Source organism: Pseudomonas sp. Pseusp88 (assembly GCF_047303955.1).
Lineage (GTDB): Bacteria > Pseudomonadota > Gammaproteobacteria > Pseudomonadales > Pseudomonadaceae > Aquipseudomonas.
The window spans coordinates 1-52,881 of sequence record NZ_JBGLYM010000034.1; the positions used below are offsets into that span (position 1 = coordinate 1).

52 protein-coding genes, 1 tRNA gene and 1 riboswitch are annotated in these 52,881 nt (G+C 60.1%); of the genes, 21 read left to right on the forward strand and 32 right to left on the reverse strand.

All coding sequences use genetic code 11. The features are described from left to right. Positions 1–464: 464 nt before the first annotated feature. The 3 genes from ACCD02_RS27465 to ACCD02_RS27475 all read left to right on the forward strand — a co-directional run bounded on the left by ACCD02_RS27465 (position 465) and on the right by ACCD02_RS27475 (position 3,566). Positions 465–677 carry a DUF3077 domain-containing protein gene (locus tag ACCD02_RS27465; protein WP_413308973.1) on the forward strand — a complete coding sequence of 71 codons (213 nt, stop codon included), beginning with the start codon at positions 465–467 and terminating at the stop codon, positions 675–677. A gap of 177 nt (positions 678–854) precedes the next feature. Then, positions 855–1,769: a DMT family transporter gene (locus ACCD02_RS27470; RefSeq protein ID WP_413308975.1), complete on the forward strand. Its 915-nt coding sequence runs from the start codon at positions 855–857 to the stop codon at positions 1,767–1,769. 363 nt (positions 1,770–2,132) lie between these two features. Continuing rightward, positions 2,133–3,566 (forward strand): catalase, encoded by a 1,434-nt coding sequence (locus ACCD02_RS27475; RefSeq protein ID WP_413308977.1) that lies wholly within the window; start codon positions 2,133–2,135, stop codon positions 3,564–3,566. 157 nt (positions 3,567–3,723) lie between these two features. Here ACCD02_RS27475 and ACCD02_RS27480 read toward each other — a convergent pair whose 3' ends face one another. The 5 genes from ACCD02_RS27480 to cysK form a co-directional block, all read right to left on the reverse strand. Then, positions 3,724–4,578 (reverse strand): DMT family transporter, encoded by an 855-nt coding sequence (locus ACCD02_RS27480; protein WP_413308979.1) that lies wholly within the window; start codon positions 4,576–4,578, stop codon positions 3,724–3,726. Positions 4,579–5,082: 504 nt separating this feature from the next. Continuing rightward, positions 5,083–6,486, reverse strand: a complete 1,404-nt coding sequence (locus tag ACCD02_RS27485) for an alginate export family protein (protein ID WP_413308981.1) — start codon at positions 6,484–6,486, stop codon at positions 5,083–5,085. 106 nt (positions 6,487–6,592) lie between these two features. Next, complete coding sequence (locus ACCD02_RS27490) at positions 6,593–7,513, reverse strand: glyoxalase (RefSeq protein WP_413308982.1); 921 nt, start codon at positions 7,511–7,513, stop codon at positions 6,593–6,595. Between the two features lie 140 nt (positions 7,514–7,653). Next, positions 7,654–8,592 (reverse strand): aspartyl/asparaginyl beta-hydroxylase domain-containing protein, encoded by a 939-nt coding sequence (locus tag ACCD02_RS27495; protein ID WP_413308984.1) that lies wholly within the window; start codon positions 8,590–8,592, stop codon positions 7,654–7,656. 174 nt (positions 8,593–8,766) lie between these two features. Beyond that, on the reverse strand, positions 8,767–9,741 hold the full coding sequence (gene cysK / locus ACCD02_RS27500; protein ID WP_259102624.1) for a cysteine synthase A: 975 nt from the start codon (positions 9,739–9,741) through the stop codon (positions 8,767–8,769). Between the two features lie 280 nt (positions 9,742–10,021). Here cysK and ACCD02_RS27505 point away from each other — a divergent pair, with 280 nt between their 5' ends. After that, entirely contained in the window at positions 10,022–10,867 is an 846-nt protein-coding gene (locus ACCD02_RS27505) for an AAA family ATPase (protein ID WP_413308986.1), read from the forward strand. Positions 10,868–10,888: 21 nt separating this feature from the next. Then, positions 10,889–12,067: a vWA domain-containing protein gene (locus ACCD02_RS27510; RefSeq protein ID WP_413308988.1), complete on the forward strand. Its 1,179-nt coding sequence runs from the start codon at positions 10,889–10,891 to the stop codon at positions 12,065–12,067. 163 nt (positions 12,068–12,230) lie between these two features. Here the strand turns inward: ACCD02_RS27510 and ACCD02_RS27515 are convergent, their stop codons facing one another. From ACCD02_RS27515 to ACCD02_RS27540, 6 genes are all read right to left on the reverse strand, one after another. Further along, a complete protein-coding gene (locus ACCD02_RS27515) occupies positions 12,231–13,157 on the reverse strand; it encodes a biotin-dependent carboxyltransferase family protein (RefSeq protein ID WP_413308990.1) in 927 nt (308 codons plus the stop codon). After that, entirely contained in the window at positions 13,154–13,858 is a 705-nt protein-coding gene (pxpB, locus tag ACCD02_RS27520; protein WP_413308992.1) for a 5-oxoprolinase subunit PxpB, read from the reverse strand. The genes ACCD02_RS27515 and pxpB overlap by 4 nt, the downstream gene beginning before the upstream one ends. After that, positions 13,855–14,607, reverse strand: a complete 753-nt coding sequence (locus tag ACCD02_RS27525; RefSeq protein WP_413308994.1) for a 5-oxoprolinase subunit PxpA — start codon at positions 14,605–14,607, stop codon at positions 13,855–13,857. Before ACCD02_RS27525 ends, pxpB begins: the two co-directional genes overlap by 4 nt. A gap of 255 nt (positions 14,608–14,862) precedes the next feature. Then, positions 14,863–15,390, reverse strand: a complete 528-nt coding sequence (locus tag ACCD02_RS27530) for a DUF2937 family protein (protein ID WP_413308996.1) — start codon at positions 15,388–15,390, stop codon at positions 14,863–14,865. Between the two features lie 33 nt (positions 15,391–15,423). Continuing rightward, positions 15,424–16,197 carry a class II glutamine amidotransferase gene (locus ACCD02_RS27535; protein WP_413308998.1) on the reverse strand — a complete coding sequence of 258 codons (774 nt, stop codon included), beginning with the start codon at positions 16,195–16,197 and terminating at the stop codon, positions 15,424–15,426. Positions 16,198–16,256: 59 nt separating this feature from the next. Next, positions 16,257–16,742, reverse strand: coding sequence for an MFS transporter (locus tag ACCD02_RS27540; RefSeq protein ID WP_413309000.1), 486 nt, complete (start codon positions 16,740–16,742; stop codon positions 16,257–16,259). Between the two features lie 152 nt (positions 16,743–16,894). Here ACCD02_RS27540 and ACCD02_RS27545 point away from each other — a divergent pair, with 152 nt between their 5' ends. Together ACCD02_RS27545 and ACCD02_RS27550 are read left to right on the forward strand one after the other, a co-directional pair. Then, positions 16,895–18,952, forward strand: a complete 2,058-nt coding sequence (locus ACCD02_RS27545) for a S9 family peptidase (RefSeq protein ID WP_413309002.1) — start codon at positions 16,895–16,897, stop codon at positions 18,950–18,952. A gap of 104 nt (positions 18,953–19,056) precedes the next feature. After that, a complete protein-coding gene (locus tag ACCD02_RS27550; RefSeq protein ID WP_413309004.1) occupies positions 19,057–19,533 on the forward strand; it encodes a cyclic nucleotide-binding domain-containing protein in 477 nt (158 codons plus the stop codon). Between the two features lie 116 nt (positions 19,534–19,649). Here ACCD02_RS27550 and ACCD02_RS27555 read toward each other — a convergent pair whose 3' ends face one another. Further along, positions 19,650–19,946, reverse strand: coding sequence for a hypothetical protein (locus tag ACCD02_RS27555; protein WP_413309006.1), 297 nt, complete (start codon positions 19,944–19,946; stop codon positions 19,650–19,652). Positions 19,947–20,115: 169 nt separating this feature from the next. On the opposite strand from ACCD02_RS27555, the gene ACCD02_RS27560 reads away from it, so the two are divergent. From ACCD02_RS27560 to ACCD02_RS27570, 3 genes are all read left to right on the forward strand, one after another. Further along, positions 20,116–20,490: a YajD family HNH nuclease gene (locus ACCD02_RS27560; protein ID WP_259102637.1), complete on the forward strand. Its 375-nt coding sequence runs from the start codon at positions 20,116–20,118 to the stop codon at positions 20,488–20,490. Positions 20,491–20,561: 71 nt separating this feature from the next. Further along, positions 20,562–21,062 (forward strand): RNA methyltransferase, encoded by a 501-nt coding sequence (locus tag ACCD02_RS27565; protein ID WP_259102638.1) that lies wholly within the window; start codon positions 20,562–20,564, stop codon positions 21,060–21,062. Positions 21,063–21,133: 71 nt separating this feature from the next. After that, a complete protein-coding gene (locus ACCD02_RS27570; protein ID WP_413309008.1) occupies positions 21,134–21,505 on the forward strand; it encodes a DUF2892 domain-containing protein in 372 nt (123 codons plus the stop codon). A gap of 140 nt (positions 21,506–21,645) precedes the next feature. Here ACCD02_RS27570 and ACCD02_RS27575 read toward each other — a convergent pair whose 3' ends face one another. After that, a complete protein-coding gene (locus ACCD02_RS27575) occupies positions 21,646–22,095 on the reverse strand; it encodes a YcgN family cysteine cluster protein (RefSeq protein WP_413309010.1) in 450 nt (149 codons plus the stop codon). Positions 22,096–22,301: 206 nt separating this feature from the next. Between ACCD02_RS27575 and ACCD02_RS27580 the strand changes: the two genes are divergently transcribed. Then, entirely contained in the window at positions 22,302–22,895 is a 594-nt protein-coding gene (locus ACCD02_RS27580; RefSeq protein WP_413309012.1) for a nitroreductase family protein, read from the forward strand. 137 nt (positions 22,896–23,032) lie between these two features. Here the strand turns inward: ACCD02_RS27580 and ACCD02_RS27585 are convergent, their stop codons facing one another. The 6 genes from ACCD02_RS27585 to ACCD02_RS27610 all read right to left on the reverse strand — a co-directional run bounded on the left by ACCD02_RS27585 (position 23,033) and on the right by ACCD02_RS27610 (position 28,386). Next, positions 23,033–23,965 carry a D-2-hydroxyacid dehydrogenase gene (locus ACCD02_RS27585; RefSeq protein WP_413309014.1) on the reverse strand — a complete coding sequence of 311 codons (933 nt, stop codon included), beginning with the start codon at positions 23,963–23,965 and terminating at the stop codon, positions 23,033–23,035. A gap of 94 nt (positions 23,966–24,059) precedes the next feature. Then, positions 24,060–24,353, reverse strand: coding sequence for a YcgL domain-containing protein (locus tag ACCD02_RS27590; protein WP_413309016.1), 294 nt, complete (start codon positions 24,351–24,353; stop codon positions 24,060–24,062). Continuing rightward, on the reverse strand, positions 24,350–25,483 hold the full coding sequence (gene rnd, locus ACCD02_RS27595; RefSeq protein WP_413309018.1) for a ribonuclease D: 1,134 nt from the start codon (positions 25,481–25,483) through the stop codon (positions 24,350–24,352). The genes ACCD02_RS27590 and rnd overlap by 4 nt, the downstream gene beginning before the upstream one ends. Positions 25,484–25,621: 138 nt before the next feature. Continuing rightward, a complete protein-coding gene (locus ACCD02_RS27600; protein ID WP_413309020.1) occupies positions 25,622–26,254 on the reverse strand; it encodes a class I SAM-dependent methyltransferase in 633 nt (210 codons plus the stop codon). After that, a complete protein-coding gene (locus tag ACCD02_RS27605; RefSeq protein ID WP_413309022.1) occupies positions 26,247–27,878 on the reverse strand; it encodes a phosphoethanolamine transferase in 1,632 nt (543 codons plus the stop codon). Before ACCD02_RS27605 ends, ACCD02_RS27600 begins: the two co-directional genes overlap by 8 nt. A gap of 142 nt (positions 27,879–28,020) precedes the next feature. Then, positions 28,021–28,386: a 5-carboxymethyl-2-hydroxymuconate Delta-isomerase gene (locus ACCD02_RS27610; RefSeq protein ID WP_413309023.1), complete on the reverse strand. Its 366-nt coding sequence runs from the start codon at positions 28,384–28,386 to the stop codon at positions 28,021–28,023. Positions 28,387–28,567: 181 nt separating this feature from the next. On the opposite strand from ACCD02_RS27610, the gene ACCD02_RS27615 reads away from it, so the two are divergent. Beyond that, positions 28,568–30,079 carry a hypothetical protein gene (locus ACCD02_RS27615; protein ID WP_413309025.1) on the forward strand — a complete coding sequence of 504 codons (1,512 nt, stop codon included), beginning with the start codon at positions 28,568–28,570 and terminating at the stop codon, positions 30,077–30,079. A 78-nt stretch (positions 30,080–30,157) separates the two neighbouring features. Here the strand turns inward: ACCD02_RS27615 and ACCD02_RS27620 are convergent, their stop codons facing one another. Together ACCD02_RS27620 and cobF are read right to left on the reverse strand one after the other, a co-directional pair. Continuing rightward, positions 30,158–31,846, reverse strand: coding sequence for an NAD-dependent malic enzyme (locus ACCD02_RS27620; protein WP_413309027.1), 1,689 nt, complete (start codon positions 31,844–31,846; stop codon positions 30,158–30,160). Between the two features lie 461 nt (positions 31,847–32,307). Beyond that, positions 32,308–33,066: a precorrin-6A synthase (deacetylating) gene (cobF, locus tag ACCD02_RS27625; protein WP_413309029.1), complete on the reverse strand. Its 759-nt coding sequence runs from the start codon at positions 33,064–33,066 to the stop codon at positions 32,308–32,310. Positions 33,067–33,189: 123 nt separating this feature from the next. Here cobF and metE point away from each other — a divergent pair, with 123 nt between their 5' ends. After that, positions 33,190–35,499 carry a 5-methyltetrahydropteroyltriglutamate--homocysteine S-methyltransferase gene (metE, locus tag ACCD02_RS27630; protein ID WP_413309030.1) on the forward strand — a complete coding sequence of 770 codons (2,310 nt, stop codon included), beginning with the start codon at positions 33,190–33,192 and terminating at the stop codon, positions 35,497–35,499. A 137-nt stretch (positions 35,500–35,636) separates the two neighbouring features. Here the strand turns inward: metE and ACCD02_RS27635 are convergent, their stop codons facing one another. After that, positions 35,637–36,182: a histidine phosphatase family protein gene (locus tag ACCD02_RS27635; protein ID WP_413309032.1), complete on the reverse strand. Its 546-nt coding sequence runs from the start codon at positions 36,180–36,182 to the stop codon at positions 35,637–35,639. A 24-nt stretch (positions 36,183–36,206) separates the two neighbouring features. Continuing rightward, positions 36,207–36,340, forward strand: a riboswitch (cobalamin riboswitch). A gap of 29 nt (positions 36,341–36,369) precedes the next feature. On the opposite strand from ACCD02_RS27635, the gene ACCD02_RS27640 reads away from it, so the two are divergent. Both ACCD02_RS27640 and ACCD02_RS27645 read left to right on the forward strand, forming a co-directional pair. Further along, positions 36,370–36,582 (forward strand): CbtB domain-containing protein, encoded by a 213-nt coding sequence (locus ACCD02_RS27640; RefSeq protein ID WP_413309034.1) that lies wholly within the window; start codon positions 36,370–36,372, stop codon positions 36,580–36,582. Between the two features lie 15 nt (positions 36,583–36,597). After that, positions 36,598–37,344: a CbtA family protein gene (locus ACCD02_RS27645; RefSeq protein WP_413309035.1), complete on the forward strand. Its 747-nt coding sequence runs from the start codon at positions 36,598–36,600 to the stop codon at positions 37,342–37,344. Between the two features lie 77 nt (positions 37,345–37,421). Here ACCD02_RS27645 and yfcF read toward each other — a convergent pair whose 3' ends face one another. From yfcF to dapA, 6 genes are all read right to left on the reverse strand, one after another. Continuing rightward, complete coding sequence (gene yfcF, locus ACCD02_RS27650; RefSeq protein ID WP_413309037.1) at positions 37,422–38,057, reverse strand: glutathione transferase; 636 nt, start codon at positions 38,055–38,057, stop codon at positions 37,422–37,424. A 168-nt stretch (positions 38,058–38,225) separates the two neighbouring features. Beyond that, positions 38,226–38,315, reverse strand: a tRNA-Ser gene (locus tag ACCD02_RS27655). Between the two features lie 91 nt (positions 38,316–38,406). Beyond that, positions 38,407–39,120, reverse strand: a complete 714-nt coding sequence (purC, locus tag ACCD02_RS27660; protein ID WP_413309039.1) for a phosphoribosylaminoimidazolesuccinocarboxamide synthase — start codon at positions 39,118–39,120, stop codon at positions 38,407–38,409. Positions 39,121–39,148: 28 nt separating this feature from the next. Continuing rightward, positions 39,149–39,907 carry an MBL fold metallo-hydrolase gene (locus ACCD02_RS27665; RefSeq protein WP_413309041.1) on the reverse strand — a complete coding sequence of 253 codons (759 nt, stop codon included), beginning with the start codon at positions 39,905–39,907 and terminating at the stop codon, positions 39,149–39,151. Further along, a complete protein-coding gene (gene bamC / locus ACCD02_RS27670; RefSeq protein ID WP_413309043.1) occupies positions 39,907–41,022 on the reverse strand; it encodes an outer membrane protein assembly factor BamC in 1,116 nt (371 codons plus the stop codon). The genes ACCD02_RS27665 and bamC overlap by 1 nt, the downstream gene beginning before the upstream one ends. Positions 41,023–41,040: 18 nt before the next feature. Further along, the gene (dapA, locus tag ACCD02_RS27675) at positions 41,041–41,919 is read right to left on the reverse strand and encodes a 4-hydroxy-tetrahydrodipicolinate synthase (RefSeq protein ID WP_259102682.1); all 879 of its coding nucleotides are present in this window, start codon (positions 41,917–41,919) and stop codon (positions 41,041–41,043) included. 316 nt (positions 41,920–42,235) lie between these two features. Between dapA and ACCD02_RS27680 the strand changes: the two genes are divergently transcribed. Both ACCD02_RS27680 and ACCD02_RS27685 read left to right on the forward strand, forming a co-directional pair. Continuing rightward, the gene (locus tag ACCD02_RS27680) at positions 42,236–42,799 is read left to right on the forward strand and encodes a glycine cleavage system protein R (RefSeq protein WP_259102683.1); all 564 of its coding nucleotides are present in this window, start codon (positions 42,236–42,238) and stop codon (positions 42,797–42,799) included. Between the two features lie 9 nt (positions 42,800–42,808). Further along, on the forward strand, positions 42,809–43,282 hold the full coding sequence (locus ACCD02_RS27685; RefSeq protein ID WP_413309045.1) for a peroxiredoxin: 474 nt from the start codon (positions 42,809–42,811) through the stop codon (positions 43,280–43,282). Between the two features lie 188 nt (positions 43,283–43,470). On the opposite strand, the gene ACCD02_RS27690 is transcribed toward ACCD02_RS27685, so the two are convergent. Together ACCD02_RS27690 and ACCD02_RS27695 are read right to left on the reverse strand one after the other, a co-directional pair. Continuing rightward, positions 43,471–44,541 carry an AI-2E family transporter gene (locus ACCD02_RS27690; protein ID WP_413309047.1) on the reverse strand — a complete coding sequence of 357 codons (1,071 nt, stop codon included), beginning with the start codon at positions 44,539–44,541 and terminating at the stop codon, positions 43,471–43,473. A 27-nt stretch (positions 44,542–44,568) separates the two neighbouring features. Then, on the reverse strand, positions 44,569–44,820 hold the full coding sequence (locus ACCD02_RS27695) for a sulfurtransferase TusA family protein (RefSeq protein WP_413309049.1): 252 nt from the start codon (positions 44,818–44,820) through the stop codon (positions 44,569–44,571). Positions 44,821–44,955: 135 nt separating this feature from the next. Here ACCD02_RS27695 and ACCD02_RS27700 point away from each other — a divergent pair, with 135 nt between their 5' ends. The 3 genes from ACCD02_RS27700 to ACCD02_RS27710 all read left to right on the forward strand — a co-directional run bounded on the left by ACCD02_RS27700 (position 44,956) and on the right by ACCD02_RS27710 (position 47,958). Further along, a complete protein-coding gene (locus ACCD02_RS27700) occupies positions 44,956–46,389 on the forward strand; it encodes a M48 family metalloprotease (RefSeq protein WP_413309051.1) in 1,434 nt (477 codons plus the stop codon). 269 nt (positions 46,390–46,658) lie between these two features. After that, on the forward strand, positions 46,659–47,099 hold the full coding sequence (gene aroQ / locus ACCD02_RS27705) for a type II 3-dehydroquinate dehydratase (protein WP_413309053.1): 441 nt from the start codon (positions 46,659–46,661) through the stop codon (positions 47,097–47,099). Between the two features lie 4 nt (positions 47,100–47,103). Next, on the forward strand, positions 47,104–47,958 hold the full coding sequence (locus tag ACCD02_RS27710; protein ID WP_413309055.1) for a shikimate dehydrogenase: 855 nt from the start codon (positions 47,104–47,106) through the stop codon (positions 47,956–47,958). 316 nt (positions 47,959–48,274) lie between these two features. Here ACCD02_RS27710 and ACCD02_RS27715 read toward each other — a convergent pair whose 3' ends face one another. Together ACCD02_RS27715 and quiC are read right to left on the reverse strand one after the other, a co-directional pair. Then, complete coding sequence (locus ACCD02_RS27715; RefSeq protein ID WP_413309057.1) at positions 48,275–48,943, reverse strand: TetR/AcrR family transcriptional regulator; 669 nt, start codon at positions 48,941–48,943, stop codon at positions 48,275–48,277. A 104-nt stretch (positions 48,944–49,047) separates the two neighbouring features. Beyond that, a complete protein-coding gene (gene quiC, locus ACCD02_RS27720) occupies positions 49,048–50,970 on the reverse strand; it encodes a 3-dehydroshikimate dehydratase QuiC (RefSeq protein ID WP_413309059.1) in 1,923 nt (640 codons plus the stop codon). 307 nt (positions 50,971–51,277) lie between these two features. Between quiC and ACCD02_RS27725 the strand changes: the two genes are divergently transcribed. Beyond that, entirely contained in the window at positions 51,278–52,612 is a 1,335-nt protein-coding gene (locus ACCD02_RS27725; RefSeq protein ID WP_413309061.1) for an MFS transporter, read from the forward strand. Positions 52,613–52,881 lie beyond the last annotated feature (269 nt).

Below are 52,881 nucleotides of genomic sequence, written 5' to 3' on the forward strand. Positions count from 1 at the left end.
GGGGGGGTTTTTTTGGGCCCCTTTTTTGGGGTTGGGGGCCCTCGGCTGCCTTGCCCCGGGGGCCCGGTTTTCGGGGGGCGGGCCCCCCCCCGGAAAACCCCCGGTCCCACATTAGCCTTCTACTGCCCCTCAACCACCGGGTGTCAGGGCTAACGCCGAAAGATGCCGTAACCCTTCTAGGCCGGGCCTTTCCTTTTCTTCTGTATGAAGTTTCCGAGACAATCCCCGCCCACTTGTGCGGGTCGTTTTCGCTCTCTAGTCTGCGCCGGTCGTTGAATATCAGCGACCGGGTTTAGCAGCCTGCCAGCGTTAGATAGTGCAAGTTTCACCGTCATGGTGGCTTTGCGTGGGGCGTCTTCGGGCGCGCCGGGTTCTATCGCTCTCCGGTCTGCTAACCCGCGTCAAAGCCGCCACCTTTTATCGTTTAGCAGCGGGGATCAGGTGGCCTAACCAGAGCAAACAATATGAGCGATTTACCTAGAGATCCATCCCTTGCTGCACTCGAAAAATCCCTGCTCCACGCCTCAGCCGTAGTGCGCTGCCTCGCCGCAGTTATCTACGAAACCGGCGACAGCCTCAGCGGCCCCAAGCGTGACCTGGCCTTCTCGGCATTGCACCTGACCGAAGTGATCCAGAGTGATCTGGATAGCTCACTGGAGTATTTCGAACCGCGTTGAACGGACCAATAGCAACGAAATCTGTTCGCGGGGCGCGCCGGTGAAGCCGGTCGCGGTTTTGCCGTGAGGCGCTGACGCACCTGGCGATTGGCTTGAATGGGTTGGTGTCGCGGTTTGTGTTGTAACCATTGCAATCTCCGGTAAAACTCTGCTCCTCGCCATGGAAGGAGTTTTACCGTGAAGCCTGTCGATATCGTCCGTTTGTTGGTGCTGGCCGCCATCTGGGGCGCCAGTTTTCTCTTTATGCGCATCGTCGCACCGGTACTTGGGACAATGCCTACGGCATTCTTCCGGGTATCCATCGCTGCGGTAGGCCTGCTGCTGATCCTCTGGGTGATGCGGGTCAACTGGGACTTTCGCGGCAAATTCAAGATCTGCCTGATGCTGGGGGTGATCAACTCCGGATTGCCCGCTACCCTCTACTCGTTGGCTGCACAGGTACTGCCTGCCGGCTACTCATCGATTTTCAATGCCACCACGCCCTTGATGGGCATTCTGGTTGGCGGCCTGTTCTTCGCGGAAAAACTCTCCGTCAACAAGCTGGCCGGGGTCTTCCTTGGGCTGTTCGGCGTAGCGGTGCTGACCCGCGCGGGGCCGGTGACTTTCAATGCCGACCTGCTGATGGGTGCCGTCGCCTGCCTGTTGGCTACAACCTCCTACGGCTTTGCCGGATTTCTCACCCGTCGCTGGCTCGATCATCAGGGCGGTCTCGACAGTCGTCTGTCGGCCATGGGCAGCATGCTCGGCGCAACGCTGCTGCTGTTGCCGCTGTTCGGCTATAACGCCCTGGCCCATCCTCCGGCCAGCTGGGGCGGGCTGAATGTCTGGCTGTCGCTGCTGGGCCTGGGGCTGGTCTGCACGGCGTTCGCCTACATCCTGTATTTCCGCCTGATGAGCAGCATCGGCCCGCTCAGCTCCATGACCGTGACTTTCATGATCCCGCCCTTCGGCGTGCTGTGGGGCGCACTGTTCCTCGATGAGCCGCTGTCCATGGCGCACCTGTACGGCGGCCTGTTGATTGCCGTGGCCTTGTGGCTGGTGTTGAAGCCTGCGGCGGTGGTCAAGAGCGCGACCAACTCATCCTTGAAATGATATTTCTGAGGGAGAGGATCGGTGGACGCGAACTGTGAGAGCGAGTTGTGGGGGCGAATTGTGGGAGCGAATTCATTCGCGAAGAGGCCAATCCAGGCGATACATCTCGGTCAGCTGGAATATAGCCTTCGCGAATGAATTCGCTCCCACAGTAGTCGCTCCTACAATAGTCGCTCCCACGACTCGTTCTCTTATGGCTCTTCCCCTGCGGCACCTCTGAGAGCCATCACTGTCTACACTCACTTGCTCCTGATACCACCCATTCGAATTCAAAACCGCCCCCACCGCTGTCATCTCGGGGGTGGACCATCAGAAAAAACCCATCGAATCCCGTGAATCACAGCCTGACCTGAGGATGACTGCATGAAAAAGCTGACCACTGCATTTGGCGCTCCTGTCGTCGACAATAACAATATCCAGACCGCAGGCCCCCGCGGCCCGGCGTTGTTGCAAGACGTCTGGTTCCTGGAAAAGCTGGCCCACTTCGACCGCGAAGTGATCCCGGAGCGTCGTATGCATGCCAAGGGCTCCGGCGCCCATGGCACGTTCACCGTGACCCACGACATCACTCGCTACACCAAGGCCAGGCTGTTCTCGCAGATCGGCAAGCAGACGCCGATGTTCGCCCGTTTCTCCACCGTAGCCGGTGAGCGTGGCGCGGCCGATGCCGAACGCGATATTCGCGGCTTCGCCCTGAAATTCTACACAGAAGAAGGCAACTGGGACCTGGTGGGCAACAACACGCCGGTCTTCTTCCTGCGCGATCCGCTGAAATTTCCCGACCTGAACCACGCCATCAAGCGCGATCCACGCACCGGTCTGCGCAGCCCCAACAGCAACTGGGATTTCTGGAGTTCACTGCCCGAAGCGCTGCATCAGGTCACCATCGTCATGAGTGATCGCGGCATCCCGTCCAGCTTCCGCCATATGCATGGCTTCGGCAGCCACACTTTCAGCTTCCTCAATGCCGCCAACGAGCGCTTCTGGGTCAAGTTCACCCTCAAGACTCAACAGGGCATCAAGAACATGACCGATGCCGAAGCGGCCGAACGTGTCGGCGGCGACCGTGAGACCCATCAGCGCGACCTGTACGAAAGCATCGAAAACGGCGACTTCCCACGCTGGACGGTGTTCGTGCAGATCATGCCGGAGAACGAAGCCGGGACTTACCACATCAACCCGTTCGACCTGACCAAAGTCTGGCCGCATGGCGACTATCCGCTGATCGAAGTGGGCGTCATGGAGCTGAACCGCAATGCCGACAACTTCTTTGCCGAAGTGGAACAGGCAGCGTTCAACCCGGCCAATATCGTGCCGGGCATCAGCTTCTCGCCGGACAAGATGCTTCAGGGTCGACTGTTTTCCTATGGTGATGCCCAACGCTATCGCCTGGGGGTCAACCACTTCCTGATCCCGGTCAACGCGCCGAAATGTCCTACCCACAGCTACCATCGTGATGGCGCCATGCGCGTGGACGGCAATATGGGGGGCACAACGTCCTACGAGCCCAACAGCAATGGCGAGTGGGAAGAACAACCGGACTTCGCCGAACCGCCGCTGAGCATCGAAGGCGCGGCCGATCACTGGAACCATCGTGAAGACACCGACTACTTCTCCCAGCCCCGGGCGCTGTTCCAGTTGATGACTCCGGTTCAGCAACAGGCACTGTTCGATAACACTGCACGGGCGATCAAAGGTGCGTCGCAACAAGTGATCGAGCGCCATATCGGCCACTGCACCCAGGCTGATCCGGCTTATGGGGCGGGTGTGCGCAAGGCCATTGAACAGTTGGGCTGAGGAGGTAGCAAACTCTGCAGGAGCTGCCGAAGGCTGCGAAAGCGATTTTTCAGGCAGATCCATTCGCAGCCTGCGGCAGCTCCTACTGGGACGTGTTCCAATCAATGAAAAGGCCGGTGCATTGACTGCACCGGCCTTTTCATTTACTCACCCGCCATCATGTGCTCTTGCGAAACACAAACCCCAGGCCAACGATGATCAACACCATGCCGAACAGGCTTAGCCATGCCAAGCGATTACCGAAGATCAGGTAATCCATGATCGCGGTCACCGCAGGCACCAGGTAGAACAGGCTGGTGACATTGACCAGGTTGCCTTGGGCGATCAGCCGGTACAGCAACAATGTCGCCAGCACCGAGACCACCAGACCCATCCACAGCACCGGCACGAAGAAGCCGATACTCTGCTCGAAGTGGAATGGCTGGAACGGCACGAACACCGCGCAGACCAGTGCCCCGGCCAGATACTGCACAGGGACGGTCCCCATGGGGTTGCTGGTGATGCGTTTCTGCATGATCGAGCCGCCGGTCATGCTCAACATACCCAGAACACCAAACAGCATCCCGGCGAGCGAACCGCCATCACCGATCCCCTGATAAACCACCAGCACCAACCCGGCCAGTCCCAGGCCGAGGCCGAACATGCGGCTCCAGGAACGGTTGCGCTCCACCAGGACTGCAGTGAGGATCGGCTGCACGCCCATGATGGTCGCCATCACGCCGGGGGTGACCTTCATGTTCAGGGCCAGCAGGTAGAAGATCTGATAAGCACCCAGCAACACCGTACCGGTGGCCGCCGCGTAGATCAGCGCGCTGCGCGTGTTGGGCAGTTTGTAGCCGAGCATCGGGAACAGCAGCGACAGACCAACCAGGGCCAGCAGGAAGCGCAATAGCAGGAAGGCAAAGGGTGAAGCGTGGGCCAGGCCCCATTTGGAAAAAATGGCGCCGCTGCTCCACAGCAGGACAAACAGGGTCGTCGTGGCCAGAGAGGCCAGTCGTGTATTGGCAAACATGGTGTCACCTGTGATTCAGACAAAATCGGACCCGGCACACGCCGGATTCACGGAATTCTTGCGGGCGTTTGCAGGCGAGTCGGTATTGCGGGGAAACCGATCAGCCGAACAGAACAACGCCTGGCGGTGCGACGACAGCGCACACGACCGGACTGGTCACAGGGGATGGAGGCGGGAAACGCATAAAGGCGAGCTGCTTGCACTCAAATAGCCCGACAGCCGCGAACGCTGCGGCATCGAACATCGATTGAGGGCTGGAAGCTGGCATCAGGCTCGTCTTCTGAAATGAGGGAGAGGTTCGCAACAAGGCGTTACAAGACCGGGGCTGACTATAACCAGCGCCGAGCTGATTGCGCAACATCGTTTTATCCATCTCGCGGTGCATATCTGGCCTGTAGGAGCTGCCGAAGGCTGCGAAAGCGGTGCATCAGATAAATCCATTCGCAGCCTTCGGCAGCTCCTACAGAACCGCATTCACAATCCTGAGACAGGTGGTGTGCGGGCCTACCAGCCGAACTTGAGTTCAACCCCAAGGTAATTACTGTCATGCCCACCGGCATCGCGCACGGCCTGGCCGATATCGTAATGCACCGCCTCAATGGCACCGGTCAGATTGGCATTGAAAGCGTAGTCGGTGCGCAACTGGGCGTAGGCCCCGCTCCAGCGACCGCCCTGGCCTGCCGTGCCGGCCACCGGAATATTGGGCTGCACGTAGACCGCATCCTCGGTGGTCTCGCGCCATTGCAGGCCAATGGCAGTCATGACCGTCAGCTTGTTCAGCGGCGTAACAGTCAGGGATGGTTTGACGTGCAACAGGTTGGCGTAGCCCGTGTAGCCGGCCAGGGAGAAGTAGTAGCCATTGGGGAACAGCGGGTTGAAGGTACCCAGGGTGTTGTCGCCCTTGTGCCGATCCCCCGAGGCGGCGTCCAGTTGCAGGCCGATGCGCGGGGTCCAGGGCTCATCCTTGAAGGTGTAACCGATACGACTGCCCGCCGCCCACGCGCGAATGCTTTTCGAGCCGACCGAGCCACTCTGGCCCATGGCTTCCAGATCCCAGTCATAGCCCAGGGCAGCGCCGCCCAGACGTCCGTCAAAGACATTGCGATGCTCCGCGCCACTGGCATCCAGATAGCTGGCAGTATCGCGCTCGTACAGCGCGTAATACGCCGACAGCTCATTGCTGCCCAACACCTGGCGCTCTACCCGCAGCATGTGGAAACGCTGCTCATGGTTAGAACGGTCATCGAAATTGCGCTCGTCCTGATACTGCACCGGGCGACTGGCAAGACCGATGAAACGCCATTCACCCGTCTCCCAGTCAGCCCATAGGGCATCGAAGGACTGACGCACGTTGGGGCCGTCCCGCGACGAGATGAAGCGCTGCAAGTCGAAGGCAAAGTCCTGACGCCCGACCCGAGCCTTGAAGGTGTTGGCGCCGAATGCCCTGGTGTATTCAAGAAAGGCCAGACGCAGATCGGTGCGATTCTGATCGGCCGGGGACAAAGTGGTCTTGTCGAAGGCGCGCACGTCTTCGAGCTGAGTAAAGATGCGCCAGTTTTCATTCAGGTGCAGGTCGGCATGGACCTGGAAGCGCTGCAGCTGATAAGCATCCCGGGCAACACCTTTGGTGCCGAAGCCACTGGCATCCTGCATCTCGAAACGCTCACGCAATGTGGCGCCAAGGGACAGGTAAGCCGCCGGATCATCGGCTGACAGGGGGATGTACTTGAGGTTGTCCAGGGGCGCCGTGCGCAGCGCCGGATCGGCCAGTACCGACCAGTCTTCCTGCCAGCGATTGGCCTTGATGGCGGGCCGGGTTTCGCTGGTGTCAGCCTTGGCGCCAACGGCGTACAGGGGCAACAGCATGGCCACGCACAAGCCGGTCAGATGGGTGGGGCGCATAGTCATCAAAACCTGATCTTCCGAATTAACACAACCTGCGGGACCGGCTTCAGCCGGGAATACGCCTATCCGGCTAAAGTCGGTCCCACAGGGTTTCACCAACCGTGAAGTATTATTTGGCGGCCACCTGATGAATCTCAGCGACATAACCGCCCGGGAATTTCACCACGGCCGAGCTGCGACCATCGGAGCTGAATGGTTCGACCAGGGTGGTCACGCCGGCAGCCTTGGCCTTGTCCAGGGTGTCCTTGAGGTTGCTGACTTCGTAGCCGGTGTTGTCATGGCCGTAGGGGTACGGCAGGTGGCCGTCGGTGACCAGTACCGCCATCTTGCCGAAGTCCGACTCGATACGCAGGCGATGATAGGTGTCGTTGGGACGACCGATCTCGATCCCCGGCGCCTTCTTGTCATCGCTCACCACTTTGCCGTGGGAGAAGGCCAGGAAGGATTTGACGAAGGCCGCCTCGCGGTCAGCCGAGACGTAGACGCGGTTCTCCGGCACGGTCTGGAATGGCGCGTAGCTCGGTACAGTATTGTGCCAGTACAGCTGCATATTCACGCCACCCGGCCACTGCACCACGGCATCGCGGCCGATGGGATCGGGGAAGTCGGAGACGATGACATCCGCCCCGGCCTTGCGCGCTTCCTTGAGGGCGACATCAATATCCTTGACCAGATAACCGTTGCGCTCGTAACCGAAAGGATGGGGAATCGGCGTCTTGAAGCCGAACAGCGAAACGGTGCCCACTGGCGTCTGGATCAGTTGCGAAGAGGTGGTGCTCGGCGTCGGCGTCACCGTCACCACGTATTGCGGGGTGCTCTTGCCGCCGAAGGTGGCGGTGAAGCTTTGCACGAAGCTGTCGACGTCTTCCGGCGCCACATAGACGTGGGTGGTGTCGTATTGCGGCGCAACCGCGACGGCAATGGCCGATTTGCTCGACGCAGCCAGTGCCGCAGCCGGTGCCACCACCGCCGCCACAGGTACGGACAGGGTGAACAAGGCAGCGGAAATCACGAAGAATCTGGAACCCATGAACAGCATCTCCTGGAGAAAGGACTGCGTTCATGCTCCGCCGAGAGTCGGCGGTGAAATTGTATGGCTGTGCTTTCTTTGCCGGAAATGGCCGATTCAGAGCCCCTGACCGCGAACGGGCCAGGGGATGCAACGAAGGGTCAGCCGAACAGCCAGTAACCCAGCAGGGTCAGGACAATCACCGCCAATACCGGACGCAGGATGCGATAGGCCTTGGGGTTACCGCGTTTGAACTGCTTGACCTTGCCGCTGAAGGTGTCGCTGAAGCGCTTGCTCCAGGCATAAGCCTGGTTGATTCCGCCGACACGTTCGTCATCGAGGTTCTGTGGCGCCGTGGCGCGGCCAAGGAACGCACTGACGCTGCGGTTGATCGAGGTCATCAGGCGCGAACGCAGCGGGCGCTCGATATCGCAGAACAGGATCACGCGGGTCACGTCGGTTTCGTTCTTGACCCAGTGCACGTAGGTTTCGTCAAACATCACGTCCTGACCGTCGCGCCAGGCGTAGACCTTGCCGTCGACAAAGATACGGCAGTCATCGGAATTGGGCGTGGACAAGCCCAAGTGGTAACGCAGAGAGCCGGCAAAGGGATCGCGGTGCGGGTTCAAGTGGCTGCCACCGGGCAACAGGGCGAACATCGCACCCTTGACGTTGGGAATGCTGTTAACCAGGGCCACGGTGCGCGGGCACAGGGTTTCAGCGGACGGCAGGGCTTTGTCGTACCACTTGAGGTAGAAGCGCTTCCAGCCTTTCTTGAAGAACGAACCGAAACCGGCGTCGTTATTCTTCTCGGCGGCGCGGATATAGCCCTCGTCGAACAGGTGCATGGCTTCGTCGCGGATCACTTCCCAGTTATCGCGCAACACATCCAGCTCGGGAAACTTGCTGCGGTCCAGGTACGGCTCAGACGGCACGCGGGAAAACAGGTACATCAGGGCGTTATAAGGAGCGAACAGCGCCGAATGGTTGACGAACTGGCGCAACAGGGGCAAACGCGCGGTGCCGCGCAGGTGCACATACAGCGTGCTGGCCACAAACAGCATCAGAATCAATGCCTTGGCAGCAAATGACCACGTCATGAAAATCTCCTCGAAACGGCAATGAGCGGTCGTCGAACGCGCCGCTGTCTTGATGAATGCCGTTGATAGTAAAGGACTGCACAGCGCCGCCGGATGATGCAGGGCAAGATCCGGCGGTTTGCAAGGTGGCCATGATAAACCCTTGTGGCCGCTGCGGTCAGGTCCCTTGTCGCCTTACTGTTGCAACTCCTGATCGGTAAACAGATCACTGAACAGCATGCTCGACAGATAACGCTCGCCGGAGTCCGGCAGGATCACGACGATGGTCTTGCCCTGCATCTCCGGTTTTTCCGCCAGACGCACCGCAGCCGCCATGGCCGCGCCACAGGAAATCCCGCAAAGAATGCCCTCCTCCTGCATCAGGCGCAGGGCCATGGCCTTGGCCTCGTCATCGCTGACCAGCTCGACCCGATCAACCAACGACAGGTCGAGGTTTTTCGGGATGAAACCGGCGCCAATACCCTGGATCTTGTGCGGGCTGGGCTTGATCTCTTCACCGGCGAGTTTCTGCGTGATGATCGGCGAACTCAACGGCTCCACGGCCACCGACAGGATCGGCTTGCCCGCCGTCTGCTTGATATAGCGCGACACACCGCTGATGGTGCCGCCCGTGCCGACGCCTGCAACCAGTACGTCGATAGCGCCGTCGGTGTCGTTCCAGATTTCCGGGCCGGTGGTCTTTTCATGGATGGCCGGGTTGGCCGGGTTTTCGAACTGGGCCGGCATGAAGTACTTGGCCGGATCGCTGGCGACCAGTTCTTCGGCCTTGGCGATGGCGCCTTTCATGCCCAAGGGTGGCTCGGTCAGTACCAGTTCGGCCCCCAGGGCCTTGAGCACCTTGCGCCGCTCGATACTCATGGACGCCGGCATGGTCAGTACCAGCGGATAGCCGCGGGCGGCGGCCACGAACGCCAGGCCGATGCCGGTATTGCCGGAGGTCGGTTCGACAATGGTCATGCCCGGCTTGAGCCGCCCGCTGCTTTCCGCGTCCCAGACCATATTGGCGCCGATGCGACACTTGACCGAGTAACCCGGATTGCGCCCTTCGATCTTGGCCAGGATCGTTACACCGCGCGGCGCCAGGCGATTGATCTGCACCAGGGGCGTATTACCGATGGAATGGGCGTTGTCAGCGTAAATGCGACTCATGGCAAGGTCCTTGTTGGCATTGATTAAGGGTTCAAAGCCTATGCCCACGGCCTGTGCACGTCCAGTATGTGGGACCGGCTTTAGCCGGGAAGGCAATATTCAAGGCTATAAATATGTATTGGATGTACGAACCTCTTCCCGGCTAAAGCCGGTCCCACAAAAGCGGATGAGTCATCATCTGACGCCCCATTCAGCGACTGAATGCCCCGTCTGCGTTCACAGCGCCCGCAGCCGCACGCTATAGTCGGGGCATTATTGCGCTCCGTTCGAGGATTCACCGATGAAGTTCGAAGGCACCCAAGCCTATGTCGCCACCGACGACCTGAAACTGGCGGTCAACGCAGCCATCACCCTGGAGCGCCCGCTGCTGGTCAAGGGTGAACCGGGCACCGGCAAGACCATGCTCGCCGAGCAACTGGCCGAATCCTTCGGCGCCAAACTGATTACCTGGCACATCAAGTCCACCACCAAGGCCCATCAGGGCCTGTATGAATACGATGCCGTCAGCCGCCTGCGCGACTCGCAGCTGGGCGTGGACAAAGTCCATGACGTGCGCAACTACCTTAAGAAAGGCAAGCTCTGGGAGGCGTTCGAGTCCGAAGAACGGGTGATCCTGCTGATCGACGAGATCGACAAGGCCGATATCGAGTTTCCCAACGACCTGTTGCAGGAACTCGACAAGATGGAGTTCTACGTCTACGAAATCGACGAAACCATCAAGGCCAAGAAGCGCCCGATCATCATCATTACCTCCAACAACGAGAAGGAACTGCCGGACGCCTTCCTGCGCCGCTGCTTCTTCCACTACATCGCCTTCCCGGATCGCCCGACCCTGCAGCGCATCGTCGACGTGCACTACCCCGATATCAAGAAGGACCTGGTCAGCGAAGCCCTGGACGTGTTTTTCGACGTGCGCAAGGTGCCAGGCCTGAAGAAAAAGCCATCAACCTCGGAACTGGTGGACTGGCTCAAGCTGCTGATGGCCGACAATATCGGCGAAGCGGTATTGCGCGAGCGTGATCCGACCAAGGCCATTCCGCCTCTGGCCGGCGCCCTGGTCAAGAACGAGCAGGACGTGCAGTTGCTCGAACGCCTGGCGTTCATGAGCCGTCGCGGCAGTCGCTGATTTTCCGGAGGTACGTCAGCCATGCTGCTCAACCTGTTCAACGAAATGCGCGCAGCCAAAGTGCCGGTGTCGGTGCGCGAGCTGCTGGACCTGATCAACGCCCTGAAACAGCGGGTGACCTTCGCCGATATGGACGAGTTCTACTACTTGTCCCGGGCGATCCTGGTCAAGGACGAGCGCCATTACGACAAGTTTGACCGGGCGTTCGGCGCCTACTTCAACGGTCTGGAAAAACTCGACGACCACCTCCAGGCGCTGATCCCCGAAGAATGGCTGCGCAAGGAATTCGAGCGTTCCCTCACCGACGAAGAACGCGCGCAGATCCAGTCTCTGGGCGGTCTGGACAAGCTGATCGAGGAATTCAAGAAGCGCCTGGAAGAACAGAAGGAACGCCACGCCGGTGGCAACAAATGGATCGGTACCGGCGGCACCAGCCCGTTCGGCTCCGGCGGCTATAACCCGGAAGGCATTCGCGTCGGTGATGCGGGCAAGCGTCAGGGCAAGGCGGTCAAGGTCTGGGATCAGCGCGAGTACAAGAACCTCGACGATCAGGTCGAACTGGGCACACGCAATATCAAGGTTGCCCTGCGCCGCCTGCGCAAGTTCGCCCGTCAGGGTGCTGCGGACGAGCTGGATATCGACGGCACCATCGACCACACCGCCCGGGACGCCGGGCTGCTGAATATCCAGATGCGTCCGGAGCGGCGCAACACCATCAAGCTGTTATTGCTGTTCGATATCGGCGGTTCGATGGACGCCCACGTCAAGACCTGCGAAGAGCTGTTCTCCGCCTGCAAGACCGAGTTCAAGCATCTGGAGTACTACTACTTCCACAACTTCATTTATGAATCGGTGTGGAAGAACAACCTGCGCCGTACCTCCGAACGATTCTCCACCCAGGACCTGCTGCACAAATACGGCGCCGACTACAAAGTGATCTTCATCGGCGACGCCGCCATGGCGCCTTATGAAATCACCCAGGCCGGCGGCAGCGTCGAGCACTGGAATGAAGAAGCGGGCTACCTGTGGATGCAGCGCTTCAAGGCCAAGTTCAAGAAGCTTATCTGGATCAACCCCTACCCCAAGGATGCCTGGGGCTACACCACCTCGACCCATATCGTGAAGGATCTGGTGGAGGATCAGATGTATCCGCTGACGTTGCGGGGGTTGGAGGAAGGGATGCGATTCCTGTCCAAGTAGAAGCGCTCCGATCAAACACGCCATAACCATCTGAATTGGAATTATATTTGTGGGACCGGCTTCAGCCGGGAAGATATCAGGACTGACAACACATTGCCGTGATCAGAAATGACGCCTTCCCGGCTAAAGCCGGTCCCACAGATCCGACCACGTTTGAAGTCGTTCAGGCAAACGCCTGCAGCCTGCGCATGTAATCCACCTGCCGCTGATGCGCCACGGTCTGCACCACCGGTTTCAGGCGAAGCGTGCTGCCCGGCAGCATCTGCGCCAGGCGCGCAAGGGACAGCGGCGTCAGGGCACCAAGACGCGGATAGCCGCCGATGGTCTGGCGATCATTAAGCAGTACGATGGGCTGGCCATCCGGTGGCACCTGGATCGCCCCGAGGGGAATACCCTCGGAAATCATCGGCGCACCCTGATACTGCAACACCGGTCCCAACAGACGAATGCCCATACGGTCGGCGCGGCTGTCCAGGGTCCACTCGCTATTGAATGCCTCGAATGAACTCAGGCCACTGAATTCGCTGATCTGCGCGCCCAATATCACTTCCAGCGGCGCGTCGTCGTCGAATTTCGGTGCCTGCAAATCGGTCAGGCTGCGCAACAAAAACGACGAACCGGAATACGTCAGACGGTCCCCCTTGTTCAAGGCCTTGCCATGGCCGTCCAGGCCACCCAGTTCCTCACGAACCACCGTGGCGCAACTACCCAGTACCTGAGGCGCATCGAAGCCGCCTGGGGCCGCCAGATAGGCACGGGCGCCGACCTCGGGCTGGCCGAAACGCAGGCGCTGGCCCTTGCGCAGGAAGAAGCTGCGCCACGGCAGCACGGGTCGGTCGTCGAGCATGGCGCCAAGATCGGCACCGGCCAGGGCCAGACAGCAATCCGCTTCGGCCAGCAGACTGAAGCCGCCGAGGGTAATTTCGATCACGGCGGCGTCCAACGGATTGGCCAGCAGCGAATTGGCCCAGGACATCGATACCCAGTCCGCCGCCCCGCCCTGAGTCACACCCAGATGACGCACGCCGAAGCGGCCGGCATCCTGCAACAGGCACAGCGGCGTGCTGCTCTCAATCAACAGTGCAGTCATGCCTGCGCCTCCAAGGGGGTGTCGTCGCCGCCCAGACGGATGAATTCAGCGCGATCGATTGCGGCAAAACGCACGCTGTCACCGGGTTGCATCAGGCTGTAGCCGTCCAGTTCGCGATCAAACAGTTTTGCCGGAGTACGCCCGATAATGTTCCAGCCGCCGGGGGACGTCACCGGATAGGCCGCCGTCTGCTGCTCACCGATACCGACACTGCCCGCCGCCACGCGCTTGCGCGGAGTGCTCAGGCGTGGCGTGGCGATGCATGGATCAACCAGGCCCATGAACGCGAAGCCCGGCGCAAAACCCAGGGCAAATACTTGATACTCGCGCTCGCTGTGGCAACTGATCACTTCGCTGACAGACAGCCCGCTATTGCGCGCGAGCAACGGCAGTTCGGGACCGACGCTCAGGTCATACCAGACCGGCAGTACATGCTGGCGCCCTTTTGCCTGTGGGTCCGGCTTCAGGTCGGCCATGGCCTGGGCGATCAGCTGCCGCGCCTGCTGCGGGCTCACCGCCAGCAAATCGTAATGCACCATCAGAGTGGTATAGGACGGCACCAGGTCACGCAGATGGCTGCCAAAGGCTTCCCGCAGGCGCGCAGTGGCGGCCAGCATCCACGGCATATTGGCTTCGTCGATGGCGTCGAACAGGCGCACCATCAGGCAATCGATGGCAACGATTTCTATGCGCCAGCTCATGAGGCCGACAGCTCGTCCAGGGACTGACGAATGCGCTGTACGGCGGCAATCGAACTGGCGTTGTCACCATGTACGCAGAGGGTATCGACGCTCAGGTGCAGTTCGCTGTCGTCACAGGCGCGCAAAGGCTCGCCACGGGCCAGGGTCATGGCCTGGGCAACGATGACATCCGGGTCGTGATGCACGGCGCCGATCAGCTTGCGCGACATCAGCCGACCTTCAGCATCATAGCCACGGTCGGCAAAGGCTTCGAACCAGAGTTTCACGCCGTACTCGTCGGCGATGGCCTGAGCGGCGCGGTTATCGCGCATGGCCAGCAGCATCAGCGGCAGGCTTTCGTCATAGCGGGCGATGCCTTCGATCACCGCACGCAGCTGGGTCGGGCTGGCCATCATGTCGTTGTACATCGCACCATGGGGTTTGACATAGCGCACGCGGCCGCCCTGGGCCCGGCAGACACCGTCGAGCGCGCCGATCTGGTAGTGCAGCAGGTCCTGGATTTCTTCCGGGGTGCAGGCCATGGAGCGCCGCCCGAAGCCCACCAGGTCCGGATAGGCCGGGTGCGCGCCAATCGTCACGTCATGCTTGAGCGCCAGGGCGACGGTCTTGCGCATCACGCTGGGGTCACCGGCGTGGAAGCCGCAGGCGACATTGGCGCAATCGATAAATGGCATGACTTCGGCATCCAGACCCATGGTCCAGGCGCCGTAGCTTTCGCCGATATCACAGTTGAGTAACAGGCGGCCCAAGGGCGTATCTCCTGTGCAGGACTATTCAGGTACAGGGTTGAAGTCTAACGCTCACCGCGCCGCAACAAGCCATTCTTGTGCTGGCATTCTTGAGGCGCGCGCGTTGGACGTCCAACTAATAAAAGCCGCTGGGGGGGATAAGAAAAGTTGATGGGGTGCAGCGAACAGCAAATCTGTGTGGGACTGGCTTTAGCCGGGAAGACGCCTTGCAGGTTGCATTGTCATTCCCGGCTAAAGCCGGTCCCACAATACGGATCAGCGCCAGTCGCGCTCAAAGGCCGGCTTGCGCCGCCGCCCGCCATTGACCACCCAGCCCAGCAGCAGGAAGACGCTCTCGATCACCAGTGCCAGCACCAGTGCAGACACGATGCCCCAGGCGATCACGTCCGGCGACATCAAGACCTGCCAGGTGTAACCGTTCCAGGTCTCGCGACGGATATCGTCATCAGCGAATACCGCGACGTGCCAGGCCTTGGCGTACCAAGGCCCCTGCATGGCCAGCCATTCGCGGTCGAGGATCTGGGTACGTTGCATCAGATTGGCGATGGTATCGGCATCGCTGCGGAATACCGGATCATCGCTGCTGCGATAGTGCTGGATCAGCGCCTGCACATCGCCTTTGAAGAACTGCTGCGCCGTCGCGTTGTAGCCCTTGAAGCTTTGCTGCGCCTCGATCAGGTGCGCCTCGACCCGCTTGCCATAGTCGCTGACAAAACCGGGAATTTGCACGCCACACAACAGACCCGCCGTAAACAAGACCAATCGCAGATAACTTCGCAGCATTTAGATCCCTCTCGTTATGGTATGGGCCGGTACTCAGCCTCGCCCCTGGGCCACGCATTCCCCGCGACGCCACAGCGCCCATTGGCCGGGCTCGTAGCGGTTCCAGGTTTCGTTCTCGGTCAGGGGTTCGGTGGCAATCACCGTTACCACGTCGTTGGGCGTGGTTTCCGCCTGGAAGTCGACAATGACATCAACGTCCTTGAGCCGCGCCGGGCCAAAAGGTGCGCGACGGGTAATCTGCGCCAGTTTGGTGGTGCAGAAACAAAATAGCCAGTCGCCATCACTGAGCAGACAGTTGAACACGCCTTTACCGCGATACTCATTACAGGCATCGACCAGTGACGGCAGCAGCTGTTCGACCTCCACAGGCTCGGGGAAAGCTTCGCGCACCCGATTGAGCAGGTCACAGAACGCCGCTTCACTGTCGGTATCGCCCACCGGCCGATAGAAACTGGCGGGGGGCTGGAAATCGGCGAGTTGGCCGTTATGGGCGAAACACCAGTTGCGGCCCCACAGTTCGCGGACAAAAGGATGGGTATTGGACAGGCAGACCTTGCCGACATTGGCCTGGCGGATATGGCCGATGACCACTTCGCTCTTGATCGGATAGCGCTGCACCAGTTGCGCGACTTCCGACTCGCTGCTCGCCGCCGGGTCCTGGAACAGGCGCAGGCCGCGCCCTTCATAGAAACCGATGCCCCAGCCATCGCGGTGGGGACCGGTGCGCCCGCCGCGCTGCATCAGCCCGGTAAAGCTGAAAACAATATCGGTCGGGACATTGGCACTCATGCCCAATAGTTCACACATGCTCGGGTTCTCGCTTCAATCCTGTGACTCAGCTGGCGCCTGCCAACGAAGCGGAAACACTACAAACGCGGCTCGACCCTGGCACGACTGGCGTTGACCGCAGGCGACGATTTGCGAGCGGCGGGCCGGGCGAACGGCTCGTCGTCAGCATCGACGTCACTGTCTGTTTCGCCTGCCGGTTGCTCCACCACAGGCTGCGGCTGACGGGCCTTGCGGCTCTTTTCAATCGGCCAGCGGATCAGCACGAACAGCAGATACAGGCCAAACGCAAACATACCGTACATCAGCAGGTCTGACGCCGCGCGCCAGACATTGCTGCCGACCTTGAGCGCCAGGTCCATGGCGCTGATGGCCAGGGCCGGGGCATATTGCTCGCGGGCCGGATCGACGATGGTGGGAGTGAACAGCAACACCAGACCGATCACGCGCAACGGCTCTTTCACATAGCGCCACATCCAGCCGGTCAGCTTGAACCACACCCACAGACATCCCAGCGCGGCAAAGGCGTAGAGGCTCCAGGCGATCGTATAGTCGTTGTTGATCATGGTGTCCGTGGTAAGGCAGGTAGAGTGGCGCTTATCATAACGACTTTTAGCCCACCGGGCTGCCCCGGCTTGAGTATTCGCCCGCCTGTACAGCAAATCAGGCCTTGCGCCCGGCCCGTCTGCCGGTTCGTACTTTCTTTAGAGACCCGCCCATGTCCGCATCCAAAGCACCCTCCGCCGCCCCGTCAGCCCGTCAGGCCGATGGCGCCGATCCCTACGCCTGGCTGCAGAATCGCGACACCGAGGAAGTGCTCGACTACCTCAAGGCCGAAAACGCCTGGCAGGAACAACAACTGTCCGGGGAAAAGCAACTGCGCGAAACCCTGTTCCAGGAGATCAAGGGCCGCATCCTGGAAACCGACCTGTCGCTGCCCTCCCCGTGGGGCCCGTACCTGTATTACACCCGTACCACCGAAGGCGACGAGTACGCTCGCCACTATCGCTGCCCACGCCCGGAGGACGATTCGCAGCAAGTCGATGAAAGCCGCGAAGAACTGCTGCTGGACCCCAACGTACTGGCCAATGGCGGCTTCTTCTCCCTCGGCACCTTCAGCATCAGTCCCGATCACCAGCGCCTGGCCTACAGCCTGGATACCAGCGGCGAAGAGGTCTATCAGTTATATGTCAAGGAACTGGCCAGCGGTGACGTACATAGCCTGCCCTTCGAGGACTGCGACGGCAGCATGACCTGGGCCAACGACAGCCAGACCCTGTTCTTCGGCGAACTGGATGACACCCACCGCCCTGGCAAGCTGTACCGCCATCGTCTGGGCGAAGAAGGCGCCGAGCTGGTGTTCGACGAACCTGACGGGCGCTTCTTCCTGCATTGCTACCGCAGCAGCTCCGAGCGGCAACTGATCGTGCTGCTCAACAGCAAGACCACCAGCGAAGCCTGGGTACTGGATGCCGAACATCCCCGGGACCGGTTTGTCTGTCTGGCCCCGCGGGTCGAAGGGCATGAGTATTTCCCCGATCATGGTCAGGTCGATGGCGTGTGGAGCTGGTTGATCCGCAGCAACCAGGACGGCATCAACTTTGCCCTCTATCAGGCCGCCGAACAGGCCGGCTCGGTGCCGACCCGCAACGACTGGCAAACGCTGATCGCCCACGATGAGGCCGTGATGCTCGAAGGCGTCAGCCTTAACGCCAAGGCCCTGAGTCTGAGCCTGCGTGAAGGCGGCCTGCCGGTCATCGAAGTGCGCCCGCAAGGCCTGCCCGCCTACCGCGTGCAACTGCCGGACGCCGCCTACAGCCTGTATGTGCAGGACTCCCTGGAGTTCAACAGCGACAAGATCCGCCTGCGCTACCAGTCCCTGAATCGTCCGGCACAAGTACGTCAGCTGATCCTGGCCACCGGAGAACAACAGGTACTCAAGGAAACCCCGGTGCTCGGCCCGTTCGACGCCGACGCCTATGTCAGCCAGCGCCTGTGGGCCAAGGCGCCGGACGGCACTCAGGTGCCGATCAGCCTGGTGGTCAAGCGTGAACTGCTCGGCCAGGCCACGCCGCTGTATCTGTACGGCTACGGTGCTTATGGCGAAAGCCTCGACCCATGGTTCTCCCATGCCCGCCTCAGTCTGCTGGATCGCGGCGTAGCCTTCGCCATTGCTCATGTGCGCGGTGGTGGTGAACTGGGCGAAGCCTGGTATCGCAACGGCAAGCAGGAGCACAAGCAGAACACCTTCGACGACTTCATCGCCTGCGCCGAACACCTGATCGTCCAGGGCCTGACCCGTGCCGAACAGTTGGTAATCAGTGGCGGCAGTGCCGGCGGCCTGTTGATCGGTGCGGTGCTTAATCAGCGCCCCGAGCTGTTCAAGGCGGCCATTGCCGAGGTGCCGTTCGTCGACGTGCTTAACACCATGCTCGACCCGGACCTGCCTCTGACCGTTACCGAGTACGACGAATGGGGCAACCCGGCAGAGCCTGAGGTCTACGCACGCATCAAGGCCTATGCGCCCTACGAAAATGTAAGCGCCCAGGCGTATCCGGCGATGCTGGTGATTGCCGGGTACAACGACAGCCGGGTGCAGTACTGGGAAGCGGCCAAATGGGTGGCGAAGTTGCGGACCCACAAGACCGACGACAATCTGTTGCTGCTCAAGACCGAACTGGGCGCCGGGCATGGCGGCATGAGCGGTCGCTATCAGGGATTACGTGACGTAGCTCTCGAATACGGGTTTATCTTCAAGGTCCTCAAGCGGGCCTGATGGAACTACAGGCAATTCCCCTGTCTTAATAGCTCGGGCCTGCGCTTTGCCGCGCGGGCCCTCTATTCTTTCAAAATCGCCACCCGAAGCGACACGACCGAACCATGACAGAACAACCGTCTCACCTGAACAACGCGATCCGCGACATGCTGATGGACTGCGGCATGTTCGACGCCCTGCTGCCCGCCGATTTCCAGGCGGCGGCGGGTTATTTCAGCATCAGCAGCATCGATAAGGGCGAGGAGCTGTTTCACGAAGGCGATGCGGGGACCTTCATGTGCATCATTCACGCAGGCAGCGTGTCGGTGCAGAAGCTCAGCCCTGATGGCCAGCAGGTCGAAATCGCCGTACTGCGCCGGGGCCGGGCCCTGGGCGAGATGGCGGTGCTGGACGGCGAAAGGCGTTCGGCCAGCTGCATCGCAGCGTCGCCCTGCCAGCTGTTGAATCTGGGCCGGGACTCCCTGGAAAAAATGCTCGAAGAAGCGCCGAAGATCGCGGCGAAGATCATTCGCGCCCTGGCCATTTCCCTGTCCAAGCGCCTGCGCATGGTTGACGGGCAGTTATTGGCGCAGCAGGTTTGACGAACACAGTCTCGCAGGAGCTGAGCTGCCGAAGGCTGCGAATGGGTCTACCTGAAATACCGCTTTCGCAGCCTTCGGCAGCTCCTACAAAGCGCATTTCATTTCAAAAACGCCTATCAAGGCTTACCCGGCGCGTCCTTGTCGGCATCGGGATTTTGCTCAAGGCCTGGCAACGACTGATCCTTGGGCGGGCGTGGCACTTCGATTTTCGGCAGCAATGGCGAATTGCCCTGAGTGCCGCCAGCGCGCGGAATGCTCGGTGGCGTGACTTGCGGGTAAGGCGTTGGCGTGGCGGTACCCGGTGAGCCCGGCGTCAGCCCGGAGGCTGGCGGCTGTGTGTTATCGGCCTGGGCAACCGCTGCCATGAACGGCGCCACCAGCAGCGCTGCGGCAAGCAAAATAAAGCGTTTCATCAATGGCCTCCCATGCCATGCAGTCAGAATGCGGCTCAGGCTACTCCTTGCCTTGCCTGTGCGGGCAAAAACTTGCCTGGCCTGGCAGTTCGTCCGTCAAAAGTCGGCAGCCGAACGCATCGCGAAGCGCTAGACTGGCGTCATTACTGAACATGAAACAGGTGACCCCATGAGCTCGGCCAATCCTCCCTCCAACACCGCCAAGCTGGACCGCATCCTTGCCGATGCCCAGCGCGACCGCGAGATGGGTTATCGCGACAAGGCGTTGCGCATGTATCCCCACGTGTGCGGGCGCTGCGCCCGGGAGTTCGCTGGCAAGCGCCTGAGCGAACTGACCGTGCATCACCGCGACCACAACCACGACAACAACCCTCAGGACGGCTCCAACTGGGAGCTGCTGTGCCTTTACTGCCACGACAACGAACACTCGCGCTATACCGACCAGCAGTATTTCTCCGACAGCTCCCTGAGCACGCCCAAGACGGCCAAGGCAACGCATAATCCGTTTGCGGCACTTGCGGGCCTGATGAAGAAAGAAGACTGAGGCCGTCGACGGCAGGCATCCAGGCGGGTCCTGCCGTATAATCGCCCGTTTTTCCCAGCGAGCAACTCCCCGTGGCCAACAAACGCTACGCCTGTATCGGCCTGTACAACCCAAAATCCCCGGAAAACGTCGGTTCGGTCATGCGTGCTGCGGGCTGCTATGGCGTGGCGTCGGTGTTCTACACCGGCAAGCGCTACGAGCGTGCCCGTGACTTTGTCACCGACACCAAAAAGATCCACCAGGACATCCCGCTGATCGGCATCGATGACTTGAAGAATATTCTGCCCCTGGGCTGCATCCCGGTGGCGGTGGAGCTGGTCGACGGCGCTCGCTCATTGCCCGAATACACCCATCCGGACCGCGCCCTGTACATCTTCGGCCCGGAAGACGGCTCTCTCGACAAGGAAATTCGCGACTGGTGCGAAGACGTGGTGTACATCCCCACCCAGGGCTGCATGAACCTGGCGGCGACGGTCAATGTGGTGCTTTACGACCGCATGGCCAAGGGCAATAACACCCGCTCCGGCCCGCAGTTCGGCCGCGAACAGGTCGATCCGTCCGCCGAACGCTAATCCCATGGAACAGTTCGGCGCAGCGGCAGTCAGTTGAACTGACCCGACTTTTTTCGCCAAGGAGAACCCTCATGAGCGACACCCCGATCATTGAACGCATCGAAACCCCGCTGCATAACGGCAATGTCCAACAGAACGTACAGGGCTGGGAGCGCATCGGCTCGCTGGCTGGCGGTGTGCTGATGATGGGCAAGGGTTTGCGTCGTGGCGGCCTGCTGGGGCTGGTGCAACTGGCCGTTGGTGGCGCCGTACTGGCGCGCGGCATCACCGGGCATTGCTCGGCCAAGAGTCTGCTGGAAAAGACCCGCAGTGACCTGGAAGTCGCCCGCCTGCGTGTAAACCGCGCCGGGGCCGAGCTAAACGCCCTGAAAGACGACGCCGAGGCCGTGGCCAAAGATGTGGTGAACAATGCGGCCGAGGCGTTGAAGCCGACCAGTCACTAAGGTGATATCCGGCCATGACCTGAAACGCGATCTGTAGGAGCTGCCGAAGGCTGCGAAATCGACGTATCGGTTATTCGCAGCCTTAGGCAGCTCCTACAGGGCCTGTGCGTCCAGCCCGATGCAGGGTAACCGCCGAGGGTTTATCCCGCCCGAAAAATCAGGTGATCTTCCCAGTCGTCTTCCGGCACGCTGCCTTCAGCGAGCATGCGCCCGGACTGGGAGATGCGCTCGTGATGCACAGCCTCAGGATCGCCACAGACCAGATGATGCCAGAGCGGCAAGTCCTTGCCCTCACTGACCAGGCGGTAACCGCAGGTCGGCGGCAGCCATTTGAATTCGTCGGCCTTGCCCGGCGTCAGCTGGATACAGTCGGGTACCGAAGCGCGCCGGTTGGGGTAGTCGGTGCACTGGCAGGTCTTGAGATCCAGCAGCTTGCAGGCGATGCGCGTGTAATAGACGCTGTTATCATCTTCATCTTCGAGCTTCTGCAAACAGCACAGGCCGCAGCCATCGCACAACGACTCCCACTCCTGCTGATCGAGCTGGTCAAGGGTCTTGCGTATCCAGAAAGGTTCGACTTTGGCGGCCATGGTATGGGGGTTTCGGTATCGGGCTGATGGAAAGGGGCGCCAGTCTAGAGACTCCGGCGTCAGCGGCCAAGTGCAGACGACTATTGGCACAAACAGGCTTGTAACAGTTCTGACTGCACAGTAACTTTAGGCAGTTTTCGCGATGCCTGCCGTCCACGGCCCATCCATTCATTTCCCTTCCGATCTACAGTCAGGCCATAACCCTTATGAGCAGCAATCCTCGTATCGCCGATCATGCCATTGACCCACAATTCACCGAACGCTGGTCGCCTCGCGCATTCAGCGGCGAAAGCATCCCCCAGGACACCCTGCTGAGCTTTTTCGAAGCGGCACGCTGGGCGCCTTCGGCCTATAACTCGCAGCCATGGCGCTTTCTCTACGCGCGTCGTGACACGCCGAACTGGGAGCGTTACCTGGGTTTGCTGAACGAGTTCAACCGTGGCTGGGCACAGCATGCGGCGGCGCTGGTGATCGTGATCTCCAAGACCACCTTTACCGCACCTGGCGCAACTGAAGAAACCCCTGCCCTGTGGCACACCTTCGACACCGGTTCGGCCTGGGGCCATTTGGCTCTGCAAGCGAGCCTGAGCGGCTGGCATACCCACGGCATGGCCGGTTTCGATCAGGAACTGACGCGCAAGGAACTGAATATCCCCGAGGGTTATGCCCTGCACGCGGCCGTGGCCATCGGCAAGCTGGGTGACAAGGCGAGCCTGCCCGATTACCTGCAGGCCCGGGAAACCCCAAGCCCGCGCCGTCCGGTGGCGGAACTGGCAGCTGAAGGTGATTTCTCGCTGTAACCCCCTGATTTGCAAAACAAACTGTGGGACCGGCTTTAGCCGGGAAAAGGCCGGTACAGCCGATAACCTCTATCGTCTGCGCTGGTGTCTTCCCGGCTAAAGCCGGTCCCACAATGGTTTGCACATCGGTGCAGGCATCAATAACCCTTGGCGAAATCCACTTCCCCACGCAACGGCTCGCCCGCAACGAACGCCTTGAGGTTTTCAACAAACAATCGGGTCATTGCCGGTGGCGAGGTCGGCGCCGAACTATGGCCGGTCAGCAGCAGCCCCCAGGCGGTCCAGAACGGATGGCGTTGCGGCAGCGGCTCCTGACGGCAGACATCGATCACCGCTCCGGCCAGATGGCCTTCCTTCAAGGCTTCCACCAGATCGGCATCGACCACCGACACACCACGACCGACGTTGATGAACAGGCAGTCGGGATTGAATCTGGCGAACAGCCTGGCATCGTAGAGATCGTGGGTCTTCGGCGTATTGGGCAGCAGGTTGATCACGTAGTCCATTGTACCGACCATACGCTCCAGATCCGTCAGGGCCGCCACTTCGACGAAAGGCGCCTGAGTGCGGGCCTGGGAGGCAATGCCATAGACCTCGACGCCAAACGGCACGAGAAATTGTGCAACCGTCAGGCCGATATCGCCGGCGCCGACGATCAACGCCTTGCGCCCTTGCAGACTGCGGCCCATGCGGTTATCCCACTTGCGCTCGACCTGGCTGACCAGGCGAGCCAGGACCTCGCGCTCGTGACCGAGCATGTAGGTCAAGACGAACTCGGCCATGACCTGGCCGAAAATCCCCACGGCACGGGTCAGACGGTAATCACGGGGCAAGCCGTCGACCAGCAGTGGCGTTATGCCCGCCCAGGTCGACTGCAGCCACTGCGGCGTGTGGCCCTGGCGCAGCAGGTTGGCCAACAGATCCGGCTGGCCCAGCCAGACCGGGCAGTCCGCCGCCAGGCGGGACAGTTCGGCGGAATCGCCACTGCTCATCACGGTAATATCGGGAACCGCGTGGCGCAGCAATTGGGTGTAGACGGCGTAATCGTGTTCAGCAATCAGCACACGCATGGTTTCAAAACCTTAAAAAAACCAGACCTGCGCCCACCGGCGGGGTTACCCCTCATTCTTCCGGGCGCATGCCAAAACAGTCCTGGGAGCAGGATCAGACAGGATCGTTGCGCCGCAGCAATTCTTCGGGCAGATGTTCGATGTACTCGTCTTCAGCCGGTGGCATCTGCAGGTGATAGCCCTGCTTTTCCAGGTTATCCAGCACCTTGTGGATGTCCTCGCGCGCCAGGGCACGCTCTGGACTCAGGACCAGATCGAAGGCATGCAACGCCTTGCCGAAAGCGACCATCAGCTCAGGCGGCACGCGCTTGAGTTCATCGGCCTTGAGCACATACAGATACATGCCGTCTTTTTTCGAGCTGCGGTAAATGGAGCAAATACGTTTCACGGCTGTTCTCCTGCGCTAGCCAGACTGTCGAGCAGGGCCTGGCCCATGCGCTCACGACGCCAGCCACGCAGCGAATCGGGCAATTGATAGGGACCGTCGGGATAGCCGCTCTTGAGCAGGGCTTCCAGGGTTTTCTTGCGCAGCATCAGCTCAGGGGCCATTTGCAGCTGCTCGGCATACTGCTGGCCGATGGCGCGCAACGACTTGAGCAGCGTGGCCGCGTCGATCGGCAGCGGCTCGGGCAGCGGCTTGGGCCACTGCTCGGGCGGCAGGCTGGCGGCGCGCTGAATCAGGTCGAGAATGAACTCACCGTCCTGGCGCACGGTTTTGGGGTGCATGTCTTCGATCCGCGCCAGGGCCGTCAGGTTGTCCGGCTGGGTTTTGGCCAATGGCCACAACGATTGCTCACGGACTACCCGGTTACGCGGCAGATTGCGCGCGCGGGCCTGCTGCTCGCGCCAGGCACACAGCTCGCGCAGAACGGCCAATTGCGCGCCGGACAGTTTCCAGGCCAGCTTGGCGTCGCGGTAGGCTTCGTATGGATCGGTCTCGCGGCGCAGGTTGGCCACCAGTTCGGCGCCGTCCTCCAGCAACCAGGCATATTTCTCGTCCGACAGGCGCGGGCGCAGGATGGCGTAGACCTCAGCCAGATGCACAGCGTCCTCGGCGGCATAGCTGATCTGGGTCTCCGACAGCGGACGTTGCAACCAGTCGGAACGGGTCTCGCCCTTGGGCAGTTCGATGCCCAGCACTTCCTGCACCAGTCGCGAGTAACCCATGGAGAAACCCAGGTTCAGGAAGCCGGCCGCCAGCTGTGTATCAAACAGCGGCGTCGGCAGGCTGCCGGTCAGGCGCAGCAGAACTTCGAGATCTTCGCTGCAGGCGTGGACCACTTTGACCACGTCAGGGTTTTCCAGCAGCGCCGAAAACGGCTGCCAGTTTTTGATCAGCAATGGATCGATCAGCCAGGCACTGCTGCCATCACCGATCTGCAACAGGGCTGCAATGGGATAAAAGGTATCGACCCGCATGAATTCGGTGTCGAGGGCGACAAAGGGCAGGGTCTGCCACTGTGCGCAATGCAGGGCGAGGCTGTCGTCGTCGCGAATCCAGTGAATATCGATGGCCACACGGCTCTCCCTTGAAGAATGGCGCGCAGTATATATCGCCATCGGCGATTACCGGGCATCTGTCCTGCAAGTCTTGAACATCTTCATCTTGAATGCTGGCCAACACTGGCGCCCAGGGCGACCGGCCATCGGATCGCCTCAGGAGCTCTTGCGCAACACATACACCCGCCACATGGCGTAACCGGGCAGCACGTCGTGATGACTGAGGATGTCGAAGCCGGCATCGCTGAACTCTGTCTCGATCTGCCCCCGACTGACCACGAAGCGGTTGTTGCGTGGCGGCTTCTGTCCGTCATTGGCGCGACATTGTTCCATGCGCTTGCGCCGCCATGATTTGATGTTGCCATCGACCCACAGGGCGATGATCACGGTATCCCGGGTGACCCGATGGAATTCGTGCAGGACGGCCAGGCGCTCCTCGCTGCTGGCAATGTGATGGAACAGGCGCATGGAGAAAATGCAGTCCACCGCGTTGGCCGACAGGTCGATGGCCAGGACCGAGGTCTGAAAAGTCTTGATGCGTTGCAGGGTCTGCCCGTCGCACTGGGTTTCGCCGAGATCCAGGGCGTCTCGGGATGGATCCGCAGCAAGGATCACCCGATTGGCGTGTTCGGCCAGCACTGGCCAGAACCGCCCGGTACCACTGGGCAAATCCAGGACCAGCCCCGGTTCGCCAGCGATTTTCAGGGCGTGCCGGGCCAGTTGCCGGTCACGCCAGATTCCCAGGCGAACGCACAGGCCGGGCCACGTTTGCAGGGACACACTACTCATTGGCCAGCGCCCCGTGACAACCCGCGAACATATCCAATTGCGCGTTGTAGACCTTGGTGTCGACCTGCAACAGCCCCAGCATCGAATGGAACAGGTTGTCCTGGCTCAGCGGCGCATTGCGCTGTTTTTCCAGGCACTGGGGATCGACCGCGAAGGCTTTCTGATAGCTGTCGGAGAACCAGGCCAGCATGGGCACATGCTTCTGCTGATCCGGCGCCAGCAAGTAAGGCGTGCCGTGCAGGAACAAATTGTATTCGCCCAGGGATTCGCCGTGATCCGACAGATAAAGCATGGCGGTGTCGACCCGGGACTGCTTGCGCAGCAGGTCGATCAGGGTCGCCAGCACGTGGTCGGTGTAGACCAGGGTGTTGTCGTAAGCGTTGACGATGCTCTCCCGCGAGCAGTTGTTCAGGGCGTTGCTCTCGCACACCGGGGTGAATTTCTCGAACGCCTTGGGATAGCGCTTGAAATACTCCGGGCCGTGGCTGCCCATCTGGTGCAGGACCAGCACGGTGTCCTGATCGAGATTGTCGATAAAGCTCTGCAAGCCTTGCAGCAGGATCTCGTCGCGGCACTCATGATTGGCGCACAACAGCGGGTCCTGGAGATTGCTCACGTCCTGCAAAGTGACGCGGTCACAGGTGCCTTTGCAGCCGGACTGGTTATCCCGCCAAATCACCTGCAGGCCGGATCGCTGCAGCACATCGAGCAGCCCTTCCTGATTCTTCGCCTGACTGGCGTTGTAGTCCTTGCGGCCCATATTGGAGAACATGCACGGCACGGATACAGCGGTTTCGGTGCCACAGGAGTGCACGTCGCTGAAGGCAACCAGGCCGTTTTCCTTGCTCAACTTCGGCGTTGTGTCGCGACCGTAACCGAGCAGGCCGAAGTTTTCGGCCCGGGCGCTTTCACCCACCACCAGTACAGTCAGGGACTTGCGCTGATGGCCGGCCCAGCGCGGCGAACGCCGGGCGTCTTCACCGATCTTCACGAATGGCCGCCGCGCCGACACCACCTGCTCGCTCAAATAGCCCATCGACGCACCGATGTAGTTGCTGGGTACCACCATCAGGCGCAGCTCATGATGATTACGGAACATCGAGGACAAGCCCTGATAGTTGATCATTGCCACCGCACCAAGCACCGCCACGCAGGCGACGCTCACCAGTGCCTTGCTCAGCAACTCACGAGGCCAGTGGCGATAATTGATCGGGGTTTTCCATAACAGGACAGAGGGCACGACACCCAGCAACAGCAAATAAATCCCCAACTTCAGCGATAACAGGCCCTGTACTTCGGTGACATTGGTTTCTGCAAAGTTGCGAAACATGCCCGCATCAATCATCACCCCATATTCATTGATGAAGTAAGCCACGCCGGCGCTGATAAGAAACAACGCCGTGAGCACGGGTTTCAATACACGATGAAAGGCAAATAAGGTGAGGAAAATATTGAAGATGCAGAAAACCAGCAGACCGAAAGCCACACGAAGCACAAGGCCCTTGCCGTCAAACTCGGTAATCGAGAACACATGTTGCCAAAGAGTGGCGTTAAACCCGAGCAGCAAGAAACAACTGGCGAGCAAAGTCACCAGCTCGGGACGGACGGCTTTAACGTTCAGCATAACGGTCTGCTTGATTAATGAATTACGCCGGAGCGATCGAGTTGGGCAACTCCTCCGATAGCGCAGACTTTAAGCAGACCGCCATCAATTTTTTGTGAAAAGGATGAGAACAAAAGGTCTTACGCCTTTTATCTTCGGGGTTTCAAGGTTTCAGGGTGGTCCAGGCATAGGCATCGCGGTCCAGGTCGACGATATCCACACTCAATTGCACCTCCAGTCCGGACGGCCACTCGCACACCTCCTGCAATACCGCCAGCAGGCTCGCCGACAGCTGCCGCTTCACTTCGGCGGAACGACCATTGAACAACGCCATTTGCACATGAATGAAGCCCCGGGGCGTAGACAAGGTACCTACCTGAAACTCTCCCACCGCGACGGCCTTGCTCTGGATATCCGCCTCGGCGGTGAATTGCCCGGACGCAAACAGCGCCTGGTTCAGCGCCAGCAGGGTCCGGCGCACATCGAAAGGTGGCAGATTGGAGGTGTATTCCAGGGTCATGTGCGGCATGGGGTGCTCTCGATTTTTTGGAGAAGAAGGTAATTCGATCGACATTAAACCGGGCACAGTAACCCCGGCAAGCACGGCTCCGTGGAAGCCAGTCACTGCTCTGTCTTGTGTGCTGTACCTCAATATCCTTTTTCCTGCCCCGCTAAGATGGCGCAGTTCCCCCACCTCAAGGAAGGCAAGCGTGACGCAACCCGACTTTGCTCCGCTGATTCATATCGACTGGAAGACTCCGGGCGGCGAGCTGCTTGCGCTGTTCCAGCATTACTACCCCGGCATCAGCCTGTTCAGCGGCCCGACGTTCGAAAGGTTGCTGGACGAACTGACCACGCAAATGCCCGAAGTCTGCCTGCAAGCCCTTGCCCCCCTGCTCGCTCGACAGGGGCTCGAACTGTGGAATCTGGACGCCGGTGGCGATGATTATCGACCGGTGATCATCCCTGCCGGGCAGCGCCAGGCTTTTGTGCAGCACTGGCAAAACCACCACTCGGAACTTGAGTTGACGCCGCAATGGATCGAACCGCAGCAGCCCGATCCCTCCGGGCCCAAGCCCGCCAAAACCAGGCGCAGGAAGCTGGACCTGCTGCAGGAGGTTCACGACTTCCCCGGCCCCACTTACATCAATGAACACAACTACCATAACGGCTGGGCCTCCATCACCGAGCAGGATGACGAGCAGTGGCTGTGTTTCCTGGTCGATTTCAATCAATGGCCACCGGCCGAACAGGACATGCTCGAAGACCGCATCGATGGTGCCGACGGTGCCGATCTGTGGCTCATTGATGCCAATCACCAGCGCAGCTTGTGGAAACGCCGGGGTTATCGCGGCAGTCGCAGCGGTGAGGACCTGTTTCAGTACGAAAGCCGTCAAGGCAACGACACTCAGCGCTTTGGTCCGGCACAGCTGCAATGGCCCGAGTTCGAGGACCCCACCCTGGTACTGGGCGCCCAGGTGTTCGAACGTCAGTACCTCTATGAGCCCGACCGGCTATGCCGCATCTGGCGCATAACCGCTGACTCCAGCGAAATCATTTTCGAGCACCCCGGCGAAATGACGATGCTAGCCATTGGCCCCGGGCGTTTGCTGTTCATGGAGCTGAGCGGCCCGTTGTGCTGGATCTGGCATCAGGATCAGCCGCAGCAGGTCAGCCCCGCCCGGCCGTTGCCGGTCGAAGGCTATAAACTCACCCGGTCGGCGGTCTATCTGGGCGGCGACGAAATCATGCTGTTCAGCGAAGGCGCGCGGCAAAATCTCGAGGACCCGGGCTATCAGGAGACCGTGCTGCATGCATGGCGCTTCGACTTTCTCGCCGGGCGGACGACCCAAGCGGTGCTGGCTGACTTTGGCAGCGAGATCCGCCAGCAGACCCAAATGCTCGTGACCCAGCCGAAACGGACCATCACGATGCGTACCTTTCACGGTCAGATTCATGCATCACGCGGGCACGGCGACTGGTGGGTCTGGAACTACCGGTCCAACAGCTTCGGCACCCAGACCCTGGCCTGGTTCTGGAATCAGCGCAGCAATCAGGTGCTCAAGCTGTCCTCGAAGGACACACCGAGAATCAAGCCCTACATTCGCTACGTGCACACCCAGGATCGCTATCTGGCATTCGAAGACGAATTTGTCGCCCGGCTGCCGGAATTCACCGAGATACTGCAAGCCAGGGGCAGTGAAATCCTGAGCTTCGACTGAGCCACCTTTGCCGCAAGCGAAAAAAAACCGCAGCAGGTTGCCCTGCTGCGGTTTTTCGTGGGGCTCGTCAGAACGCTATCAGATAGCGCTACGACGGTACGAGCGGTAGTTCGGCTGCCAGAAGTTACGCTGAATCGCTTCGATCAGCATTTCTTCCGTGGTTTCCAGCGCCAGACCTTCGGCTTGTGCCTGCTTGGCCACCGCCAGGGCAATCTTGCGGCTGACTTCCTGGATCTCTTTCAATGGCGGCAATACGGCGTCGCCTTTGCCAGTGACCATTGGCGAGCATTCGGCCAGAGCGTTGGACGCCGCCATCAACATCTTGTCGGAGATGCGCGTGGCTTTAGCCGCGATTACACCCAGACCAATCCCCGGGAAGATGTAGGAGTTGTTGCACTGAGCGATGTGGAACGTGCGATCGCCTACAGTCACAGGGGCAAATGGGCTACCGGTTGCGACCAGCGCTTCGCCGTTGGTCCAGGTCAGGACTTCCTGCGGCGTCACTTCGACTTTCGACGTCGGGTTCGACAGCGGCATGACCAGCGGCTTGGCGCAGTGCTTGTGCATCTCGCGGATGACCTGCTCGGTGAACAGGCCGCGCTGACCGGATACACCGATCAGCACAGTCGGCTTGCCGTGGCTGACCACGTCCAGCAGCTCCGGGTAACCGGCGCCGCTCGACCAGCCGCTGGTATCGGCAGCTTTCTGGGCGAGGTTCTTCTGGAAGTCCAGCAGGTTGTCCATACTGTCGGTGAGCAGGCCGAAACGGTCGACCATCATCACCCGCTTGCGCGCTTCAGCTTCGCTCAGGCCTTCGATGACCATCGCAGCGATGATGTGCTCGGCGATACCGCACCCGGCTGAACCGGCGCCGAGGAAGACCACACGTTGCTGGCCCAGGGTTTCGTTCTTGGCCTTGCACGCAGCCAGCAAGGTACCCACGGCTACCGACGCGGTGCCCTGGATATCATCGTTGAAGCAGCACAGCTCGTCGCGGTACTTCTCCAGCAACGGCATGGCGTTGGTCTGGGCGAAGTCTTCGAATTGCAACAGTACATCCGGCCAGCGACGCTGTACGGCTTCGATGAACAGGGCGATGAAATCGTCGTATTCCTTGCCGGTCACGCGCTTGTTGCGCCAGCCCATGTACATCGGGTCGTCAAGCAGTTCCTGGTTGTTGGTGCCAACGTCCAGCACTATCGGCAGGGTGTAGGCCGGGCTGATGCCACCACAGGAGGTGTACAGCGACAGCTTGCCGATCGGGATGCCCATGCCACCGATGCCCTGGTCGCCCAGGCCAAGGATTCGCTCGCTGTCGGTGACGACGATGATCTTGATACGGTCCTTGGTGGCGCTGCGCAGGATGTCGTCGATGCGATCGCGTTCAGGATAGGAAATGAACAGGCCGCGATGGGTGCGGTAGATCTTGGAGAATTCCTGACACGCCTGACCGACAGTCGGTGTGTAGATGATCGGCAGCATCTCTTCCAGATGCGAGTCCAGCAGGCGGAAAAACAGGGTTTCGTTGTTGTCCTGGATCGAGCGCAGGTAGATGTGCTTGTCCAGGTCACTGGCGCATTGCTTGTATTGGCTGAATACCCGAGCCACTTGTTCTTCGATCGTCTCTACGTTCTGCGGCAGAAGACCGATCAGGTTGAATTCGACCCGCTCTTGCGGGGTAAAAGCACTGCCTTTGTTCAGCAGGGGCATTTCCAGCAGGGACGGACCTGCGTAGGAAATGTACAGCGGACGCGAAGTTTTGGTCATTTTCTCTAATCGCCTTTTTCGTCTACTCGTAATATCGGTACATCGACGGCACGGGCAGCCTGGCATTTATCTTCTTCTTTTCGCCGGCTCATCAGACCCGCGCCGGAAAAATCCGGGTGCAGGCAAGGGGCATATCTTACTCGCGATGCATGGCATTGCGACATTTTGTCACTTATGACGTGGCGATATGATGTCGGCGATAAGTATATGGGAGCGCATTGAAGGGGAATTGTGGGAGCGAATTCATTCGCGAAAGCTTTATTCTGGACGCCGCCAATGTGTTGGATGTACTGGCCCCTTCGCGGATGAATCCGCTCCCACAGATCCGACGATAAGCACGCGCTACTATGGGAGCGAACTCATTCGCGAAAGCTTTATTCCGGACGCCGCCAATGTGTTGGATGTACTGGCCCCTTCGCGGATGAATCCCACAGAATTCGCTCCCATAGCAGCAACGGCTGTCAGACTTCACGCTTGAGCAGATAGGTATCCATGATCCAGCCATGGGCCTCGCGCGCCGCCTTGCGCGTGCGTTCGATCTCGTCGGCCACATCCTTGAGCTTGCCGCAAATGAGGATTTCATCCGGGGTCCCCAGATAGGCGCCCCAATAGATATCCAGTTCACGATCCGTCACGGTTCGATAGCTGTCCTGGGCGTCGAGCATGACCACCACGCTGTCGACATTCTCGGGATAGCCTTGCGCCAGTCTGCGCCCGGTGGTGATCTCCACGGACTGGCCGATGTTGTTAAGGGGTACCTTGTGCCGGGCAGTCAAGGCCTGAACACTGGTGATGCCGGGAATGACCTCGTAGTCGAAGGCATGGCGACCCGTGCCCAGAATCCCGTCGAGGATTCTGATCGTGCTGTCGTAGAGGGCAGGATCCCCCCACACCAGAAACGCCCCGCATTCGCCATCGGCCAGCTCTTCACCGATCAGTCGCTCGAAGGTGCGCTGCTTTTCGCTGTTCAGCTCACCGACCGCCTTGAGGTAATCGCCCTCCCCGCGCTCACGCTCGGGGTTCAACGCCTCCACCACGCGGTAATCGCGCTGGTCGATGTAGCGCTCGAGAATCTCGCTGCGCAGCTGGTTGAGCTTTTCCTTGCCCTGCCCCTTGTCCATCAGGAAGAACACGTCGGCCCGGTTCAACGCCTTGACCGCCTGAATCGTGATGTATTCAGGGTTTCCGGCGCCGATACCGATGATCAGGATCTTTTTCATAAATGTTTGTGGCCACCCCACACATGAATGAATCTTGTGTTGATCTGGAAAATAATGAGTTTGTCTCATACAGACCTGGCTGTCGACAATGCGCGCCACTTAACCCATTGGAGACGTATTGCTATGGCACTGGCACATTCCCTCGGTTTTCCGCGCATCGGCGCCGACCGTGAACTCAAGAAAGCTCTGGAATCCTACTGGAAAGGCGATATCGACCAACAGGCATTGACGACCATAGGCCGCAACCTGCGTGCGCAACATTGGGCGCTGCAACGCGATGCCGGTATCGAGCTACTGCCGGTGGGCGACTTCGCCTGGTACGACCAGGTCCTCAGCCACTCCCTGGCCTTCGGCGTGGTTCCCGAGCGTTTCGCTCCCACCCTCGGCAAGCACGACCTGCCAACCCTCGACACCCTGTTCGCCATGGCCCGTGGCGCCAGCGTTGCCTGCTGTGGCGAGCATTCAAAAGCGCAATACGCCCAGGAGCTGACCAAGTGGTTCGACACCAACTACCACTACCTGGTCCCGGAATTCAGCGCCGATCAGCGCTTTTTATTGAGCTGGGAACAACTGTTCGACGAAGTCGACGAAGCGCTGGCTCTGGGCCATAAGGTCAAACCGGTGCTGATCGGCCCGTTGACTTACCTCTGGCTGGGCAAGACCAAGGGCGACGACTTCGACAAGCTGGACCTGCTCGAACGCCTGCTGCCGGTGTACGGCGAAATCCTCGGTCGCCTGGCTCGCAAGGGCGTCGAGTGGGTGCAGATCGACGAGCCGATCCTGACCCTGGACCTGCCGCAGGCATGGAAAGGCGCCTTCGAACGGGCTTATCACATCCTGCAATATTCGCCCTTGAAAAAACTGCTCACCACCTACTTCGGCGGCCTCGAAGACAACCTCGGCCTGGCCGCAGAACTTCCGGTGGATGGTCTGCATATCGATCTGGTCCGCGCTCCCGAGCAACTGGCCAGCGTGCTCGACCGCCTGCCGAACTACAAAGTGCTGTCCGTGGGCGTGGTCAATGGCCGTAACGTCTGGCGCTGCGATCTGGACAAGGCCCTGGTACAACTGCAACTGGCTCAGCAGCGCTTCGGTGACAATCTATGGGTGAGCAGTTCTTGCTCGTTGCTGCACAGCCCGGTGGATCTGGACCGTGAAGACAAGCTGGATACCGAACTGCAAAGCTGGCTGGCCTTCGCCGTGCAGAAGTGCCGCGAAATCGCCGTGCTGAGCACCGCCGTGGTCAATCCGCAGGATCTCACTGTGCAGCAGGCCCTACAGGACAGCCGCGCAGTCCAGGCCAGCCGTCAGCAGTCCAGCCGCATCCACAAAACCGACGTGCAGGCACGCATCGCTGCCGTGAACGACGCCGACAGCCGGCGCCATTCGCCGTTTGCCCAACGCATCGAACTGCAACGTGCACGTCTGGATCTACCAGCGTTTCCGACCACCACCATCGGCTCGTTCCCACAGACTTCGTCGATTCGTCTGGCACGTCAGGCTTTCAAGCAGGGCAAGATTTCCATCAGCGACTACACCGACGCCATGCATCACGAGATTCGTCATGCGGTGCAGCTGCAGGAGCGTCTGGGCCTGGATGTACTGGTGCACGGCGAGGCCGAGCGCAACGACATGGTCGAGTACTTTGCCGAGCAACTGGACGGCTATGTCTTCACCCGTTTTGGCTGGGTACAGAGCTACGGTTCGCGTTGCGTTAAACCGGCGATCATTTTCGGTGACCTGAGCCGCCCACAGGCCATGACCGTCGAGTGGATCCGCTATGCCCAGAACCAGACCGACAAAATCATGAAAGGCATGCTGACCGGCCCCGTGACCATGCTGATGTGGTCCTTCCCCCGGGAAGACGTGTCGCGCAAGGTTCAGGCGCAGCAACTGGCTTTGGCCATCCGCGATGAAGTGGTCGATCTGGAAGCCGCCGGGATCAAGATCGTGCAGATCGATGAAGCCGCCTTCCGCGAAGGCCTGCCGCTGCGCCGTGCGCAATGGCAGGAATACCTGGACTGGGCGGTGCAAGCCTTCCGCCTCTGCGCCTCGGGCGTACGGGACGAAACCCAGATCCACACCCACATGTGCTACAGCGAGTTCAATGATGTGATCGAGTCCATTGCCGCCATGGACGCCGACGTGATCACCATCGAAACCTCGCGCTCGGACATGGAGCTGCTGGACGCCTTCGAAGCTTTCGACTACCCCAACGATATCGGTCCGGGCGTCTACGACATCCACTCGCCACGGGTTCCGCCGACCGAGGAGATGATCAACCTGCTGCGCAAGGCGGCCAAGCGTGTGCCAGCCGAACGCCTGTGGGTCAACCCGGACTGCGGCCTGAAAACCCGCGCCTGGCCGGAGACCGAAGCGGCGTTGGTGAATATGGTGGCGGCGGCGCGGCAGTTGCGCTCCGAGTTGGCGTAACAGGTGTGTTCCTGTGCAAGCATCTGACTTGAAATGATACCTGTGGGACCGGTTCTAGCCGGGAAGGCGTACGCCCGGCTAAGACCGGTCTCACAGGCGGTTGTTCGTTGCACAGCCAATCTCCCGCGCTCGCGGAGCTATAGAGAAACAGCCCGCATCCGCCATATCCCGTTGAAGCGCAGATCCACTGCCGATAACGGCTCGATATCAATGGCATGAAACGCCACCGGCGGGCACTGCAACACCCGCATCAATGCCGCACGAATCACAAATGGATGGGTAATCGCCACCACATGCCCCGTGCCGGTCAGCCCATCCATCCACTCCCCTACCCGCTGGTATAGACGCTCGATAGACTCCCCGCCATGGGGCGCCGCCTGCCAGTCGCTCATCCAGGCGCCAAGATCGGCCTGCTCGATCTCTTCGATGCTCAAGCCTTGCCACTGACCGAAATCGCAGTCACGCAAACCATGATCGATGTCCGATTGCTCGCTGAACAGCGTAGCCGTCTGGCTTGTACGCAGTTCGGGTCCATGGACGAAACGGGTTCGTCGGCCGGCGAACTGACTATATTTGTTGGCCTGTGCCTGCCAATCCATAAGCACCGGCTCGTCTGCAGGAAAGCGTGCCTGCTTCTGCGTCAATGTTGCGGCATGGGATACCAGAGTGAGGCGCAAGGCCATTGTGCAATTCCTGTGATGCGTGCTTGCCGAAAGCGTACACTAGGCGCGCTGTATCCAAATATTGCGAAAAAAGAAGTCGGTCAAAAACCGACGCGGTCGCGCCACTGTGGTCGGCTCCAAGCCGAAAGCCAGACCTTTCTTCGATCTTCCCCACCGTAACCGGGACGCGTAATCCCTAGAGGTAATCATGGCCTATAGCGCTGCTAGTCAAACCGATATCTCCATTCCAACCATTCCCTTGGGCGAAGTCTTGCCCTGGGCGATCTTCGGCGGCCTGCTGCTGATGCTGGCGTTGTATTTCGTCGGCGCCGAGCAAGGTGCAACCGCAATGTTCTCTGGCACGTACGTTCACGAATTCGTACACGATGGCCGCCACCTGCTGGGCTTTCCCTGCCACTGACTTGAGGTTTTTCCAATGACTGGTCGTTTACTCGTCAGGGGCATGCTTGTCGGCCTGATGGCTGGCCTGTTGGCCTTTGGTTTTGCCAAGGTTTTCGGCGAACCGCAGGTTGATAACGCTATCGCGTTCGAAGCAGGCCAGGCTCACCAACACTCCCACGGCGACGCTGCAGCAGAGCCGGAAGAGCAAGAGTTGGTCAGCCGTGATGTACAAAGCACCTTCGGCCTGCTGACAGGCGTCGTCGTCTACAGCATCTCTCTGGGTGGCATTTTCGCCCTGGTGTTCGCTTACTCCCTGGGCCGCATCGGCAAGGTCGGCCCGCGCGGTCTGTCCGCCCTGCTCGCCCTGGTCGCGTTTGTCGCGGTGTTCGTCGTGCCAGGCCTGGTCTACCCACCCAACCCACCGGCCGTGGGCGATCCCGACACCATCGGCCAGCGCACCCGGCTGTTCTTCCTGATGATGCTGGTATCCGTCGCTGCGGCGGTGATCGCGATCAACGCGGGACGTAAATTCATCGCCCGCTCCGGGCTGTGGAATGGCGCCATCAAAGGCGTCGCTGCGTACCTGGTGATCGTGTCGGTGGCCGCCTACCTGTTCCCGACCTTCAACGAAGTGCCGGAGAATTTCTCGCCGGTACTGCTGTGGAAATTCCGCACCGCCGCGCTGGGCATCCAGTTGGTCCTGTGGACCAGTCTGGGCCTGATCTTTGGCGTTGTTGCAGAGCGGTTGTTGTTGCCGGTGGGCAGGCTTTCCAAGGCTTGAGAACCTGCTGACAGCACGCTGGACGAAAAAGCCCCGGGCGTGTGGACGCCCGGGGCTTTTTCATGTTCGCAGAATTGTTACTGAATCTCCGGTCGCGGCAATTTCACCCACTCCTGTACTGTCGGCCGCTGCCATTGGCGCTGTGCATATTCCACCAGCGCAGAGGGCACTTCGTCGCCATTGAGAATCAGCCGATTCAGCATCAGGGCCAGGTCGACGTCAGCAATCGACCATTGGCCGAACAGGTAATCCGGATTGCGCGCCAGCAGCACCTGAGCTGCGGCGAACAGCTTGTGCGCTGCAGCTTCGGCAGCAGGCGACAATAGCGCCCCCTTCACGCCGTAGAACACCACCAGCGTGGAGCGCTCCTGCCGGATCGGCAGCAGATCGCTGCGCAGCCAGGCCTGCACCTGCCGCGCTTTTGCCCGCAACTGACGGTCCCGTGGGTAGACCGGCGTCTGCGGAAGCACCTCTTCCAGGTACTCGGTGATCGCCGAAGATTCGGACAAGGCAAAATCGCCATGCACCAGCGTCGGCACCCGCTGGGTCAAGGACAGGCTGGCATAGCCTTCTTCCTGGTTTTCCGATTTATCCAGGTCCAGGGCGACCATCTCGAACTCGATACCTTTCTCGCGCAACGTGACGAAGGTCGACAGGGCGTAAGGGCTGGTGAGCTGGGCGTCAACGTAAAGCTGCAGGCGGGAGTTGGGCATCGCACGATCTCCATATTCGATGGTGATCAAGCTACTGTATCCGGGGACTTAAATAAAATTCGGGATTTTTATGGGGGCATTCCTGGGGGGAATGGTGAACCGCTCCCCTATCCTTCCCCCAAATGCAAAAAGCCCCGAGTGCGTAAACACTCGGGGCTTTTCGATATATGGCGGAGAGATAGGGATTCGAACCCTAGGTACTGTCGCCAGTACAACGGATTTCGAATCCGTCCCATTCGGCCACTCTGGCATCTCTCCAACGGCGCGCATGATAACAGCTTAAATGGAGAATGCTAGCATTTTGTCCAAGTTTTTTTCGTGCTATCAAGCGCTTGCGTCGTTTTGCAGGTTACAGCGGGACGCCCAGGCGGTGGGCGACTTCTTCGTAGGCTTCGATCACGCCGCCCAGACCCTGGCGGAAGCGGTCCTTGTCCATTTTCTTGCGCGTGTCCTTGTCCCACAGGCGGCAGCCGTCCGGGCTGAACTCGTCACCCAGGACGATGGAGCCGTCGCTGAACACGCCGAATTCCAGTTTGAAGTCGACCAGCAAGAGGCCTGCGTCGTCGAACATTTTGCTCAGGACTTCGTTGACCTTGAGCGACAGTTCTTTCATGCGAACCAGTTGCTCGGCGGTGCCCCAACCGAACGCCACCACGTGGGATTCGTTGATGAACGGGTCACCCATGGCGTCGTTCTTGAGGAACAGCTCGAAGGTGTACGGATTGAGCTTGGTGCCCTCTTCGATGCCCAGGCGCTTGACCAGGCTGCCGGCGGCGTAGTTACGCACGACGCATTCGACCGGGATCATGTCCAGCTTCTTGACCAGGCATTCGTTGTCGCCCAGCAGCTTGTCGAACTGGGTCGGCACGCCTGCGGCTTCGAGCTTCTGCATGATGAAGGCATTGAACTTGTTGTTCACCATGCCTTTGCGGTCCAGTTGTTCGATGCGCTTGCCGTCGAACGCCGACGTGTCGTTGCGGAACAGCAGGATCAAACGGTCAGCGTCGTCAGTGGTGTACACCGACTTGGCTTTGCCGCGGTAGAGTTCTTCACGTTTTTCCATGATGGGCTCCGCTTGCTAAGTAGATGGGCTAGGCGATATGTCGCCAGTCGAGCCCTGAATCTTGATCGGCCAGTTGCAGCCAGTCCGGGTCGCACCCGAGGGTGTCGACAAAACATTGCCGGGCCAGCTGCGGCAGGTTGTTCTTGCTGCTCAGATGGGCCAGCACCAGGTGCTGTAAATCCTGCCATCCCAGCTCACTCACCAGATTGGCGGCCTGGTGATTGTTCAAATGTCCTCGTTCGCCACCGACCCGCTGCTTGAGAAAGTACGGGTAATGACCCCGGGCCAGCAGGTCACGGCAATGGTTGGCTTCGATCATCAAGGCATCGAGGCCTGTGTAGCTGTGCAATATCGACTCGCAGTACGAACCCAGGTCGGTCAGGACGCCAAAGCGCCGCTTGCCATCGCTGAACACGAACTGGGTCGGCTCCAGCGCATCGTGGGCCACTGCCACCGCGTCGATGGTCAGTGCGCCGATCTGCAGCTGCTGGCCGCCGCCGAGCAATCCGGCAACTTCCAGTGGCTTTCGCAACCCGCGCAGGGTGCCACTGCTGAGATAGACCGGCAAATTGTAGCGCCGGGACAGCAAACCCACGCCATGCACATGATCAGCGTGTTCGTGGGTGACCAGAATAGCGCTCAATTGATGGGCACTGAGCCCGAGCCGGGCCAGGCGTCGCTCGGTTTCCCGCAGGGAGAAACCGCAATCGACCAGCACGCAGGTAGTGTCGCTTGCGACCAGCGTGCCGTTTCCCTGGCTACCGCTTCCCAGAACCGCGAAACGCATTAACCCAGGTTGTCTTGAATCACACCCAATACCCGGCGGGCGATATCGCTCGGCGCCACGGTATTGATGTTCTTCTCGACGGTGACCTGGACGCTGTCACCCACTTTGCTCAGACGCACCTGATAACGCTGGGCACGGGCATCGATCTCTTCCTTGGTGGTCTTGCTGCCGAACAGACGGCCGAAGAAACCAGGCTGGTTTTCCGGACGATCGGCGCGTTCCGCCAGGTTGATGTAGTACAGGCCGAGGCTGCGGTTGATATCTTCCACACGCCATTCACCCTGGTTCAACGCACGGCCGACGCTCGACCAGGCGCGATCCAGGTCGGAGCCGACGTTGAGTACCGGGTTGCCGCTGCCGTCTTCGCTCAGGGCCACACGGCTCGGGGCGTCGAAGTCACGCGCAGCGAGCAGGGAGATCGAACTGCCCTTCTCGGCGCCGCGGCTCATGCTGGCCAGCATGTCGTCGGTCAGTGCCGAGTCCAGGCCAAGGTTGACAGTACGCGCCGGGAAATCGCTCTCGGTGGTACTGCCGGCCGGGCGCTCGAGGCTGACCACGAAGATTTCACTGGTGTTGCGCTGCACCCCGGGCTCGATGCGTACCCGCACGCGGGTTTCGCTGTCGGCGGACAGGCCGCTGGCCTTCAGGCGCGTGGACACGGCGCCGGACAGTTCGTCCAGGCGCTGCCAGGTGGTGTTGAATTCACCGGTCTGCGGGCGGTCTTCGGCAATGCGGAAGCCGTTGTCCTCGAAGTACTGGTGAGCAATCGGCCAGACTTCGGCAGGCGAACGCTGCGCGAGGATCCAGCGCGCGTCGCCGTTCTTCTGCAGGCTGAAATCGCTGGACTCGGCCACGGTGGACAGAGGCTGCGGACGCGGCACGATGAATTCGCCTTTCACTGTTTCATCAGCGACATTGCGCGGAATCGGCAGCAAAGGGTCCAGACGCTTGCGCGTGGCAACGTCAGAAGGCAGCTGCATCGGAGCAGTCTGGTTCGCTTCCAGGTAATCACTGCTGCGATCCCGGAAGTAGCCCTCAGGACCCCAAACCCAGGAACAGCCGCTGGTGCTGGTGATAATCAAGGCAAGTGCGGAAAGTCCGGCCAATCGCTTCATTGCGTAATACTTCCTCAATTAAACCAATACGCCGGACTGGCGCAGGGCCTGACGCAGCGGTTCGTGGCAGGGTTCGCTGAGCCAGGTGAGCGGCAGACGGATACCGTCCGGCATCATGCCCATTTCATGCAGAGCCCATTTCACGGGAATAGGGTTGGATTCGATAAACAGGGTTTTATTGAGCGGCATGAGCTTTTCATGGATCGCCCGGGCGGTGACGGCGTCACCGCGCATGGCGGCGGCGCACAGATCGCTCATGGCCCGCGGCGCGACGTTGGCCGTCACGGAAATATTGCCCTTGCCGCCCAGCAGGATCAGCTCGACCGCCGTGGCATCGTCACCGGAATAGACCAGGAAGTCGCTGCTCACGCCAGCCAGGATGTCCTTGGCGCGCTGCAGGTCGCCCGTGGCTTCCTTGATGGCGATGATGTTTTTCACGGTGGACAGACGGATCACAGTCTCTGCCTGCATGTCACAGGCGGTACGGCCTGGCACGTTGTAGAGGATCTGCGGGATGTCGACCGCTTCGGCGATATGCCGGAAATGCTGGTACAGGCCTTCCTGGGTCGGCTTGTTGTAGTACGGAGTCACCAGCAGGCAGGCATCGGCACCGGCGTTCTTGGCATTGGTCGTCAGCTCGACGGCTTCGCGCGTCGAATTGGCCCCTGTGCCGGCAATGACCGGAATACGCCCTGCTACCTGGGCGACCACGCGACGGATCACTTCGATGTGCTCATTGACATCGAGAGTGGCCGATTCACCTGTAGTGCCAACGGCAACAATGGCGTTGGTGCCCTCTTGCAGGTGAAAGTCCACCAGTTTGCTCAGGCTGTCCCAGTCAAGACGACCCTGTGCATCCATTGGTGTGACCAGTGCCACCATACTGCCCGCAATCATGCAACCGCTCCTGCCGGAAAAAGAGAGCGGTAATGGTACTGGCGCCATCGGCCTTGTACAAGCGAAGTACCGTGCTCTGAGCATTCCCCTGAGCGATGGTTTTCGCTACCCTTCGTTCTTTGATTGGTACGGGTCATCTGTCGGCCTCGTTCAATCGATCGTTTTTACTGCCGCAAGCCCCGTCCCTGCGCTGTCCACTCGCCTTTTCCAAGCGATCAGGCGGCGCCGGTCGTGGTGGGTTTCCAGCGATTTCGATCAACGAACGACTCACGCAAGCCCGCTTACGTACCGACCACTCATCGCTTAGGAATGCTGCATGTCGTCCACCCCCACAGTCCGCGAACAATTCCTTGTCATCAGTGCCCTCGGGGCCAACCCCATGGAGCTGACCAACGTGCTGTGCCGCGCCAGCCACGAGAGCCGTTGCTCCGTGGTCAGCTCGCGTCTGACCCGTCATGGCGAGTACAGCGCCCTGATCCTCCAGGTTTCCGGCAGCTGGGACGCCCTGGCCCGCCTGGAAGGCAGCCTGCCGAGCCTGGGCAAGAAACACACCTTCACCATCAGCGTGGTGCGCAGCGCCACCCTGGAGAGCCGTCCCGAGGCCCTGCCTTACGTGGCATATGTCAGTTCCGCGTATCGTCCGGACATCATCAATGAACTCTGCCAGTTCTTCATGGATCACAATGTCGAGCTGGAAAACCTGATCTGCGATACCTATCAGGCTCCGCAGACCGGTGGCACCATGCTCAACGCAACCTTCACCGTCACCTTGCCTGCCGGGACGCAGATCAGCTGGCTGCGCGATCAGTTCCTCGATTTCGCCGACGCGCTGAACCTCGACGCCCTGATCGAACCCTGGCGCCCACAAGCTCCCATGTAAGGAATCGTCATGGCTGTTGCCGTCGATCAACCCGTAGTCAATTTCGAAGCACCGGCCACTGGCGGCCAGACCGTCAGCCTGTCGGCCTTGAAGGGCCAACAGGTGGTGATCTATTTCTATCCCAAGGACAGTACGCCGGGCTGCACCACCGAAGGCCAGGGCTTTCGCGATCATTACGCACAGTTCCAGGCGGCCAACACGCTGATCTATGGCGTGTCCCGTGACGGCATCAAGTCCCACGAGAACTTCAAGGCCAAGCAGGAATTCCCCTTCGAGCTGATTTCCGACAAGGACGAAGCCGTTTGCCAGCTGTTCGATGTGATCAAGCTGAAGAAGCTGTACGGCAAGGAATACATGGGCGTGGACCGCAGCACCTTCCTGATCGACAAGGACGGCGTGCTGCGTCACGAATGGCGCGGGGTCAAGGTGCCGGGCCATGTGGCCGAGGTGCTGGCCAAGGCTGAGGCCTTGAACAAGGGCTGATTCTGCTCAGCCACAGATCGGGCAGGCGCGAAATCCATGGGAGCGGATTTATCCGCGAATTGGCCGGTACATTCGACGCATATGCATCGTCTGGAAAACTGCCTTCGCGAATGAATTCGCTCCCACAGGGTCTGCTCCCACCCGGTCTGCGCCAATCCACCCTATGAATTGGCAGCAAGAACAACGTATTACAACAATGGCGCAACCGAAGGCTCATTCCTCGGCCAGGCATCCAGCACGGCCTTGAACAGCGTTGCCAGGGGTATCGCAAAGAATATCCCCCAGAAGCCAAACAACCCGCCAAATAACAGTACTGCGCAGATGATCGCCACCGGGTGCAGGTTCACAGCGCCGGCGAACAACAACGGTACCAGCACGTTGCCGTCGAGCATCTGGATGATCCCGTACACCGCCATCAGATAGATGAACTGGTCGCTCCAGCCCCACTGGAACAGCGCGATCAGGGTCACCGGTACCGTCACTACCACGGCGCCGACATAGGGCACCACCACCGACAGACCCACCAGCATCGCCAGCAGGGCAGCGTAATTGAGGCCCATGGTGACGAAGGCGATATAGGTCACCCCACCGCACAAGACGATCTCGATGACCTTGCCGCGAATGTAATTGGCGATCTGCCGGTTCATTTCCTGGGCTACCCGGGTGATCAGCGTGCGTTCCCGAGGCAGATAACCGACAACCCAGCGCGCAATCAGATGGCGGTCCTTGAGGAAGAAGAACACCAGAATCGGCACCAGTACCAGATAGATCATGACGTTGACCAGCATCGGCAGACTGGACAGAGAGAAAGTCAGTGCCAGTTGGCCGAACTTGCCGATCTCGCCCCGGGCAACTTCGATGGCATGCAGCACCTGCTCGTCGGAAACCAGATGCGGGTAGCGCTCAGGCAGCAGCAACAGTAACGATTGCCATTTGATCAGCATGCCCGGCAATTCGTTGAACAAGGTAATGACCTGATGCCACAGCAATGGCACCAACACCAGCATGATCACCGCCAGCACGCCCATGAAGAGCATGAACACCAGACCGACGGCACCTGATTCAGGCATCCGCAGGCGTTCCAGCAGGTTGACCATGCCCTGCATCAGGAAAGCCAGGACCATCCCGGCCAGCACCGGCGCCAGCATGCCGCCGAGTTTCAGGACAACGGTAAAGGCCACGACCAGCAAGACTGCAAGCACCACCGCTTCTTCATCGGAGAAGTAGCGTTGCATCCAGTCGCGAAGCACCTTGAACATCAAACATCCTTTTTACAGAGAAATTAATCAGGCTTTGCGCAACCAGTAGCGATAAACCCCGGCTTCGACCTGTTCATGTAACAGTGTGTGTCCCGCCAACCTTGCGAAAGTACGAAAATCGCGCTGGGAACCGGCATCGGTGGCGGTCACCTTGAGCACCGCGCCACTGGCCAGGCGATTGAGTTCCATCTTGGCCTTGAGCAACGGCAGCGGGCAGTTCAGCCCGCTGGCATCGAGCTCCGCGTCGCATACGGCGGGACAGGCTACAGCGTCAGACATCATTTATCTCCGGGCAGGCACATTGGATTGCACCTGAATTAGCAGTTTCATACACGACCGCCAGAATACCCGACTCTGGTCAGCAAGCCATGCAGGCAGCTACAGTAAGACCTTTCTGCCTCTCGAGCTTCATGCATGAATTTCCTGCGCCCTACCCTGCTGACGCTTGCCTGCCTGTTCGCTGCGCCCGGTTTTGCCGACGACCTGCCCGCGCTGGGCGATGCCAGCTCCGCCATTGTCTCCCCTGAACAGGAGCACGCCCTGGGTCGTGCCTGGCTGGCGATGCTGCGCAGCCAGGTGCAGCAGCTGTCCGACCCGATCCTCAAGGACTACGTCGAGACCTCGGTCTACCGTCTGGCGGAAACCAGTCAGGTCCAGGACCGTCGCCTCGAGTTCATCCTGATCAACAGCCCGGAACTCAACGCCTTCGCCGCACCCGGCGGGATTGTCGGCGTCAACGGCGGGCTGTTTCTCAACGCCCAGACCGAAGGCGAGTACGCCTCGGTACTGGCCCACGAACTGGCGCACTTGTCGCAACGCCACTTTGCCCGTGGCGTCGAGGCTCAGCAGCGCATGCAGGTGCCAGTGATGGCCGCCCTGCTGGCAGGTGTGGTGATGGCTGCTGCCGGCGCCGGTGATGCCGGCATCGCGGCGATTGCCGGCTCCCAGGCAGCGGCGATCCAGGAACAGCAGCGCTTCTCCCGGCAGAACGAGCAGGAAGCCGACCGGGTCGGCATCATGAACCTGGAAAAGGCCGGTTATGACCCTCGCAACATGCCGACCATGTTCGAGCGCCTGGCCCGCCAATACCGCTATAACAAGACCCCGCCGGAATTCCTGCTGTCCCACCCGGTCACCGAGTCGCGCATCGCCGACACCCGTAACCGCGCCGAGCAGGCCAAGCCCGGCGGCAAGGAAGACAGCCCGCTGTATCAGCTGATGCGCGCCCGTATCGCCTTGTTCTACGAAGAAACCCCGGGCATCGCCGCGCAGCGTTTCCGCGCGCAACTGGCCGAAAACCCCAAGGCCCCGGCCCCTCGCTACGGCCTGGCCCTGGCCCAGATCAAGGCCGGTCAGCTCAATGAAGCCCGGGAAGAGCTCAAGCCACTGCTGGCCGCAGAGCCCAATAACATCACTTACAACCTGACCCAGATCGACCTGGATATCACTAATAACCGCCTGCCCGATGCGCTGAAGCGGGTCGAGCACATGCTTGATATGTTCCCGGACAACTATCCACTGCGTCAGAGCCGTATCGATGTGTTGCTCAAGCTGAACCGCAATGCCGACGCCGAGAAAAGCCTCGACAGCCTGCTCAAGAGCCGTCCTGATGACCCGGATGTCTGGTACCTCGTCGCCGAAACCCGCGGCCTGAACGGCAATACCATCGGCCTGCACCAGGCCCGTGCCGAATACTTCGCGCTGATGGGCGACTACCGCCAGGCCATTCAGCAACTGGACTACGCCAAGCGCCGGGCCAACAACAACTTCCAACTGGCATCACGTATCGATGCGCGGCAGAAGGACTTGATGGATCAGGAGCGGGCGGTAAAAGAGATGATGAACTAGAGATCTGCAGGTCGGACTCTGTAGCAGACAATACTGTGGGAGCGAATTCATTCGCGAATGCGGTATTTCAGGCGATGAAAGTGGGTCGGATGTGCCAGCCCCTTCGCGAATGAATTCGCTCCCACAATTCGTCCACCCAATTCACTCCCACATCCCGAGAAAGTGTTCACTAATCGAACACTTTCACCCCTGCCTTTCCCGCCCTTGATTGACAGAAATTAACCATCCAGTACATTTTCTCCAAAAGCTATAACAACGGAGAAAACCTGATGTCTCGTACCCTCCTGGTGCTCAACGGCCCTAACCTGAACCTGCTCGGCACTCGTGAGCCAGCGACCTACGGCTACGAAACCCTGGCCGATATCCAGGCGTTGTGCAGCCGTACCGGCGACACCCTTGACCTGAAGATCGAGTTTCAGCAGACCAATCATGAAGGCCAGTTGCTCGACTGGATTCACCAGGCCCGCGGCCGCGTTGCGGGTATTGTCATCAACCCTGCCGCCTGGACCCATACCTCGGTCGCCATTCGCGATGCCCTGGTCGCCAGTGAGGTGCCGGTCATCGAAGTGCATCTGTCCAACGTGCACAAGCGCGAAGAGTTTCGCCATCACTCGTTTGTCTCAGGCATTGCCGTCGGCGTGATCTGTGGCCTGGGTAGCAACGGCTATCGGATGGCCATCGAACATTTTGCCCATCTACTCAAGGCTTGATCCCATGCCCAAGACTCCCTCCATCCTCGCGGGCCTGATCGGCTCTGGCATTCAGGCTTCACTGACGCCATCCATGCATGAACAGGAAGGCGACGCCCAGGGCATCCGCTATCTGTACCGCCTGATTGACCTGGACGTCCTGAAACTGGACAGCAACAACCTCGAAGAGCTATTGGTCGCCGCTGAGCGCACCGGTTTCACTGGGTTGAACATCACCTTCCCGTGCAAGCAAGCGATTATCCCGCTGCTCGACGAGCTGTCTGCCGAAGCCAGGGGCATTGGTGCGGTGAATACCGTAGTGTTCAAGGATGGCCGGCGCATCGGCCACAACACCGACTGCCTGGGCTTTGCCGAAGGCCTGCGCCGTGGCTTGGGTGAGGTTGCAAAAGGCCGGGTGGTGCAAATGGGCGCTGGCGGTGCCGGGGCAGCAGTCGCCCATGCGCTGCTCAAGGAAGGGGTCCGGCAGCTACAGATTTTCGATGTCGACGCCGAACGCGCGCGCAGCCTGGTCAATAACCTGAACCAGCACTTCAACGGCAGCCCGGCCCAGGTCGGCCTCGACCTGGCTGCGGCCCTGGCCAGCGCTGATGGCCTGGTCAACACCACGCCCATGGGCATGGTCAAGCTGCCGGGCATGCCGGTGCCCAAGGCGCTGCTGCACGGCGGGCTATGGGTCGCGGAGATTGTCTACTTCCCGCTGGAAACCGAACTGCTGCGCGAAGCCCGATCCCTGGGTTGCCGCACTCTGGACGGCGGCAATATGGCGGTGTTTCAGGCGGTCAAGGCGTTTGAGCTGTTCAGCGGCGTCAGCGCCGATGCCCGGCGCATGCTTGATCATTTCAGTCGGCTGACCGCCTGATCGATACAGGCGCTGGTCCAGGCATTGTGGGTGCTTGTTTGCTGTGAAGCCAGAACGGCCCCTTCGCGGATGAAGCCGCACAGTAGCGCGTGAATATCGTCGGTTCTGTGGGAGCGGATTCATCCGCGAAGGGGCCGGTACATCCAATGAATATTTGTCGCCTGGAATACCGTTTTCGCGAATGAATTCGCTCCCACAGTAGTGCGTGCATATCGTCGGATCTGTGGGGTTCATCCGCGAAGAGGCTGCTCCGGCTTTACAGCAAACATAGAATCTCCCACGATTCACGGCTACACAATTCCCCCTGAAAATCTGATCAGGCCTGGATATAGCGCAACACCGACTCACAGATCACCTGTTTCTGCCGCTGCTTGATCTCCTGGTCAGACAAATCAATCTGAAATATCTCACTGAAGGTATGGCGATTGGACACTCGGTAGAAGCAGAACGAACTCATCAGCAAATGCACGTCGATGGCTTCCAGCCCAGGCCGGAAGACCCCGGCGGCCTCGCCCCGACGCAGGGTTTCATCGAGCAGGCTACGCACGTTGCCGCTCATCGAGCGAATATTGGTCGACTGCTTGACGTTCTCGCCGTAGTGAATGTTCTCGATACAGACGATGCGCACGAAATCCACGTTGCTGTCGTGGTGGTCGAAGGTGAACTCCACCAACCGCTGGATCGCCGCCCGGGGCTCCAGCGCGCCCAGATGCAGTTGGGCCTCGGTGTGGCGAATATCACCGTAGAGTTTCTCCAGCACCTCGACGTACAACTGCTCCTTGCTGTTGAAGTAGTAATAAATCATGCGCTTGGAGGTTTTCGTGCGCTCGGCAATGGCATCCACTCGCGCCCCCGAAAGGCCCTGCTGGACAAATTCAGTAATCGCGGCCTGAAGAATGTCCTGACGGGTTTTTTCCGGATTGTTTTTGCGACTTTTGCGAGGCTCTTCAAGCGAAGGCTCGGGAAGTTCGACGGTCATGGTCATACAGCGCTCACGGCAAATAGACACGGTAGCGCTGATTATGGCCCTCGCCGCGTAACGAAGAAACCGGGCGGCGCAACTCTCCTTGCGCCACCCGCCGCAAGTGCCTACAAGCGCGCCTGGGTAACTCCGCCGCTGCGCACCTTGGCCATGGCCGCCAATCGCACCGCCACGTTGGCCGCACCGTAGCCGACATAGCCGTTCTTGCGCTGCAGCAACTCGAAGAAGAACCGCCCTTCGAACGGCTCGGTGTAGACATGGAACAGCTCGCCGCCCTGTGCATCGCGGTCATACAGCACGTTGTAATAGGCCAATTCGCTCAGATACTCGTCGTCGAAGTCGAAGCGCGCCGCCAAATCGTCGTAGTAGTTGAGGGGAATCTGCAACAGCGGCACGCCTGCGGACTTGGCCCGCTCGATCTCGGCGAACAGGTCTTCGCAGGCGAAGGCGATATGGTGCACGCCTGAGCCACGATAACTGGACAGCGCGTGGGAAATCGCCGTATTGCGGTTTTCCGAAATATTCAGCGGCAGTCGGACCGAGCTGCAACGGCTGCGCACCGCCCGACTTTTCACCAAGCCATAAGGGTCGGGCAGCACCACTTCGTCGTCCGCTTCGAAATCCAGCAGGCTTTTATAGAACAGTACCCAGCTGTCCAGGCTCTCGGCAGGCAAGGCCATGGCCATATGGTCGATGCGTTGCAGATGGCCGCTTTGCCTGGCCTGAGGGTTTAGGATGAAGTCCGTCTCGTAGATGCTCTGACCAGCCTCGGCCTTGCCGATCAGATAGATCAGACTGCCATCGGGCGCGCGCACTGCCGGAACTTCCCGCTCGTTGGGCCCGACCAGGCCACGATAGGGCTGGCCCTTGAACTGGCGGGCGCGTTCCAGTGCCTTGGCGCCATCATCAACCCGCAAGGCCGTGGCGCACAGAGACGGGCCGTGGGCCTCGAAAAAGCCGTGGGCAAAGGAGTATGGCTCGGCATTGAGCACGATATTGATATCACCCTGACGCATCAGGCTGACGTCCTTGGAGCGATGCTGCCCGGCCCTGGCGAAGCCCAGACGCTCCAGCCAACCGGCGAGGCGATTGCCCTGCTCGCCATCCACGGCAAACTCGAGAAACTCGACGCCGTCATAGGCACTGGCCGGTGGCGGCGCGAAAAGCTGTTCGAGATCCACGGCAGGCGCCAGTCCCTGGGCAGCTTCGGCTTCCAGTCGGTTGCGGGTTTTCTCTTCCAGATACAGCAGCGAGCGCAGGCCGTCGGCGGCGTTGCTGCGGGTCGGGGCGGCGCGGAAGCCGTCGTTGAAGATCTCCAGAGACAACGGCCCCTTGTAGCCGCTGCGAATGATCGGTGCGAGAAAGCCTGCCAGATCGAATTCGCCCTGACCGGGGAAGCAGCGGAAATGCCGGCTCCACTCCAGTACATCCATGGCCAGTATCGGCGCGTCGGCCATTTGCACGAAGAAAATCTTGTCGCCGGGAATCTGCGCAATGGCGCTTGGGTCGCCCTTGAGCGACAGGGTGTGGAAGCTGTCGAGCAGCACGCCCAAGGCCGGATGATCGGCCTGACGCACGATATCCCAGACCTGCTGATAGGTATTGACATGCTGGCCCCAGGCCAAGGCTTCATAACCGATGCGCAGCTGGCGCGCCCCTGCCCGCTCGGCCAGCAGGCGCAGGTCGTCGATCAGCACCTGCTGCTCGCCAATGGAGTCGGCCGAGGCGTTACTGCACACCAGCACCAGGTCGGTACCCAGTTCCTGCATCAGGTCGAACTTGCGCTCGGCCCGTTCCAGGTTGCGCTGCAGACGCTCGCGGCGGCAGCCTTCGAAGTCGCGGAATGGCTGAAACAGCGTGATGGCAATGCCCAGGTCGGCACACATCTGCCGCACTTCCCGGGGGCTGCCCGCGTAGTACAGCAGGTCATTTTCGAAGATCTCCACACCGTCGAATCCGGCGGAGGCGATGGCTTCAAGCTTTTCCGGCAGAGTTCCGCTCAAAGAGACGGTGGCAATCGAGCGCTGCATTGTTCAGCTCCTTTGTAGAGAAGGCCCGTCGTGTTGAAAACACCGAACCGGAGACGAATCAGGGATAGAGGGATTATTGATGGGCACGGGGAAGCGGTAAATATATAGTGTACGAACTGGTTAGTTTTGTGTTCGATTATCGCCCAAAATAGCCTTTGGCGAATTGACGGTTTTTCTTGCGGTGCGCAACATCGACACCACCTTGCAGTGCCTGTGTGCAACATGAGCCGTATTTGGCAGTCGCCCAGCCACGCAACAACCACCCAGCAACAAACCAATAACAATTTCAAAAAACGGGTCCAAGCAGATGATGCAATCTCATAGCTCACCGCTGGGGACGAAAAACGTCTCCCCTCATGCCGGCATCGGCGACAAGATCCGCGGCGCCATGGCCGTCGGTAAAACCCGCTGGGGCATGCTCGCTCTGGTGTTCTTCGCCACCACCCTCAATTACATCGACCGCGCCGCCCTCGGCGTCATGCAACCGATCCTCGCCGATAAGATGAGCTGGACGGCGATGGACTACGCCAACATCAACTTCTGGTTCCAGGTCGGCTATGCCGTGGGCTTCCTGTTGCAAGGGCGGTTCATCGACAAGGTCGGCGTCAAGCGCGCCTTCTTCCTCGCCGTACTGCTCTGGAGCCTGGCGACTGGCGCCCATGGCCTGGCCACTTCGGCGGTGGGTTTCATGGTCTGCCGCTTTATTCTCGGCCTTACCGAAGCGGCCAACTACCCGGCCTGTATCAAGACCGCCCGGACCTGGTTCCCCGCCGGCGAGCGGGCTCTGGCCACCGGTATTTTCAATGCCGGGACCAACGTCGGCGCCATGCTGACCCCGGCGCTGCTGCCGTTGATTCTTTCGGTCTGGGGCTGGCAGGGCGCGTTCCTGTCGATGGCCGCGCTGGGCGTCGTCTGGCTGGTGTTCTGGGGCCTGAAGTACTACGCACCGGAAGATCACCCGAGCGTCAGCGCCAGCGAACTGGAATACATCCAGCACGGCGCCGAGCCCGTGCAAAAAGGCGCACCCCTGAGCCAGATCCTGCGCATGCGCGGTACCTGGGCTTTCGCCCTGGCCTATGCCATTACCGCGCCGGTGTTCTGGTTCTACCTGTACTGGCTGCCGCCGTTTCTCAATCAACAGTACAACCTGGGCATCAGTGTTTCGCAGATGGGCATTCCGCTGATCATCATCTGGCTGACCGCTGACTTCGGCAGCGTCGGCGGCGGCATTCTCTCCTCATGGCTGATCGGCCGCGGCGTCAAGCCGATTACCTCGCGCCTGATCTCGATGCTGATCTTCGCCTGCGCCATCGGTTGCGTGGTCTTCGCTGCCAACGCCAGCGGCCTGTGGATCGCTGTCCTGGCCATCTCCCTCGGGGTCGGCGCGCACCAGGCCTGGACCGCCAATATCTGGAGCCTGGTGATGGACTACACACCCAAGCACATGATGAGCACAGTGTTTGGCTTCGGTGGCATGTGTGCGGCCGTTGGCGGCATGTTCATGACCCAGATCGTCGGCTATGTGCTGACGGTGACCCACAACAACTACACCGTGCTGTTCACTATCATCCCGGCCATGTACTTCATTGCCCTGACCTGGCTGTTCTTCATGGCACCGCGCAAGGTTCCGGAACTCGACTGACGCGCCCATCAGGGGCCTGAAAACAGGCCCCAGCAGGATCGGTGTGCACGCCGAAAAATGTACGAACCAGTTAATTACTAATAAATACAAGAAAGGTCCACTGCAATGCGCTCATTCCTGACACGTAATCCGCGTTTGATCTCCGGCACCCTGGCCCTGGCCGCCGTCGCGGGCGGCATGCCCTTGAACAGTCAGGCCGAAGGCTTTATCGAGGACAGCAAAGCCACGCTCACCCTGCGCAATGCCTACTTCAACCGCAACTTCACCAA

Excerpts from the sequence above, each read along its gene's own strand:
- ACCD02_RS27530 (WP_413308996.1), bottom strand. The coding sequence starts at position 15,390 with ATGCTGCGAAGTTATCTGCGATTGGTCTTGTTTACGGCGGGTCTGTTG.
- ACCD02_RS27620 (WP_413309027.1), bottom strand. The coding sequence starts at position 31,846 with ATGACCAAAACTTCGCGTCCGCTGTACATTTCCTACGCAGGTCCGTCC.
- ACCD02_RS27640 (WP_413309034.1), top strand. The coding sequence starts at position 36,370 with ATGGCCTATAGCGCTGCTAGTCAAACCGATATCTCCATTCCAACCATT.
- ACCD02_RS27680 (WP_259102683.1), top strand. The coding sequence starts at position 42,236 with ATGTCGTCCACCCCCACAGTCCGCGAACAATTCCTTGTCATCAGTGCC.
- quiC (WP_413309059.1), bottom strand. The coding sequence starts at position 50,970 with ATGCAGCGCTCGATTGCCACCGTCTCTTTGAGCGGAACTCTGCCGGAA.
- ACCD02_RS27725 (WP_413309061.1), top strand. The coding sequence starts at position 51,278 with ATGATGCAATCTCATAGCTCACCGCTGGGGACGAAAAACGTCTCCCCT.
- ACCD02_RS27695 (WP_413309049.1), bottom strand. The coding sequence starts at position 44,820 with ATGTCTGACGCTGTAGCCTGTCCCGCCGTATGCGACGCGGAGCTCGAT.
- ACCD02_RS27585 (WP_413309014.1), bottom strand. The coding sequence starts at position 23,965 with ATGCGTGTGCTGATTGCTGAACACGATTACGCCGTCTACACCCAATTG.
- ACCD02_RS27490 (WP_413308982.1), bottom strand. The coding sequence starts at position 7,513 with ATGGGTTCCAGATTCTTCGTGATTTCCGCTGCCTTGTTCACCCTGTCC.
- ACCD02_RS27505 (WP_413308986.1), top strand. The coding sequence starts at position 10,022 with ATGAAGTTCGAAGGCACCCAAGCCTATGTCGCCACCGACGACCTGAAA.
- ACCD02_RS27540 (WP_413309000.1), bottom strand. The coding sequence starts at position 16,742 with ATGATCAACAACGACTATACGATCGCCTGGAGCCTCTACGCCTTTGCC.
- ACCD02_RS27475 (WP_413308977.1), top strand. The coding sequence starts at position 2,133 with ATGAAAAAGCTGACCACTGCATTTGGCGCTCCTGTCGTCGACAATAAC.
- cysK (WP_259102624.1), bottom strand. The coding sequence starts at position 9,741 with ATGAGTCGCATTTACGCTGACAACGCCCATTCCATCGGTAATACGCCC.
- ACCD02_RS27480 (WP_413308979.1), bottom strand. The coding sequence starts at position 4,578 with ATGTTTGCCAATACACGACTGGCCTCTCTGGCCACGACGACCCTGTTT.
- ACCD02_RS27635 (WP_413309032.1), bottom strand. The coding sequence starts at position 36,182 with ATGGCCTTGCGCCTCACTCTGGTATCCCATGCCGCAACATTGACGCAG.
- ACCD02_RS27545 (WP_413309002.1), top strand. The coding sequence starts at position 16,895 with ATGTCCGCATCCAAAGCACCCTCCGCCGCCCCGTCAGCCCGTCAGGCC.
- ACCD02_RS27715 (WP_413309057.1), bottom strand. The coding sequence starts at position 48,943 with ATGACCATGACCGTCGAACTTCCCGAGCCTTCGCTTGAAGAGCCTCGC.
- ACCD02_RS27515 (WP_413308990.1), bottom strand. The coding sequence starts at position 13,157 with ATGACTGCACTGTTGATTGAGAGCAGCACGCCGCTGTGCCTGTTGCAG.
- ACCD02_RS27700 (WP_413309051.1), top strand. The coding sequence starts at position 44,956 with ATGAATTTCCTGCGCCCTACCCTGCTGACGCTTGCCTGCCTGTTCGCT.
- ACCD02_RS27710 (WP_413309055.1), top strand. The coding sequence starts at position 47,104 with ATGCCCAAGACTCCCTCCATCCTCGCGGGCCTGATCGGCTCTGGCATT.
- pxpB (WP_413308992.1), bottom strand. The coding sequence starts at position 13,858 with ATGAGCTGGCGCATAGAAATCGTTGCCATCGATTGCCTGATGGTGCGC.
- cobF (WP_413309029.1), bottom strand. The coding sequence starts at position 33,066 with ATGAAAAAGATCCTGATCATCGGTATCGGCGCCGGAAACCCTGAATAC.
- purC (WP_413309039.1), bottom strand. The coding sequence starts at position 39,120 with ATGGAAAAACGTGAAGAACTCTACCGCGGCAAAGCCAAGTCGGTGTAC.
- ACCD02_RS27665 (WP_413309041.1), bottom strand. The coding sequence starts at position 39,907 with ATGCGTTTCGCGGTTCTGGGAAGCGGTAGCCAGGGAAACGGCACGCTG.
- ACCD02_RS27550 (WP_413309004.1), top strand. The coding sequence starts at position 19,057 with ATGACAGAACAACCGTCTCACCTGAACAACGCGATCCGCGACATGCTG.
- ACCD02_RS27600 (WP_413309020.1), bottom strand. The coding sequence starts at position 26,254 with ATGAGTAGTGTGTCCCTGCAAACGTGGCCCGGCCTGTGCGTTCGCCTG.
- ACCD02_RS27645 (WP_413309035.1), top strand. The coding sequence starts at position 36,598 with ATGACTGGTCGTTTACTCGTCAGGGGCATGCTTGTCGGCCTGATGGCT.
- ACCD02_RS27465 (WP_413308973.1), top strand. The coding sequence starts at position 465 with ATGAGCGATTTACCTAGAGATCCATCCCTTGCTGCACTCGAAAAATCC.
- metE (WP_413309030.1), top strand. The coding sequence starts at position 33,190 with ATGGCACTGGCACATTCCCTCGGTTTTCCGCGCATCGGCGCCGACCGT.
- ACCD02_RS27610 (WP_413309023.1), bottom strand. The coding sequence starts at position 28,386 with ATGCCGCACATGACCCTGGAATACACCTCCAATCTGCCACCTTTCGAT.
- dapA (WP_259102682.1), bottom strand. The coding sequence starts at position 41,919 with ATGATTGCGGGCAGTATGGTGGCACTGGTCACACCAATGGATGCACAG.
- ACCD02_RS27560 (WP_259102637.1), top strand. The coding sequence starts at position 20,116 with ATGAGCTCGGCCAATCCTCCCTCCAACACCGCCAAGCTGGACCGCATC.
- ACCD02_RS27580 (WP_413309012.1), top strand. The coding sequence starts at position 22,302 with ATGAGCAGCAATCCTCGTATCGCCGATCATGCCATTGACCCACAATTC.
- ACCD02_RS27685 (WP_413309045.1), top strand. The coding sequence starts at position 42,809 with ATGGCTGTTGCCGTCGATCAACCCGTAGTCAATTTCGAAGCACCGGCC.
- ACCD02_RS27535 (WP_413308998.1), bottom strand. The coding sequence starts at position 16,197 with ATGTGTGAACTATTGGGCATGAGTGCCAATGTCCCGACCGATATTGTT.
- ACCD02_RS27510 (WP_413308988.1), top strand. The coding sequence starts at position 10,889 with ATGCTGCTCAACCTGTTCAACGAAATGCGCGCAGCCAAAGTGCCGGTG.
- ACCD02_RS27495 (WP_413308984.1), bottom strand. The coding sequence starts at position 8,592 with ATGACGTGGTCATTTGCTGCCAAGGCATTGATTCTGATGCTGTTTGTG.
- bamC (WP_413309043.1), bottom strand. The coding sequence starts at position 41,022 with ATGAAGCGATTGGCCGGACTTTCCGCACTTGCCTTGATTATCACCAGC.
- ACCD02_RS27555 (WP_413309006.1), bottom strand. The coding sequence starts at position 19,946 with ATGAAACGCTTTATTTTGCTTGCCGCAGCGCTGCTGGTGGCGCCGTTC.
- ACCD02_RS27575 (WP_413309010.1), bottom strand. The coding sequence starts at position 22,095 with ATGGCCGCCAAAGTCGAACCTTTCTGGATACGCAAGACCCTTGACCAG.
- aroQ (WP_413309053.1), top strand. The coding sequence starts at position 46,659 with ATGTCTCGTACCCTCCTGGTGCTCAACGGCCCTAACCTGAACCTGCTC.
- yfcF (WP_413309037.1), bottom strand. The coding sequence starts at position 38,057 with ATGCCCAACTCCCGCCTGCAGCTTTACGTTGACGCCCAGCTCACCAGC.
- ACCD02_RS27570 (WP_413309008.1), top strand. The coding sequence starts at position 21,134 with ATGAGCGACACCCCGATCATTGAACGCATCGAAACCCCGCTGCATAAC.
- ACCD02_RS27690 (WP_413309047.1), bottom strand. The coding sequence starts at position 44,541 with ATGTTCAAGGTGCTTCGCGACTGGATGCAACGCTACTTCTCCGATGAA.
- ACCD02_RS27605 (WP_413309022.1), bottom strand. The coding sequence starts at position 27,878 with ATGCTGAACGTTAAAGCCGTCCGTCCCGAGCTGGTGACTTTGCTCGCC.
- ACCD02_RS27485 (WP_413308981.1), bottom strand. The coding sequence starts at position 6,486 with ATGACTATGCGCCCCACCCATCTGACCGGCTTGTGCGTGGCCATGCTG.